Annotated in this window: 54 protein-coding genes and 3 tRNA genes (2 of these 57 running past the window's edge); 15 read left to right on the forward strand and 42 right to left on the reverse strand. The window is 70.8% G+C overall.

Annotated elements, in window-relative coordinates; translation table 11 throughout:
* The 9 genes from AC3RX1_RS12335 to mvk form a co-directional block, all read right to left on the reverse strand.
* Window positions 1-358 carry the 5' portion of an FAS1-like dehydratase domain-containing protein gene (locus AC3RX1_RS12335; protein ID WP_491501538.1) on the reverse strand. Its footprint begins 89 nt before the window's first position, so 358 of the gene's 447 nt are visible here — the first part of the coding sequence; it begins with the start codon at window positions 356-358; its stop codon lies off the left edge, out of view.
* Between the two features lie 9 nt (window positions 359-367).
* Entirely contained in the window at window positions 368-1,165 is a 798-nt protein-coding gene (locus AC3RX1_RS12340; RefSeq protein ID WP_491501539.1) for a sulfite exporter TauE/SafE family protein, read from the reverse strand.
* Window positions 1,166-1,248: 83 nt separating this feature from the next.
* Entirely contained in the window at window positions 1,249-2,502 is a 1,254-nt protein-coding gene (locus AC3RX1_RS12345) for an LCP family protein (RefSeq protein WP_491501540.1), read from the reverse strand.
* A 279-nt stretch (window positions 2,503-2,781) separates the two neighbouring features.
* The gene (locus AC3RX1_RS12350) at window positions 2,782-3,966 is read right to left on the reverse strand and encodes a hydroxymethylglutaryl-CoA synthase (protein ID WP_491501541.1); all 1,185 of its coding nucleotides are present in this window, start codon (window positions 3,964-3,966) and stop codon (window positions 2,782-2,784) included.
* Window positions 3,963-5,012, reverse strand: a complete 1,050-nt coding sequence (locus AC3RX1_RS12355) for a hydroxymethylglutaryl-coenzyme A reductase family protein (RefSeq protein ID WP_491501542.1) — start codon at window positions 5,010-5,012, stop codon at window positions 3,963-3,965. The genes AC3RX1_RS12350 and AC3RX1_RS12355 overlap by 4 nt, the downstream gene beginning before the upstream one ends.
* Window positions 5,009-6,085 carry a type 2 isopentenyl-diphosphate Delta-isomerase gene (gene fni / locus AC3RX1_RS12360; protein ID WP_491501543.1) on the reverse strand — a complete coding sequence of 359 codons (1,077 nt, stop codon included), beginning with the start codon at window positions 6,083-6,085 and terminating at the stop codon, window positions 5,009-5,011. Before fni ends, AC3RX1_RS12355 begins: the two co-directional genes overlap by 4 nt.
* The gene (locus AC3RX1_RS12365) at window positions 6,082-7,218 is read right to left on the reverse strand and encodes a phosphomevalonate kinase (protein ID WP_491501544.1); all 1,137 of its coding nucleotides are present in this window, start codon (window positions 7,216-7,218) and stop codon (window positions 6,082-6,084) included. The genes fni and AC3RX1_RS12365 overlap by 4 nt, the downstream gene beginning before the upstream one ends.
* Window positions 7,215-8,228, reverse strand: coding sequence for a diphosphomevalonate decarboxylase (gene mvaD / locus AC3RX1_RS12370; protein ID WP_491501545.1), 1,014 nt, complete (start codon window positions 8,226-8,228; stop codon window positions 7,215-7,217). The genes AC3RX1_RS12365 and mvaD overlap by 4 nt, the downstream gene beginning before the upstream one ends.
* Complete coding sequence (gene mvk, locus AC3RX1_RS12375; protein ID WP_491501546.1) at window positions 8,225-9,271, reverse strand: mevalonate kinase; 1,047 nt, start codon at window positions 9,269-9,271, stop codon at window positions 8,225-8,227. The genes mvaD and mvk overlap by 4 nt, the downstream gene beginning before the upstream one ends.
* A 185-nt stretch (window positions 9,272-9,456) precedes the next feature.
* On the opposite strand from mvk, the gene AC3RX1_RS12380 reads away from it, so the two are divergent.
* Window positions 9,457-9,885, forward strand: coding sequence for a cupin domain-containing protein (locus AC3RX1_RS12380; protein WP_491501547.1), 429 nt, complete (start codon window positions 9,457-9,459; stop codon window positions 9,883-9,885).
* An 11-nt stretch (window positions 9,886-9,896) separates the two neighbouring features.
* On the opposite strand, the gene AC3RX1_RS12385 is transcribed toward AC3RX1_RS12380, so the two are convergent.
* From AC3RX1_RS12385 to AC3RX1_RS12400, 4 genes are all read right to left on the reverse strand, one after another.
* Entirely contained in the window at window positions 9,897-10,868 is a 972-nt protein-coding gene (locus tag AC3RX1_RS12385; RefSeq protein ID WP_491501548.1) for a GDSL-type esterase/lipase family protein, read from the reverse strand.
* Window positions 10,869-11,017: 149 nt separating this feature from the next.
* On the reverse strand, window positions 11,018-11,866 hold the full coding sequence (locus AC3RX1_RS12390) for an ADP-dependent NAD(P)H-hydrate dehydratase (protein ID WP_491501549.1): 849 nt from the start codon (window positions 11,864-11,866) through the stop codon (window positions 11,018-11,020).
* Window positions 11,850-12,584: a histidine phosphatase family protein gene (locus tag AC3RX1_RS12395; protein WP_491501550.1), complete on the reverse strand. Its 735-nt coding sequence runs from the start codon at window positions 12,582-12,584 to the stop codon at window positions 11,850-11,852. Before AC3RX1_RS12395 ends, AC3RX1_RS12390 begins: the two co-directional genes overlap by 17 nt.
* A gap of 18 nt (window positions 12,585-12,602) precedes the next feature.
* Complete coding sequence (locus AC3RX1_RS12400) at window positions 12,603-12,866, reverse strand: hypothetical protein (RefSeq protein ID WP_498239435.1); 264 nt, start codon at window positions 12,864-12,866, stop codon at window positions 12,603-12,605.
* A gap of 159 nt (window positions 12,867-13,025) precedes the next feature.
* On the opposite strand from AC3RX1_RS12400, the gene arr reads away from it, so the two are divergent.
* The 5 genes from arr (at window position 13,026) to AC3RX1_RS12425 (ending at window position 17,177) form a co-directional block, all read left to right on the forward strand.
* Window positions 13,026-13,436, forward strand: a complete 411-nt coding sequence (gene arr / locus AC3RX1_RS12405; RefSeq protein WP_491501552.1) for an NAD(+)--rifampin ADP-ribosyltransferase — start codon at window positions 13,026-13,028, stop codon at window positions 13,434-13,436.
* Between the two features lie 41 nt (window positions 13,437-13,477).
* Window positions 13,478-14,053 (forward strand): cation efflux transmembrane domain-containing protein, encoded by a 576-nt coding sequence (locus AC3RX1_RS12410; RefSeq protein WP_491501553.1) that lies wholly within the window; start codon window positions 13,478-13,480, stop codon window positions 14,051-14,053.
* Window positions 14,054-14,171: 118 nt separating this feature from the next.
* Window positions 14,172-15,248, forward strand: coding sequence for a replication initiator (locus AC3RX1_RS12415; protein ID WP_491501711.1), 1,077 nt, complete (start codon window positions 14,172-14,174; stop codon window positions 15,246-15,248).
* A gap of 498 nt (window positions 15,249-15,746) precedes the next feature.
* A complete protein-coding gene (locus AC3RX1_RS12420; RefSeq protein ID WP_491501554.1) occupies window positions 15,747-16,136 on the forward strand; it encodes a hypothetical protein in 390 nt (129 codons plus the stop codon).
* 45 nt (window positions 16,137-16,181) lie between these two features.
* Window positions 16,182-17,177 (forward strand): tyrosine-type recombinase/integrase, encoded by a 996-nt coding sequence (locus AC3RX1_RS12425; RefSeq protein WP_491501555.1) that lies wholly within the window; start codon window positions 16,182-16,184, stop codon window positions 17,175-17,177.
* On the opposite strand, the gene AC3RX1_RS12430 is transcribed toward AC3RX1_RS12425, so the two are convergent.
* The 7 genes from AC3RX1_RS12430 to AC3RX1_RS12460 all read right to left on the reverse strand — a co-directional run bounded on the left by AC3RX1_RS12430 (window position 17,175) and on the right by AC3RX1_RS12460 (window position 23,610).
* Window positions 17,175-17,248 (reverse strand) — tRNA-Met (locus tag AC3RX1_RS12430). The genes AC3RX1_RS12425 and AC3RX1_RS12430 overlap by 3 nt on opposite strands.
* 31 nt (window positions 17,249-17,279) lie before the next feature.
* Window positions 17,280-17,351: transfer RNA gene (locus tag AC3RX1_RS12435), tRNA-Thr, on the reverse strand.
* An 88-nt stretch (window positions 17,352-17,439) separates the two neighbouring features.
* The gene (locus tag AC3RX1_RS12440) at window positions 17,440-18,855 is read right to left on the reverse strand and encodes a M23 family metallopeptidase (protein ID WP_491501556.1); all 1,416 of its coding nucleotides are present in this window, start codon (window positions 18,853-18,855) and stop codon (window positions 17,440-17,442) included.
* Window positions 18,856-19,098: 243 nt separating this feature from the next.
* Window positions 19,099-19,908 (reverse strand): inositol monophosphatase family protein, encoded by an 810-nt coding sequence (locus AC3RX1_RS12445; RefSeq protein ID WP_491501557.1) that lies wholly within the window; start codon window positions 19,906-19,908, stop codon window positions 19,099-19,101.
* Window positions 19,909-19,975: 67 nt separating this feature from the next.
* Window positions 19,976-21,151 (reverse strand): energy-coupling factor transporter transmembrane component T family protein, encoded by a 1,176-nt coding sequence (locus AC3RX1_RS12450; RefSeq protein ID WP_491501558.1) that lies wholly within the window; start codon window positions 21,149-21,151, stop codon window positions 19,976-19,978.
* A gap of 79 nt (window positions 21,152-21,230) precedes the next feature.
* Window positions 21,231-22,937: a LamG-like jellyroll fold domain-containing protein gene (locus AC3RX1_RS12455; RefSeq protein WP_491501559.1), complete on the reverse strand. Its 1,707-nt coding sequence runs from the start codon at window positions 22,935-22,937 to the stop codon at window positions 21,231-21,233.
* Window positions 22,938-22,944: 7 nt separating this feature from the next.
* Window positions 22,945-23,610: a hypothetical protein gene (locus AC3RX1_RS12460; protein WP_491501560.1), complete on the reverse strand. Its 666-nt coding sequence runs from the start codon at window positions 23,608-23,610 to the stop codon at window positions 22,945-22,947.
* 425 nt (window positions 23,611-24,035) lie between these two features.
* Between AC3RX1_RS12460 and AC3RX1_RS12465 the strand changes: the two genes are divergently transcribed.
* The 3 genes from AC3RX1_RS12465 to AC3RX1_RS12475 are packed head-to-tail and all read left to right on the forward strand — an operon-like array spanning window position 24,036 to window position 26,842.
* On the forward strand, window positions 24,036-25,445 hold the full coding sequence (locus tag AC3RX1_RS12465; protein WP_491501561.1) for a ferredoxin reductase family protein: 1,410 nt from the start codon (window positions 24,036-24,038) through the stop codon (window positions 25,443-25,445).
* A 12-nt stretch (window positions 25,446-25,457) separates the two neighbouring features.
* Window positions 25,458-26,054: an FMN-binding protein gene (locus AC3RX1_RS12470; RefSeq protein WP_491501562.1), complete on the forward strand. Its 597-nt coding sequence runs from the start codon at window positions 25,458-25,460 to the stop codon at window positions 26,052-26,054.
* The gene (locus AC3RX1_RS12475) at window positions 26,051-26,842 is read left to right on the forward strand and encodes an FAD:protein FMN transferase (RefSeq protein WP_491501563.1); all 792 of its coding nucleotides are present in this window, start codon (window positions 26,051-26,053) and stop codon (window positions 26,840-26,842) included. The genes AC3RX1_RS12470 and AC3RX1_RS12475 overlap by 4 nt, the downstream gene beginning before the upstream one ends.
* Window positions 26,843-26,868: 26 nt before the next feature.
* Here AC3RX1_RS12475 and AC3RX1_RS12480 read toward each other — a convergent pair whose 3' ends face one another.
* The 9 genes from AC3RX1_RS12480 to AC3RX1_RS12520 all read right to left on the reverse strand — a co-directional run bounded on the left by AC3RX1_RS12480 (window position 26,869) and on the right by AC3RX1_RS12520 (window position 36,427).
* Window positions 26,869-27,840: a sensor histidine kinase gene (locus tag AC3RX1_RS12480; RefSeq protein ID WP_491501564.1), complete on the reverse strand. Its 972-nt coding sequence runs from the start codon at window positions 27,838-27,840 to the stop codon at window positions 26,869-26,871.
* Window positions 27,837-28,517 carry a response regulator transcription factor gene (locus AC3RX1_RS12485; protein WP_491501565.1) on the reverse strand — a complete coding sequence of 227 codons (681 nt, stop codon included), beginning with the start codon at window positions 28,515-28,517 and terminating at the stop codon, window positions 27,837-27,839. The genes AC3RX1_RS12480 and AC3RX1_RS12485 overlap by 4 nt, the downstream gene beginning before the upstream one ends.
* Window positions 28,518-28,683: 166 nt before the next feature.
* Window positions 28,684-29,067 carry a DUF2255 family protein gene (locus tag AC3RX1_RS12490; protein ID WP_491501566.1) on the reverse strand — a complete coding sequence of 128 codons (384 nt, stop codon included), beginning with the start codon at window positions 29,065-29,067 and terminating at the stop codon, window positions 28,684-28,686.
* Window positions 29,068-29,155: 88 nt separating this feature from the next.
* A tRNA-Tyr gene (locus AC3RX1_RS12495) sits at window positions 29,156-29,237 on the reverse strand.
* An 84-nt stretch (window positions 29,238-29,321) separates the two neighbouring features.
* Complete coding sequence (locus AC3RX1_RS12500; protein ID WP_491501567.1) at window positions 29,322-30,236, reverse strand: PfkB family carbohydrate kinase; 915 nt, start codon at window positions 30,234-30,236, stop codon at window positions 29,322-29,324.
* Window positions 30,237-30,667: 431 nt separating this feature from the next.
* Window positions 30,668-32,548 carry a glycoside hydrolase family 13 protein gene (locus tag AC3RX1_RS12505; protein ID WP_491501568.1) on the reverse strand — a complete coding sequence of 627 codons (1,881 nt, stop codon included), beginning with the start codon at window positions 32,546-32,548 and terminating at the stop codon, window positions 30,668-30,670.
* Window positions 32,545-33,492 carry a sugar ABC transporter permease gene (locus AC3RX1_RS12510; protein ID WP_491501712.1) on the reverse strand — a complete coding sequence of 316 codons (948 nt, stop codon included), beginning with the start codon at window positions 33,490-33,492 and terminating at the stop codon, window positions 32,545-32,547. Before AC3RX1_RS12510 ends, AC3RX1_RS12505 begins: the two co-directional genes overlap by 4 nt.
* Window positions 33,493-33,499: 7 nt before the next feature.
* Window positions 33,500-35,110 carry an ABC transporter permease subunit gene (locus AC3RX1_RS12515; protein ID WP_491501569.1) on the reverse strand — a complete coding sequence of 537 codons (1,611 nt, stop codon included), beginning with the start codon at window positions 35,108-35,110 and terminating at the stop codon, window positions 33,500-33,502.
* Between the two features lie 84 nt (window positions 35,111-35,194).
* A complete protein-coding gene (locus AC3RX1_RS12520) occupies window positions 35,195-36,427 on the reverse strand; it encodes a sugar ABC transporter substrate-binding protein (RefSeq protein WP_491501570.1) in 1,233 nt (410 codons plus the stop codon).
* 226 nt (window positions 36,428-36,653) lie between these two features.
* Here AC3RX1_RS12520 and AC3RX1_RS12525 point away from each other — a divergent pair, with 226 nt between their 5' ends.
* Entirely contained in the window at window positions 36,654-37,142 is a 489-nt protein-coding gene (locus AC3RX1_RS12525) for a YajQ family cyclic di-GMP-binding protein (protein WP_491501571.1), read from the forward strand.
* A gap of 779 nt (window positions 37,143-37,921) precedes the next feature.
* Here the strand turns inward: AC3RX1_RS12525 and AC3RX1_RS12530 are convergent.
* The 4 genes from AC3RX1_RS12530 to AC3RX1_RS12545 are packed head-to-tail and all read right to left on the reverse strand — an operon-like array spanning window position 37,922 to window position 41,840.
* Window positions 37,922-39,286, reverse strand: coding sequence for an FAD-dependent oxidoreductase (locus AC3RX1_RS12530; protein WP_491501572.1), 1,365 nt, complete (start codon window positions 39,284-39,286; stop codon window positions 37,922-37,924).
* A gap of 44 nt (window positions 39,287-39,330) precedes the next feature.
* Entirely contained in the window at window positions 39,331-40,392 is a 1,062-nt protein-coding gene (locus AC3RX1_RS12535) for a polyprenyl synthetase family protein (RefSeq protein WP_491501573.1), read from the reverse strand.
* Window positions 40,393-40,436: 44 nt separating this feature from the next.
* Window positions 40,437-41,273, reverse strand: coding sequence for a demethylmenaquinone methyltransferase (locus tag AC3RX1_RS12540; RefSeq protein WP_491501574.1), 837 nt, complete (start codon window positions 41,271-41,273; stop codon window positions 40,437-40,439).
* A 9-nt stretch (window positions 41,274-41,282) separates the two neighbouring features.
* On the reverse strand, window positions 41,283-41,840 hold the full coding sequence (locus AC3RX1_RS12545; protein WP_491501575.1) for a DUF402 domain-containing protein: 558 nt from the start codon (window positions 41,838-41,840) through the stop codon (window positions 41,283-41,285).
* Window positions 41,841-41,945: 105 nt separating this feature from the next.
* Between AC3RX1_RS12545 and AC3RX1_RS12550 the strand changes: the two genes are divergently transcribed.
* The 3 genes from AC3RX1_RS12550 to AC3RX1_RS12560 all read left to right on the forward strand — a co-directional run bounded on the left by AC3RX1_RS12550 (window position 41,946) and on the right by AC3RX1_RS12560 (window position 45,248).
* Complete coding sequence (locus AC3RX1_RS12550; RefSeq protein WP_491501576.1) at window positions 41,946-43,208, forward strand: isochorismate synthase; 1,263 nt, start codon at window positions 41,946-41,948, stop codon at window positions 43,206-43,208.
* A 235-nt stretch (window positions 43,209-43,443) separates the two neighbouring features.
* Window positions 43,444-44,019 carry a helix-turn-helix domain-containing protein gene (locus AC3RX1_RS12555; protein WP_491501577.1) on the forward strand — a complete coding sequence of 192 codons (576 nt, stop codon included), beginning with the start codon at window positions 43,444-43,446 and terminating at the stop codon, window positions 44,017-44,019.
* Entirely contained in the window at window positions 44,016-45,248 is a 1,233-nt protein-coding gene (locus AC3RX1_RS12560; protein ID WP_491501578.1) for an MFS transporter, read from the forward strand. Before AC3RX1_RS12555 ends, AC3RX1_RS12560 begins: the two co-directional genes overlap by 4 nt.
* 9 nt (window positions 45,249-45,257) lie before the next feature.
* Here AC3RX1_RS12560 and AC3RX1_RS12565 read toward each other — a convergent pair whose 3' ends face one another.
* Genes AC3RX1_RS12565 through AC3RX1_RS12575 form a run of 3 tightly spaced genes read right to left on the reverse strand, consistent with a single transcriptional unit; the run spans window position 45,258 to window position 48,336 of the window.
* Entirely contained in the window at window positions 45,258-46,121 is an 864-nt protein-coding gene (locus AC3RX1_RS12565) for a PPK2 family polyphosphate kinase (RefSeq protein WP_491501579.1), read from the reverse strand.
* Between the two features lie 24 nt (window positions 46,122-46,145).
* Window positions 46,146-47,945: a 2-succinyl-5-enolpyruvyl-6-hydroxy-3-cyclohexene-1-carboxylic-acid synthase gene (menD, locus tag AC3RX1_RS12570; RefSeq protein ID WP_491501580.1), complete on the reverse strand. Its 1,800-nt coding sequence runs from the start codon at window positions 47,943-47,945 to the stop codon at window positions 46,146-46,148.
* Window positions 47,935-48,336: a PLD nuclease N-terminal domain-containing protein gene (locus AC3RX1_RS12575; RefSeq protein ID WP_491501581.1), complete on the reverse strand. Its 402-nt coding sequence runs from the start codon at window positions 48,334-48,336 to the stop codon at window positions 47,935-47,937. The genes menD and AC3RX1_RS12575 overlap by 11 nt, the downstream gene beginning before the upstream one ends.
* A 112-nt stretch (window positions 48,337-48,448) precedes the next feature.
* Between AC3RX1_RS12575 and AC3RX1_RS12580 the strand changes: the two genes are divergently transcribed.
* A complete protein-coding gene (locus tag AC3RX1_RS12580) occupies window positions 48,449-48,745 on the forward strand; it encodes a DUF4229 domain-containing protein (protein WP_491501582.1) in 297 nt (98 codons plus the stop codon).
* A 117-nt stretch (window positions 48,746-48,862) separates the two neighbouring features.
* On the opposite strand, the gene AC3RX1_RS12585 is transcribed toward AC3RX1_RS12580, so the two are convergent.
* The 3 genes from AC3RX1_RS12585 to AC3RX1_RS12595 all read right to left on the reverse strand — a co-directional run bounded on the left by AC3RX1_RS12585 (window position 48,863) and on the right by AC3RX1_RS12595 (window position 52,010).
* Window positions 48,863-49,810 carry a 1,4-dihydroxy-2-naphthoate polyprenyltransferase gene (locus AC3RX1_RS12585; protein ID WP_491501583.1) on the reverse strand — a complete coding sequence of 316 codons (948 nt, stop codon included), beginning with the start codon at window positions 49,808-49,810 and terminating at the stop codon, window positions 48,863-48,865.
* Between the two features lie 24 nt (window positions 49,811-49,834).
* Window positions 49,835-50,983, reverse strand: a complete 1,149-nt coding sequence (locus tag AC3RX1_RS12590; RefSeq protein ID WP_491501584.1) for an AMP-binding protein — start codon at window positions 50,981-50,983, stop codon at window positions 49,835-49,837.
* Window positions 50,984-51,095: 112 nt separating this feature from the next.
* The gene (locus tag AC3RX1_RS12595) at window positions 51,096-52,010 is read right to left on the reverse strand and encodes a 1,4-dihydroxy-2-naphthoyl-CoA synthase (protein WP_491501585.1); all 915 of its coding nucleotides are present in this window, start codon (window positions 52,008-52,010) and stop codon (window positions 51,096-51,098) included.
* 319 nt (window positions 52,011-52,329) lie between these two features.
* Here AC3RX1_RS12595 and AC3RX1_RS12600 point away from each other — a divergent pair, with 319 nt between their 5' ends.
* Window positions 52,330-52,731, forward strand: coding sequence for a glucose-6-phosphate dehydrogenase (locus AC3RX1_RS12600; RefSeq protein ID WP_491501586.1), 402 nt, complete (start codon window positions 52,330-52,332; stop codon window positions 52,729-52,731).
* Window positions 52,732-52,813: 82 nt separating this feature from the next.
* On the opposite strand, the gene AC3RX1_RS12605 is transcribed toward AC3RX1_RS12600, so the two are convergent.
* From AC3RX1_RS12605 to AC3RX1_RS12615, 3 genes are all read right to left on the reverse strand, one after another.
* Complete coding sequence (locus tag AC3RX1_RS12605; protein ID WP_491501587.1) at window positions 52,814-53,596, reverse strand: LLM class F420-dependent oxidoreductase; 783 nt, start codon at window positions 53,594-53,596, stop codon at window positions 52,814-52,816.
* 188 nt (window positions 53,597-53,784) lie between these two features.
* Window positions 53,785-54,726: a permease prefix domain 1-containing protein gene (locus AC3RX1_RS12610; protein ID WP_491501588.1), complete on the reverse strand. Its 942-nt coding sequence runs from the start codon at window positions 54,724-54,726 to the stop codon at window positions 53,785-53,787.
* A gap of 1 nt (window position 54,727) precedes the next feature.
* Window positions 54,728-54,942 carry the 3' portion of a PadR family transcriptional regulator gene (locus tag AC3RX1_RS12615; protein ID WP_491501589.1) on the reverse strand. The gene runs 121 nt beyond the window's last position, so 215 of the gene's 336 nt are visible here — the last part of the coding sequence; its start codon lies beyond the right edge, outside the window — the gene reads right to left on this strand; it ends in the stop codon at window positions 54,728-54,730.

Below are 54,942 nucleotides of genomic sequence, written 5' to 3' on the forward strand. Positions count from 1 at the left end.
TCGCGCCTTTGCCGACCGCGCGCACGGCCGTGATCGACAGCTGCCCCGTGAGCTCATCGCCCGCAACGATGGGCCTCGTGTAGCGGAAGCGCTGCTCGGCGTGGATCGTCCGTTCGAGCGCGATCCCCGCGTCGGGCTCGGCGAGCAGCTGCTGCAGCGTGAGGTCCTGGATCACCATGGCGAACGTCGGAGGCGCGACGACGTCGGAGTAGCCGAAGGCGCGCGCGGCGTCGGGGTCGGTGTGCTGCGGGTCGGTCGCGAGCACGGCGCGCGCGAACTCGCGCACCTTCTCGCGGCCCACCAGGTACGGGGCGGTCGGCGCGAAGGTACGGCCGACGAGCTGGGGATTCACGGGCACCCGGCCAGTCTATCCGCGGGCGGTGCCCCGCCCGGAGCGGAGGGCCTTGAGCGCCATCTGCACCGCGATGAACACGACGAACAGCGCGAACAGGATGTTGCCGACGAACGGATCGATGAGCGTCGCGAGCCACGCGCCGAGGGCGGTCATGGTGCACGCCGCGATGCCGATGCAGGCCGCCGCGGGGATGTCGACGTTGCCGCGGCGCAGGTTGCCGACGGTCCCCGACACCGCGGTCGGGATCATCATGAGCAGCGACGTGCCCTTGGCGATCAGGTCGCTCGTGCCGAACCCGAGCATGAGCGCCGGAACGATCACGATGCCGCCGCCGACGCCGAGCAGCCCCGACAGCACGCCGGTCACGAAACCGGCGACGATGAGACCGACGATGCTGAGCACGGTGAGCTCGAGGTGCGCCTCGCGTGACGGGACGACGAAGAACAGGCCCACGACGACGACGCACAGGAACGCCACGAACGCCCACTGGAGCGCGACGACGGGGATGCGTGCCAGCAGCCACGTGCCCACCTGGGCGCCGACGACCGCCGCGGCGGCGAGGATGAGGGCCGGGATCCAGGCGACGGAGTCGTGCACCGCATACGAGATGACGCCGACGGCCGCCGTCGGGACGATCGCGGCGAGCGACGTGCCGGCCGCGCGCCGGTGCTCGAAGCCGGCGAGCAGCGTCAGCAGCGGCACGATGACCGTCCCGCCGCCCACACCGAAGAGGCCGGAGAGCAGCCCCGCGGCGAGCCCGATCGCGATGAAGAGGAGGTAGGTGCGGGGGCTGCGTGCGGTCGTGCTCATCGCGTCGAGCCTACTGCCCGGCGCGCCGGGCACAGGAACGGGAGGTGGGCGCCGCCCGCTCGGGCCGCCACCGTGGAGTCCGGCTACTGCTCGGGCCGCGTGCAGGTCGTCTGCGCCGCCGTCGTGCCGGTGATCACGCCCGGGAGGTCGACGGCATCGTCGGGGCCGGGTGTCGTCGTCGCGGTCGCGGTGGGCGTCGGGGATGGCGTCGCCGAGCCGTCGGGCACCGCTCCCTCCGCGTCGACGCCCACGCCGGCCTTGCCGGTGAGGTTCAGCGGCTTGTTGTCCTTCAGCGCCGTGAACAGCACGTCGGCGGCGCTGTGCACCGGCAGCACGCGCGAGGCGTCCGCGGGGTCGTACGTCGTGGGGTACTGCACGAAGACGATGTCCTTGTACGGCACCGACTTCACCGCCATCGCGATCTGCACCATGCGCGTCGGGTTGGCGAGGTTCTGGTCGAGCACGAGCTGCTTCTCGTTGACCTGCTGGATCGCCGTCGTCGCGAGGGCGAACAGCTTCGTGGGGTCGCCCAGCACTCCCCCCGACTGCAGCTTGCGCACGAGCGACGACATGAACTGCTGCTGGTTCGAGATGCGACCGAGGTCGGACCCGTCGCCGATGCCGTGCCGGATGCGGAGGAACTGCAGCGCCTGCGCACCCTTGAGGGTGTGCTCGCCCTTCGTGAGGTGGAGACCGGTGTGCTTGTCGTTGATGTCGCCCGCCACGCAGACATTCACGCCGCCGATCGCATCGGACATGTGGATCACGCCGGTCCATCGGATCGCCGCCGCGAACTGGATGTCGACGCCGGTGAGGTCCTTGATCGTGAGCGCCGTGCACGCGAGGCCGCCGTAGCTGTACGACACGTTGAGCATCTGCTCGCTCATCGCCGAGTACCGGCCACCGCTCGGCGACGGGCACGACGGGATCGGCACGAGCATGTCGCGGGGGAACGAGACGACGGTGACCCGCCGCGGGTTGTCGGAGATGTGCACGAGCATCGTGACGTCGTTGCGTTCGCCGCCGTCGTCGTGCGCGCACCGCGGGAAGAGCTTGAGGTCCTGTCCCTGGCACGAGTCGGTGCCGACCAGCAGGAGGTTCACGCCGCCCTCGATCTCGCCGATCGACGGCGGCAGCGGCTTGGTGGACTCGAGCGCCACGGCGTTGTCGGTGATGGTCGACGTCGTGCTCCACAGCGCGAACGCCGCCGTGCCGGCAAGCCCGAGCAGGCCGACGACGAGCACTGTCGCCGCGATCGCCACGACCTGCGTGATCGCCCGCGGCGAGCGGAGACGCCCGTGCCGCGCGAGTGGTGCGCGGGGCGGTTTCCGGCTCATGCTCGGGTCCTCTCGGGCCTGCGGAACGTCTGTCAGCGACGAACGACGGGGATGCGGTGGGCAGCGGCGTTCAGGCCGGCGACCGACGGGAAGTCTATGGGATGACTCTTCGCGTCCGCCCCGGCCCCGCTCAGGATTCGCTGGATAGCCGGGCCCGGCCGGTGGCGAACGGATGCGTCGAGCCCGCGCCCGTCACCGCGGCGGGTTCGTGAACCGCGGCCGTCGCGGTGGGCTCGTCGAACCGCGACCGTCGCGGCGGGCTCGTCGAACCCGCACCCGTCACGCGGTGCGCTCGTAGTGCCGGGTGTGCTCGCGCACCCCGGCGAGCCGGAACCAGCCCGGTGTCTCGATCGCGGTCTCGAAGTCCTCGCCCTGCACGTCGTCGACCCGCTCGTGCAGCGCCCGGTAGCGGTCGTAGTCGATCGGCTGACGCTCGTCGAGCGTCGCGGCGTCGCGCGCGGTGCGCACGACATCGCGGTACCCGGGTCGCACGACGCCGGTGAAGAACTCCGACACGCTGCCCGAGCCGTAGCTGAAGAACCCGATGCGTCGCCCGCCGAGGTCGGCCTCATCGTGCTCGAGGAGCGAGAGCAGACCGACATAGATCGACGCCGTGTAGCTGTTGCCGGTGCGCCGGTTCATCACGAGGCTCGCCTCGATCTGCGCGCGCCGCTCGTCGCGATCGAGCGGCGCGTCGGCGACCTTGACGAGCCGGTCGTGGGCCTTGACCGCCATCTTCGTGAACGGCTGGTGGTAGCAGAAGCGGTCGATCGCGGCGAAGTCGACGCCGCCGCGCGCCTGGTACTCGGCCCAGGCGCCTTCGAGCGAGCGCAGGTACGCCGCCAGCGAGTACTTGCCGTCCACGAGCGCCGTCGACAGGTAGTTCGGCCGCCAGAAGTCGTTGATGTCGTCGGTGTGGAGGCCCGTGACCGGCTCGATCTCGACGAGCGCCGGGTCGGCGCACACGAGGAACGCGACGGCAGCCGCTCCCTGCGTCGGCTCGCCGCTGGACTCGAGTGCGTACCGCGCGACATCGCTCGCGATCACGAGCACCTTCTCGGTCGTATCGCGCGCCACGATCCCGAGCGCGAACTGGAGGGCGGCCGTCGCCGAGTAGCAGGCCTGCTTGAGCTCGACGACGCGGCAGTTCTCGCCCATGCCAAGCAGGCCGTGCACGAAGACCCCGGCGGATTTCGACTGGTCGATGCCCGACTCGGTGGCGAACAGCAGAGTGCGGATGCCGTCGGAGCCGTGCCGGTCGAGGATCTGCGCGGCCGCTTCGGCGCCCATCGTGACGATGTCCTCGTCGACGGCCGGCACGCTCATCTCGGTCTGGCCGATGCCGATGTAGAACTTGTCGACGTCGATGCCCTGCCGACGTGCCAGCTCGCCCAGGTCGAGCACCTGGTGCGCTGTCGCGAAGGCGAGGTCGTGGATGCCGACCCGCAGCTCGGACGCCGTCATCGCGCGGCCTTCCTCTCGATCGTCAGGTGGGCGGCCATCAGCTCGCCCGGGTTCGTCTGCGCCGCCATGAGCGACAGCTCGCCGCACAGGACCGTGGCCGCGCACAGCACCGCGAGCCGACGCGCGTTCTCGCCCGGTTCCCGCTCGTCGGCGCATCCCAGTCGTGCGAGGTTCTCCCCCACGAACGGCAGATCCTTGCCGTTGCCGACCGTGCCGACGATGAGGTTCGGCAGCGTGCACGAGAAGTACAGGTCGCCGCCGCGCACCTCGGCGTGCGTGATGCCCTGCGCCCCCTCGACGATGTTCGCCGCGTCCTGTCCTGTGGCGAGGTAGAAGCCGAGCAGCATATTCGCGTAGTGCGCGTTGGCGCTGCGCAGGCCCCCGGCCGTGATCGTGCCGATGAGGTTCTTGCGCACGTTGAGCTCGGCGATCGCCTCGGGACTCGTGTGCAGCCGCCGGGTGACGACCTCGCGGGGGATGAGCAGCTCGGTGACGACGTTCTTGCCGCGGCCGAGGATGCCGTTGACGGCGGTCGCCTTCTTGTCCGAGCAGTAGTTCCCCGAGATCGACCCGTACCGCAGCCCCGGAACGCTGCCGAGGATGTGATCCATGAGCCGGTCGCTCGCGAGAGTGACCATGTTGTGCCCCGACGCATCCCCCGTCGTCAGCTCGAAGCGCACGAACAGCAGATTCCCGACGATCTGGTGATGGATGTCGACGAGCCGCGCGAACCGGCTCGCCGTGCCGACGACCTGCTGCAGCTCGTCGCGGCGGCCGTTCAGCAGCTGCATCGCGGCGACCGCGGTGGCGGCGTCGTCGGCCTCGAACAGCACCGACCGTGCCATCCGCTCATCGACGAGCGTCGCGACGATCCCCCGCTCGGTGAGCGTGGAGATCTTCGCCCCGCGCCCGACGGACGGCCACAGCGGCGTCTCATACGTCGCGAGCGGCACCTCCTGCAACCCGGTCATCACGTTGCCGCTGACCGAGATCGGCCCGACCCATTTCATCGGGACCGGGGCGGCCGAGATCGTCTCGTCCCTCATGCGCTCTTCCTCGTCGTGGTGCTTCGCTCGCTGTACGCGGCGGCGTCGATGGCGCGCAGCTCGCAGAACTCGCGCACGCTTCCGCGCAGCAGCAGGTCGGTGGCGCCCAGTGACGCCGGGTCGGGCGCGCCGAGCAGCGCGTGCAGCTGCGCGATCTGTTCGAGCCACGCCCGGATGAGCTCGATCAGGGCGTCCTCGCCGCCGTCGAGCACCGCGTGCAGGAACACTCCCGAGACCCCGACGGCGCGCGCGCCGAGCGCGAGCGCGCGGACCACGTCGAGGGGCGTGCGCACGCCGCCGGAGGCGACGAGAGCGGGGACGCGGGTGGCCGCTGCAGCGTCGAGCAGGCTGCACACCGCCGACTGCCCCCATCCGGCCATGAAGCCGTAGTCGCGCTCGGGCCGGCGCGAGTTCTCGATGCGGGCGAAGTCGGTGCCGCCTGAGCCGCTCACGTCGGCGATCGCGACGCCGAGGTCGGCGAGCAGCTCGAGCGTCGGGCGGCTCAGCCCGAACCCGACCTCCTTGACGACGACGGGCACCTCCACGCCGTCGACGATCTCGGCGATGCGGTCGGGCCACGCGGAGAATCCGCGACTGCCCTCGGGCATCACGGTCTCCTGCACGCTGTTGAGGTGGATCTGCAAAGCATCGGCCTCGAGGATGTCGACGGCCCGGCGGGCCTGGCCGGGGGTCGCGTCGGCGCTGAGGTTCGCCAGCACGAAGCCGTCGGGGTTCTCGTCGCGCAGCACGCGGAACGTGGGGATCGTGCTCTCGTCGCGCAGCGCCATGCTCATCGAGCCCGAAGCGATCGCCACCCCCGTCTCACGCGCGGCGATCGCGAGCGAGCGGTTGATGCGCCCGGTGCGCTCGCTGCCGCCGGTCATGCCGTTGATGTAGAGCGGTACCTGCCATGCGATGCCGGCGATCTCGGTGCCGAGGCCCACCCGGTCGCGGTCGATGCCGGCGAGGGCGTGATGGAGGAACCGGACGTCGTCGAAGTCGTTGCGGGCGGCGTCGCCGGTCTGCTGCGCGTCGGCCAGCTCGACGTGCTGGTCCTTGCGTTCGCTGCTCATTCGTCGATCGCCCCCTGCGCATCCTGCACCTGCAGATCGAGGTGGCGGATGTCGCCCTGCTCCCACTCTGTCATCATCCGGTGGATGTCGGCTCCGAGCGGCGCCAGGACGATGCCGCAGTCGCCGCCGCCGGCGCCCGACGACTTGCCGGCGGCACCCGCCGCCTCGGCGCTGTCGCAGAGGGCGGCCAGGCGCGGCGTCTCGATCTGCAGGCCCGCCTTCCGTGCGAGGTCGCCGAGGGCGGCGCGCGCGGCCCGGACGGCGACGAGCGCCCCCTCGGCGTCCTGCGCGTCGAGGGCTGCCACGAGGGACTCGACGGCGGCACGGGATGCGGCGAGGAACGTGCCGTATCCCTCGGGGTCGGGGCGGGTGCGGTGCTGCACGCTGCCCACGAGCCGCTCGGTCGAGGCGGGCTGGCCGGTCCAGCCGACGATCAGGCGCAGGTCGTCGGGCGCGGGAAGGCGGCGCACGGAGAGGCCGGGCCAGTCGTACTCGAGCAGCTCCTGCACCCCCTCGGCCTCCGCCGCGGCGAGCAGGCGGTCGCGGTCGGGGGCGCTGTAGGCGATCCAGCCGCCGAACGCGCTCGCGGCCACGTCGCCGCCCGACGCCGCCGGCGACACGCGCACGGTGGCGATGAGCGCGACCTTGAACAGCTCGAGCCCCGACAGGTGCAGGCCGTAGAACTCGTCGAGCGCCCGGACCGTGGCGACCGTCACCGCGGCAGACGAGCCGAGCCCGAACTTGCGGCCCGACACGTCGTCGAGCTCGCTCGAGATGCGGATGTCGCAGAACCGCGGCGCGATGCCGCGTTCGGCGACGAGCTGCTCGACGGTGCCGATGGCCGACAGCACGTAGTCGTAGGGGCGGTGGTCCTGGTCGAGCACGACGACGCCGTCGTCGCGGGTCCACAGCAGGGGCGCGCGGCCGTATTGCCCGGACGAGATGCTGCCACGGACGCCGGCGGCCGGCTCGAGCTCGACGACGATGTGCCGATCGACGGCGACGAGCACCGACGGCTGGCCGGGCTCGACGACGGCGTACTCGCCGGCGATGAAGAGCTTCCCCGGGGCGTGGGCGCGGATGACTCCGCCCGACGGGGACTGCGGGTCTGCCGTGTTCGCCGCCGCGCTCATGCCGTCGCCTCGACGAGGTGCGCGCCGAGGCCGGCATGGGCGGCGACGAGGCGGTCGGCCGGCATGTCGGCGGCGAGCGCCGCGTGCACGGCTTCCACGTCCTCGTCACGGCAGACGAACACGACGTTCGGCCCCGCGTCGGCGGTGGCATAGGCCTCGAGCCCGTCGGCGCGCAGGCGCGCGGCGGCGTCGAACAGGGCGACGCTCTGCGGCGCGAGGTAGCGGATGGGCGGCCGCGAGCCCATGATCGCGGCGTGCATGCGCAGCGCGTTCGATTCGGTGATCTCTCCGATCGCCGTGACGTCGCCGCGGTCGAACGCCGCGCGCATCTCCTCGAGATCTGCGGCGGCGGCGGCCACCCAGGCGTCGGCGTAGGGGGATGTCGCGCGCGTGCGCCGCATCGCCTCGCGGCTGGAGACGGCCTTCGTGCCGGAATCGACGACGGCGATCACCATGCCGAGGGCCGGGCCCGGAACCGGCTCCGCGAACGACGTCGCGTCGTCGGTGCCGGCATGCCAGATCGCGGTGCCGCCCACGATCGAGCGGCACGCCGAGCCCGAGCCGCGGCGGGCGAGCCGGCTGAGCGCTCGCGCGTCGAGATCGAGACCGTACGCGTCGGCCGCGGCGACCGCGAGCGCGGCGAAGCCCGACGCCGACGACGCGAGGCCCGCCCCGGTCGGCACCGAGTTGCGAGTGTCGACGCGCGCGCGGGCGGTGTTTCCCGCCCGCTCACGCACGACGTCGAGGAAGGCGCTGACGCGGTCGGCGACGGTGCTCGTCGGACCCGTGCCGGTCGAGTCGGTTCCCGTCACCCCCGCGCCCGTCAACTCCACGCCGTCGAAGACGACGGCGTCGGCCGAGGCATCCGTGTCGACCGTCACTGTCGTCGTCGTGGGGTACACGTCGAGCGTGAGGGAGAGGCTGCCGGTGAGGGGCAGGATGAGGGCGTCGTCACGCTTGCCCCAGTACTTGACGAGGGCGATGTTGGGATGGGCGACGGCTGTGCTCATGCGGCGATGTCCCTCGGGTGCAGCATCCAGGTGCGCTCCGCCCCCGCCGACAGCAGGGCGGCGGCGACGGCGCCCGCCTCCTCGTCGGTGGAGGCGAGTGCGAGGACGCAGCCGCCCCGTCCGCCGCCGGTGAGCTTCGCCCCGAGCGCGCCGGCGTCGCGCGCCGCGGCGACGAGGCGGTCGAGCTGTGGACTGCTCACCGCGAGTTCACGCAGCAGTTCGTGCGTCTCGGTCATCCGCTCCCCCAGCCGTGCGCGATCGTCGGCGGCGAGGTCGTCGACCGCGGCCTCGGTGTGCTCCTGGATGCGGGCCAGGACGCCGGCGACTCGCAGCGGATCGGCGTCCTTGAGCGCCGCGACACCCGCGACGGCCTCGCGCGTGCGCCCGCGCAGACCGGTGTCGGCGATGACGAACACGCCACCGAGCGCGGAGGCGAGCGCGCGGGACTGTCCGGCGCGGAACCAGACGGGTGTCTCGGAGACGACGGATCGCGCGTCGAGCCCACTGGGCGTGCCGTGCGCGACGCGCTCGGCCGCCTGCGTCAGCTCGAAGAGCTCCTGCGCGCCGAGTTCGACGCCGCAGCGCCGGGCGACGGCGGCGCTGATCGCCGCGGCGACGGCGGCGCTCGAGCCGAGCCCGCGCTCGGCGGGGATCTCGCCGTCGATGCGCACCGCCAGGTTCTCGGCGGGAGCGCCGACGAACCGCAGCGTCTCCGTGATCGCGGTGACGGGGGCGGCGAGCAGTTCGGGTGCGGCGGCGACCGGTCCGCGGTAGAGCACCGAGTCGATCCACAGGGGCCGGTCGGTGCGGGTGACCGAGGCCGTGAGCGTCAGGCCGTGGACGGGCAGGGCGATCGCGGGGGCGCCGTGCACGACGGCGTGCTCGCCGAGCAGGATGACCTTCGCGTGCGCGGTCGCGCGCGCCTCGAAGGGCCGGCTCCCGCCCGGCTCGGCTGACTCGTCGGCCGACGGCGACGTCGCGGGGGCGACGCGGTCCACCGCGCCCGTCAACGGGTCCCAGAGGCGACCTGTCACGCCGGCCATGTGTCTCCTGGTCTGTCGGGAACGCGGGATCCTCGGCCGCGAATGCGAGCGTGCGGCGCACGCTGCGGATCCGGCCGCCCATCCTCGCGGGTGCGCTCGTGCGCCCGCCATCCGTCGATTTTATCCGCAGAGGGCCTGGCCGTGGCTGGGACCGGGCCGAGTGCCGCCGCCGCTACTGTGGCGGCATGACGGATTACCACGTTCTGGAGATCGGCGCCCCCGACACCTGGCGCGAGTTCTACGGCGGGTTCACGCCCGCGACGTCGCGCGACGGGCGCCGGGTCGTCGACGACGAGCTGACGACGCAGTACATCGGGATGACGGCGAACGCGTACGAGCCCGGCGAACAGGCCGGCTACTGGCACCGGCACAGTCGCATCGAGGAGCTGTACGTGTTCCTCGCGGGCCGCGGCCAGATGGGTCTGGACGACGAGGTCGTCGACGTCGGCCCGGGCACGGTCGTGCAGGTCGGCCAGGGCGTGTGGCGCACGTGGCGCTGTGTGCCCGACAGCCCCGAGCAGCTCCGCTGGCTGTGCATCCGCGCCGGGGGCGAGGACCTGCCCGAGCGCCCGGACGACAGCGAGCGTGGGCCCGACCGGCCCATGCCCTGGTGACGCCACCGGGCTCAGACGACAGTCTCCTCGACGGACGCGGTGTGCGCGTCGGGGGCGACCGGCCGCTCGCTCTCCGCCGCCGTCAGCCGCGCGCCGATCTGGCGTGACGCACGGAACGCCCACCAGGCGAGCGGATGGCGGCGGCCCTTGCGGTACACGCGGTACGGCACGTGCGCGTCCTCGGCGCGCGGATATCCCGCTGCTGCGCACACGCTCGGCAGGATCGCGGCGGCGGCCGCCTCGTAGCCCGCATCCGAAGGGTGCAGGTGGTCATGCGCGGAGAACATCCCCTCGGGATCGCGATGGAACAGCGGGCCGAGGATGTCGCCGAGCGCGACCGTGCGGCCCCCCGCCCGCAGCACCACGATGGCCTGACCGGTGGCCACGAGCCGGCTGTACCAATGGGCGAAGAACCGCAGCGGCTGGCTGAACGGGTGGACGGTCCCCAGGTCGGGGCACGTGGCGACGACGACCTGCACGCGGTCGCGCCGCAGCTGATGCACGGTCTCCGACAGCGGCCACAGCGCGTCCGTCAGCCGCTTCAGATGCATGACGTCGTTCGCGCCGATCACCATCACCACGACGTCGAGGGCGACGACCTCGCGGAGCCGCGCGAGCTGCGCGATCAGGGCTGTCGACTCGGCGCCGACCTCTGCGACGTTCGTGAGGACGACCGGGCGGTCGGCGGCCTCGGCGAGGCCCTGCGCGAGGAGCACGCCCGGAGTGCGGTCGGCGTCGAGGGCGCCGTAGCCGACGGCGAGCGAGTCGCCCATGACGCCGAGGGAGATCGCCTCTCCCCCGCGGTCGCCGCCGAACGTGCCCTCACGGGGGACGACGGAGTCGAGGAGCGTCGCCACGAGGCGCTCCCGTGCGAGCAGGCCTTCCGCGAGGGTCAGGGCCCCCACCGCTGTGGCGAACCCCACCACCGACCCCGCCGCGACCCCGATCGTGCGCAGCACGCGCAACCAGGCGGGCAGCGGCATCCGTCGTTCCTTCGATGCCCTCCGTGCACTCATGCTCGCCCCTCGTTCCCCAGCGTATTCCGCGCCGAACCCACGCGGTCGTGCCCTCAGCAAACGCCTATCGCACTCGTAGCACCAGCCCCTCCGTCAGCCGGAGAGCCGCGCCGCGCTCACCCGCCGGCCTCGGTCGCGTCGAGCACCGCGAAGGGCAGTTCGCCGGCGAGTTCACGCGCGAGGAAGCCCAGGCCGTGCGTCGCGGTGAGGCGGGCACCGGCCCTGGCGTGTGCCCACAGGCCCCAGATCGCGGCCCGTGGCGCCGGCACACCGCGCGCGACGAACCCGGTGATCGCGCCGGCGAGGACATCGCCGCTTCCGGCGGTGGCGAGGCTGGCGCTCGCTCCCTCGATCCGCCAGAGTGTGCCGTCGGGTTCCACGACCTGGCCGTAGCTGGCGACCACGGCGTTGTAGCGGTCGGCGACCGACCGCAGACCATCGGTGAGGTCGTCGACATCCTCATCCAGGAGGATCGCGACTTCGTCCTTGTTCGGGGTGAGGATGAGGTCATCCGGCACCATCCGCCGATCGACGTCGGGCAGCACCCCGAGGCCATACGCGTCGACGACGAGGCGCCGCGGCGACGTCGCAAGGATGGCCTCGAGCGTCGATCGGGTCTCGGCGATGTCATCGAAGCCCGGACCGATCAGGACCGCATCAGCCCTGCCGAGGGACGCGGCCGCGCGCTCGGGCATCGGATCGTCCGGTCGGTCGGGAAGGGTGAGCACGGCGGCTTCCGGCAGCAGGCCCGCGAGCTGCGCGTCGATGGAACCCGGAACGAGCACGGCGGCGCGCCCGGCGCCGACGCGCATCGCCGCTTCGAAGGCGAGGATCACCGCCCCGGGCGTGCGACGAGAGGCGCCGACGATGACGAGGTCGCCGCGATCCTTCTTCGATTCCCCCGGATCGGGCAGACCCCACTGCCGCAGGAGGTCCGCGTCGACGCGCTCACTGCGGGTGGACATTGCCGTGTCCCGGATGAGCGGTGACATCGACGTCTTCGGCACGCAGGTGCGACACATCCGCGAACGAGTCGAGCGTCCACGTTCCGTCGGCGTAGGAGAGGTGCGTGACGGAGGCGTTGAGGACGGTGCCGCCGGCGGCGAGGTCGAGGGTCTCGGTCTCGTCCATGCCGAGGAGGATGGAGATGAGGAGCACGACGACGGCGTCATGGGCGACGACCAGCATCGAGGTCGCGTCGGCGGTGGCGGTGCTTGTGGCCGCTTCGCCGAGGAAGCCGCGGAGGCGGAGCCGCACGTCGACCCATGATTCGCCGCCGGGCGGCCGGTGGTAGTACTTGCCGAGGAAGCGGCGGCGCTCCCATTCCTCGGGGTAGCGCTGCTGCACTCCGCGGCGCGTGAGCCGGTCGAGGATGCCGAGCTCGCGGTCGCGGAGTCGCTCGTCAGTGCCGGCGGTGTGGGAGGAGTCGGCGCGGGCGGCGGCGATCTGCCAGGTCTGCTGGGCGCGCGCATAGGGCGAGACCATCACGACGTCGATGTCGTCGCGATGCGCGGCGAGCCAGTCGCCGAATGCTGTGGCCTGCTCGCGCCCTGTGGGAGAGAGCGGCACATCGGCGTCGCGGATGTCGATGGGGACGACCTCTGAGCCGTCGGCCTCGGCGCGGGATGCGGCGACGTTTCCCTCGCTCTCACCGTGCCGGGTGAGCCAGATGTGGGTGATCATCTTCTGCCGGCGTTGGGATCACATGACGTCGAAGAAGCCGCCGAAGGGCGCCTCTTCGTCTCCGATGTCGCGGGAATCGAACTGCACCGTCTCGATCGAGAAGGTGACCTGGGTGCCCGAGGAGATGAGCACGCTGACCTCCCGGTTGCCGACGACCGTGAAGTTGACGAAGTCGCCATCGGACTTCATCGCCGCGACGATGCGCCGCTTCAAGTCGTCGATGTCCTGACCTTGCGCGAGGAAATGCACGCCGCCGTTGACGGCGATCTCGGTTCGGACCATCGTCCCCACGTCAGTCATCTCGCGTCTCCACGTCAGTCATCTCGCCACGCTATCGGGCCCTCGATATCGATGCCAGGGCCCTTTACAAGGGAGATTCGTCGTGGCACTGTGCGGACACGAGGTGATGGATCCCCCGCGCGGTCCGCGTAGGCTGGCGCGGTGAGCGAGGCGCTGGACGAGGGACCGTTCTATCACGGCACGAAAGCCGACCTCCAGGTGGGAGATCTGCTGACCGCGGGCTACCGGTCGAACTACCGGCCCGAAGTGGTGATGAACCACATCTACTTCACGGCTCTTCGCGACGGTGCGGGGCTTGCCGCCGAACTCGCGGCGGGCGACGCCGAGCCGCGCGTGTACGTCGTGGAGCCGACCGGGGAGTTCGAGAACGACCCGAACGTGACCGACAAGAAGTTCCCGGGGAACCCCACCCGGTCGTACCGCAGCACCGCACCGCTGCGGATCGTCGGCGAGGTGACCGACTGGACGCGGCTGTCGGCCGAGGCGCTCCAGGAGTGGAAGGCGAAGATCGCGGCGCTGACCTCCGGCGGAGGCGGCGAGATCGTCAACTGAGCGCCTCGTCGAAGACGACATGACGCTGGCACGATGAAGTCATGCAGGCGCTGCGCCGGATCGTGCTCATCATCGCGCTTCTCAACCTCGGCTACTTCTTGGTCGAGTTCGGGGTAGCTCTCGCCATCGGGTCGGTATCACTGTTCGCCGACTCGGTCGACTTCCTTGAGGACACCCTGATCAACCTGCTCATCTTCGCAGCGCTGCCGTGGTCCCCGTCCCGGCGACGTCTGGTCGGTTCGGTACTGGCGTTCGTCATCCTGATCCCGGCCCTCGCGACGATCTGGACCGCCGTGGTCAAGGTCCTCGACCCTTACCCTCCCGCGCCTATCCCCCTCTCGCTCACCGCGCTCGGTGCGCTCGTGGTGAACCTGGCGTGCGCGCTGCTTCTCGTCCGGCACCGCCATCACAGCGGCAGCCTCACGAAAGCAGCATGGCTCTCAGCGCGGAATGACTCGATTGCGAACCTTGCGGTCATTGCCGTCGGCGTCGCGACGATCTGGCTCACCACAGGCTGGCTGGACATCGTCGTCGGAATCGGGATCGGCCTTCTCAACGCCGATGCGGCTCGGTCGGTGTGGAGCGCCGCACGGCGGGAGGCCGAGCCGACACCGTGACCGTCAGGGTGTCCAATACGACAAAACCCCCGACGCATCGAGGGTTCAATCTGTAGCAGGAGCGGGGCTTGAACCCGCGACCTCACGATTATGAGGCGTGTCAGCCGTCGCCGAGGCGATGGAGCGACTCTCCCCAGAGCAAGACGCGCAGCGCGCAGAGGTCATCGCGCGCGGGTGCTCCCGTCCGATTCGTACGCGGTCGGGTGTGTGGGTGCGGTGCGGTTCGCGGATCAAATCGCGGTGCCCGTCGTGCGCTGAGTTGTACCGGTCCGACTGGGCCGCCATCGCCCGGTCGGGCATCTTCGATGGGCCGGTGGAGCACTACCGGTTCTATCTCCTGACGCTGACGGCGCCCTCGTTCGGGCGCGTGCATCGGGTGCCGCGAGCCGGGTCGCGGTCGGCGGATCGCTGCGGGTGCGGCCGTGTGCACACCGGCGACGATGCGGGGCTGCGAGGGGTGCCGCTGGACGCGGCGGCGTACGACTATGCCGGGCAGGTCGCGTGGAATCGTGATGCGGGCGTGCTGTGGGATCGGACGCGGCGACGGCTGCGCGATCGGTGGGATTCGGTCGAGTTCTTCATCGTGCGCGAGTGGCAGGAGCGAGGCGTTCTCCACGTTCATGCAGTCGTGCGGATCGCCCGCTATGAGGCGCCCCCGCCGGACGCGTTGCGGGATGCTGCGCGGTCGGCGTCGGCGGTGTCGTTCGACGGATCGATTGTCGAGTGGGGCGAGCAGGCGCAGTGCGACTCGTTCCGGGCGGACGGCGACGGCGCCAAGACGATCTGGTATCTGTCGAAGGCACTGAACTACGTCCTCAAGGACGTGGCGACGGATGCCGCGGCGGCGCCCGTCGAGGTGTGGGCGCATCAGGTGCGGCTCATGGCTGCGGCTAAGCGGATGCGGTGCTGTGCGGAGTGCGAGCCCTCGACGTGCGGCAAGCGCATCCACGACCGGTACGGGGCACGCGCGCAGGTGGTCAGCGCGTCGCGGCGGACCAAGACGCGGCCGGGGTGGTCGTTCACCGGCCTCACGCGGACGGTACAGCGGCGCATGCGGCTTGCCTGGTACCTCGAGAGGGTCGCGGCCGAGGCAGGCGCGAGCGAAGCCGGCGACGGGTCGCAGGCCGGGTCGCTCGAGGCGGCGGCGCTGCGCTCCCGGGATGAGGTCGCCGTTCTCGCGGCGGCGGGACCTTGAGAGGGGGTGACTGTGTGGCTGCTGCTGACTGCGAGCTCTGCGCCCTGATCGGGCATCGCTCGTGCGACACGTGCGGGCGCCCTATCTGGGACGCCGACGACGTGAACGAACAGACGTTGATTCGTGACGCCTTCGGGCGGGAACTGTGCCCCGATTGCGCGTAATGGCGCATGCGAGTGCACCGCGGTGGGAGAGGGGCCGCGGGATGCGCGCCGGTGCGGATGCGCGGGACGCGCGCCGCACGGCACGCGCCCGGTGCCCCTCGGCCACGGGTGGGCTCGAAGGTGTCATGTCGGGCATCTGGGACATGCCGCGAGGGCAACCGGAGCGTCAGCGGAGGGCGGCAGAGCCCCGCGTCAGCGGGGCCCTTGATCTTGTATAGAAGATTTCGGGAGAGCGTCACTCGGTGGTGAATGTCGAACGTTGGCCTTACGCTGGTAGTCGCATTGCTGAGACTATGGACGCGGGGACACTGTGGCGGATTTCCGATCTGAGCGGATGCCGTCGCCCGAGGGCGAGGGTAGGGCGAAAGAGGCTCTTGAGGACGCATGGGACGCCTACCGCTCGGCGAACAAGGCCGTCAACAAGTCGCTGTTCGCGGTGTTCCCGTGGCTTCGCCAGGCGCTGCGGGGGCAGTCCGCGTCGATGGCATCCGACCTCTTCGGGTTCTGGCTCGCGTGGCGGCTCTTCGGCGGGTTCGAGGGCTTGCAGACGCTCGGCATGAGTCGCACGACGCTCTACCGGCGCATCTCACTCTTCCGCTCGGCCTTCGGCGTTCACCCGGATGTGTTCGAGATGCCGGGTGTGACTCTCGATGTCGAGGCATTCATCGCTGGCTTCAACGAAGCCTTCGGCGGGGGCGCGGCGAAGCAGGACGACGCGGACTAGTCTCATAGTTGACACTAGGCGCTCCCCGCGCCTATAGTCCCATATGTGGGACTCCCTGACGACGCTACGACACTTGCCGCCTTCTACGGCGAGTTCCGCGCGCTCGTGGAGGACGGTCTCACATCGAACGCTCGCGAGGCGTACGCCCGGGCCTGGCGTCTGCGCGTTGAGCCTGCGCTCGGGTCGCTGACACTTCTTGAGATTCGCCCCCTGACGATCGCGAAGGCGCGGGCGCAGTGGTCAGGGAAGGACTCGACGAAGAGCGACGCGATGGCGCTTCTGTCGCGGCTCCTCGGGCTCGCGGTGATGGATGGGCGCCTGCCGTCGAACCCGTGCCGCTCGCTGCTGCGGCCTCGCGGAAAGGCACACGAGGACGACCCGGTGTCGCGCGCACTGGACGATCTGCAAGTGCGCCGCATGCTTGCGTTGACCGCTCCACATCCGTTCGGGCAACGCTCGCTTGCTGGCCTCGTCTTCACAGGGCTTCGGCTTGGTGAGTTGGTGGGCCTCCGCTGGGAGGACGTAGACGTAGCACGCGGGCTGCTCGTTGTTCGCCGCACATTCTCGCCGGATGGGCACGGGCGACTGGTCGAGCGGGCCACGAAGAGCGGGCGCATTCGTCGCGTGCCGATCCTGGATGAACTTGTGCCGTGGCTCGACGCCGCGCGCGAGGTCGGCCACGATCACGTGTTCACGGGCGAGCGGGGCGGGGCCTTCGATAGCGGCAACCTCTCACGGCATGTCGAGTGGCCGAAGATCCGCGACAAGATCGCGACGTTCTCGGACGGCGTCCCGCTGCGGTTCCACGACCTACGCCACACATTCGTGTCTCGACTCGCTCGCCTCGGCATCGCTCCCGCCAATATCCAGAAGGTCGCGGGGCACGCGTCGATCACCACGACCGAGCGCTACACGCACACGTCATCGACGGATGCCGCCCTAGCAGTGGGGGCCGCTGTCAACGGTGCGATTCGTGAGGTCCCGAATCGAGGGGGTGAATCGGCGCAAAATCCGGCTGCGATCAGGCCTTCTATGTTGTAGCAGGAGCGGGGCTTGAACCCGCGACCTCACGATTATGAGTCGTGCGCTCTCACCAACTGAGCTACCCTGCCGCGACGCATCCGGACTCGCCGAGTGCTTGCGAGCCCCGAGTCAGGATTGAACTGACGACCCCTTCCTTACCATGGAAGTGCTCTGCCACTGAGCTATCGGGGCGCTCCCGGACGCATCCGGGCAACCAGAAAAGAATATCAGAGGGCGAGCCGAATGCCGAACCGGGCAGACCGCTCAGACACCGGCCTCGTCAGCACTTGTTGTGCGCGCGCAGCCACGGCATCGGGTCGATCGTGGTGCTGCCGTTCTGCAGCACCTCGACGTGCGTGTGCGCACCGAACGAGAAGCCGGTGTTGCCCGTACGACCGAGGTACTGACCGACCTTGACCTTCTCGCCGGCGTGCACCTGCAGCGATCCGTACTGCATGTGACCGTACAGCGTCGCCCAGTGCTGACCGTCGATGACGTGGTCGATGATGACCGCGACGCCGTAGCCCTGGTAGCCCTCCTGTGCGACGCGAACGGTGCCATCCGCGATCGCCTGCACGTGCGCGCCGTTGCCCGGAGTGAAGTCGACGCCGGTGTGGAACTCGCCCGGACGCGGACCGTACCCGAAGCTGATCGGCACGCCCACGGCGAACGGCCACTGCACATCGCACTGCGGGTTGTTCGTGAAGTACCGGTTCGACACGTTCGAGATGCCGGTCGTCCCGGCCATCTCCACCAGCGTCGCCGTCGTGAAGTTCGCGGAGCGGTCGAGATCCGTCGCCGGGGCCGCTGCGTCGACCGGTGCGACGTACGCCTGGATCTCGTCGCTGTCCGCCGTGCCCACGACGTCACCCGCCTGCTGCGGCGTCGTCGCGCCGTACAGCGTGCTGGCGGGAGCCGCGACGGCCTCCGCCGGCATCGTCGCACCGACGGTGAGGAGGCCGACGGCAACGATGGCGCCGAAGGATGCGGATGCCGCCGCCATGCGCTTCAGCGACGCTCCCGACGACTTCCGCCGCGGGGCCTTGTGCTTCTTCGACGTGCTGGGCTGCGCCGGCTGCGACGCATCCGTCGCCGGCGCGGTCTCTTCGGCGGGCTCGGTCTCGCCGGCCTCGGTCTCGACGGCCGGGTCCGACTGGATCGGGGTCTCGCCGGTGAACGAGAAGAGACGCGCGGCCACCTCGAACGCATCCGCGTGCGCGGCCTGCGCGGCGGTGGGGACGGCCGCCGTGATCACCGGGAGCGGCATGCTCATCGCGGCGGGCTCGGAAGTGGAGTGAGCGGGCTCGGACACCGAGAGCGTCGGCTCGGCGATCGTCGTCGGTGCGACGGTGGACGCGGGAAGCGAGTCCACGACCGCCGCGGACTGCGTCCGCTGGCGGTGACGGCGGCGGGTCATCGGCTGCTCAGCGGCGGTCGACGATGTATCGGTCTCCGGCGCGATCTGTGCGGCCGGCTGAGGTGCGATCTCGAGTGCGGCCGCGGCATCGGCGGTCGTCTCGACGACGTGCGCCGTCGCGTCGTCACCAGCCGTGGACTGGGCGGGCGCCGTCGCCGGAGCCGCCGGGGCGTCGACCGAGGTGGCCGACGCCGGCATCACCGAACGGTCCCAGACGACCGCCGGCTTCGCGGCTCCCTGCCCCGCGGCCCGTCTCCGCGCCTCCGCGCGCGAGGTCACCGCGTCATCCGCCGCCGAGACAGGCGTGGGTGCGGTGCGGGCAGAACGGCGCGTGCGCGCGGGCTCGGCCAACGGGGCGTCGAAAGGCAAGGGAAGGGCGAACTCTCGGGTCGTGTCGCTGGAGGGGGCAACGGTCGGACGGCGGGAATCTGATCACTTCGCCGTTCGGGCCGACGAAAGTAACGAACAGGTAAACACTACCTCCGGATCACTGAGAATGCCATGTGCGGCGCCGATATATCGTCAGCGCTCGTCGATGGCTGCCATCATCCGTTCGAAGAGCTGCCGACCGGCCGCGACCGTCAGGTCTCTGCCCGGCCTGCCGCCGGGGATCCCGCCCGTGAAACCCCCGGCTTCCTCGACCATGAGAGCCGCCGCGGCGTGGTCCCACGGGTTGAGCCCGCGCTCGAAGTACCCGTCCAGCCGGCCGGCGGCGACGTACACGAGATCGAGCGACGCCGCCCCGATACGGCGGATGTCGCGGGCCAGCGGCATCACACGCTCGAGGCGCGCGAGATCCCCCTGGCGCGTCGCAGGGTCGTATCCGAACCCGGTGGCGATCAGCGCCCCCGCCGCAGAATGCTCCTCGTTGACCGCGAGCGGCTGCCGTCCGTGTGCGCCGTGCACCCGGGCGCCGCCACCCCGGGTCGCGGTGAACAGCTCGTCGAGTGCCGGCGCGAACACGACGCCGGCAAGAGCCGTCCAGCGCGTGGGGTCGGGGTCTCCCTCGATCGCCGCGATGCTGACGGCGTATGCCGGGATGCCGTAGGCGTAGTTCACCGTGCCGTCGATCGGGTCGACGACCCACGTGATCCCCGACGCACCGCCCTCGGCACCGGATTCCTCCCCCAGGAACCCGTCGTCCGGACGCGCATCGGCGAGGCGGCGGCGGATGAGCGCCTCGACCTCGCGGTCGGCTGCGGTGACGATGTCGGCGAGCGACGTCTTGGTCGCCGCGATCTCGACCCCCTCGGCGCGGCGGCGCCGCGCCAGTGCTCCCGCCTCGCGCGCGATGTCGACGGCGAGCGGGAGGAGATCGTCTGCAGGGGTCATGCCTTCCACGCTAGCCCGACGACGATGGCCGCACCTCGGAAGGTGCGGCCATCGGCGGCGTGCGACGTCACCGCTGCGGGTGCGGCGGCACCGGCGGCGGGGGCGGGAAGCCCTCGTAACCCGTCGCGGCCGACGGCTGCGACGCGTCGGGCTCCGGCGCCGCCGGTGCGGACTGCGGCACGTCGGGCTCCGCCGCGGCCGACGGCTGCGGGGCCTCGGGAACCGGGTGCTGCGGTGCGGGTTCAGTCTGCGGAGCCGGCCAGGCCGCGGCATCCTGCCACTGCGCGGCCGTCTCGGGGTTGACGGCGGGCGCCTGTTCCGGAGCCGGCCAGCTCGGTGGGGCGTCGTACTGCGGCGCCGGCGCGTACTGCGGGGCCCCGTACTGCTGGGGGTCGTACTGCGGCGCCGGGAAATGCGAGGCGTCGTACTGGGGTGCGCCGTACGGCGCCGCCGGGAGGCCCGCCTGTGCGGGGTAGCCCGGCTGTCCCGCGTGAGTCGGCTGCCCGGTGTAATAGGCGTTCCAGTCGGGCTGCCCGTCGGCGAGCACCGGCAGCGGCGTGACGCCGTCCGCATACGTCGGCCAGGCGGCGCCGCGTCCGACGGCCCTGGGCGTGCGCGGGGCGAGGAGCGCGTTGACGAGCGGGACGAGTGCCGTGCCCACGGCGGCGAGGATCGCGACGGCCACGGTGAGTCGCCAATAGAGGTCGTGGAAGCGGATGAACCCTTCGAGCATGAGTGGGAAAACGAGCATGACGGCGAGCAACCCCACCAGTACGATCGTGATCCAGCCGACCACGGTGGTGAAGGTCGTCACGTGACGGTGCCAGGCCTTCACGAAGAGGCGCACGTGCAGCACGAAGAGCTGCAGGATCAGCACGATCAGCAGGAATCGCAGGAACCGGCCGGCGCCGCCGCCGGATTCGAAGCCGCGGAACGGCAGCCAGATCATCACGGCGCCGATCAGGAGCGTCACGACCCAGACGATCATGCTCGTCAGCGCGAACCAGACCGGCCTCCGGGGGGCGAGGTAGGTGTCCAGCAGCGCGACGCCGGCGAACGCGACCATCAGCAGGATCGTCAGGAACGCGCGCGGCACGATCCCGTTGGCGGTGCCGACGAGCACCATGACGACGCAGACGATGGCGGCGGCGATGAGGGCGCCGATCGCCACCCAGATGGCTGCTCGAAGGATCTTCGAATTCGTCGCGTCCTGTTGCGGAGGCGTGGCGCTGGGCACAGTCATGGGTGTCCTCTCATCGACGGGCGGCTGCCGCATCCCCATCCTGACACGCACTCCCGACGGACGGGAGGAGGACGTCGCCTCAGCGCCCCGCGAGGTAGTGCGCCCGGACCTCGTCGGCGCGCAGCGCGGTCTTGTAGATCGCGGCGTACTGCAGCTGACCGGTGAAGTAGGACGGCCCGTCGTATGCCTTGCTGCCGCTCGTGGTGCCGTCGGCCCAGTCGAGGAGCTTGCCGCAGCCGATCTTCCAGTAGCCCGAGAAGTTCTGCGCGACCTTGACACCCGGCTTTGTCGCGGCGAGCTCGCCGTCGACGTAGAGCGCCATGCCCGCCGAGGAGAGGGTGGCCACGACGTGGTGCCACTGGTTGTCGGCGAAGCTCTTGCTCGTGGAGATCGTCTCGGTGCGGTCGGGATAGACCCCGAAGACGACGCGGCCCGCCGTGTCGAGGTAGATCAGCCGGTCGTACGAGCCGTCGTTCGCCGACTGGGAGGCACTGCCGAACCCCATGATGCGTCCGCTCGACTTCACCGTCGTGCGGAACCACGCCTCTTCGCTGAACGTGTTGGGGTTCGTGACCTGTCCCGGCACGGAGAGGCACTGGGTGGCGCCGTCGAAGGTGACGGATGCCTTCGGCGTGTCGCGGACGCATCCGTAGGAGCTCGAGACCGTCGTCTTGACGGCCCAGATGCCGTTGGGCGACCCGGCCACGAGGTTCCGTTCGTTCCCGCCCTCGAAGAGCGCCTGCCCCATGGCGAACGCCCCGTACATCGACTGGTTGTCGGATACGCTCATCGCCTGCCGGCAGGTGAACGCTGAGTTGGTGGCGGCGGTGCCCGTGCCGCCGATCTGGGCGGCGAAGGCGGCGCCCGTGGCGCCGACGCTCAGCACGGTGACGAGCACGATGGGAACCACGACGCAGACGGCGATGAGACCGCGGCGGGCGGCGCGCACCACGATGCGGGGCGAGGAATCGGCCACGGCGATGTTGGGGCGCGCGTCCCGGCGCAGCAGCGCGAGCACGAGCGGGAGGAGGCAGACCGCCGCGATGATGAACTGCCCGAGAACGCCCACGTCGGGCACGGGTGTGATCGAGTAGGCGCCCGACCCCACGCGTTCCGTCGCGCGGACCACGACATCCTGACCCGCGGAGAAGGTGGTCTCGGCTGCGCGCACCGGGAAGACGCCGGTGTTCACGAGGTGCATCAGCACCCCGGGGCCCGAGTCAGCCGGCCGGAAGCTGAGCATCTGCACCCCGACCCAGGGACGGAGCCACAGCGAGACCGCCGCAACCGACAGGGACCAGCCCAGGACGCGTGCGCTCCACCGCCACTGCGAGCGGAATCCGATCAGACGGATGAGGACCTCGGTCAGGGAGGCGCCGACGACCAGCCACGGCCCACCGCGGAGGACCCAGCCGGCACCCGGAAGGATCACCGCGGCTTCGCCGATGATGTCGGACTTCTTCAGCGACCAGGCGTCGGGCGAGCCGTTGAGGTCGCCCTTGGTGGTGAACACGCCGCCGTCCTCCGCGTGGATGCGGTGCGTGACGACGCGGCCGTCGACGGTGAACGTGATCACGTCACCGACGTGATATTCGGACTGCGGTGCTGCCAGCACGAGGGAGCCGACCGGCGCAGCGCTGGCCATGCTGGGAGTGGCGACCACGAACAGTCGCCATCCCGAGAGCAGGAACACCGCGGCGACGAGCGCGACCACGGCCCCCGCTGTCACCAGTGCGGTGAGGGCGGCGGTCAGGGCGCGCCGCGTCGCCACGGTGTTCTGCGTCATCGGCGGATCAGGAGTTGAACGTCCAGGTCAGCGCCTGTGAGGCCTTCAGGCCGGCGTAGGAGTTGTCGGCGCTCTGGTCGAGGGTGACCGAGATGTTCAGCGGGATCGACGTGTTCGGCGCGACCGTGGTCTTGCCGAGGACGTTCAGGATGCTGAGGCCCGTCGTCTTCGTCGAGGTGGCGAGCTGAGCGGCCGAACCCTGGTAGACGACGGTGGAGCCGGACTTGATCGTGACGTTGAGCTTGCTGCACAGGTCGGTGGCGTTGCCGTGGAAGCCGGGCGTGGCGGGCTTCGTCTGCGTGCAGTCCCCCACCTGGAGGGTGAACTTCGTCGCCGCGACCGTGCCGGCGTTCTTGAACTGGAGGTCGACGCCCACCGGCTGACCCGGAACGAGCGTGGAGTTGCCGCCCCATTCGTCGAGCGTCGAGCAGGTCGCCTTGTTCGTGCTGACGCCCTCGCCGTCGGTGCTGCTGCAGATGACGTTGCCGCTGGCATCCGTCTCCTGCATCACGAGCGCGCCGGTGCCGACCGAGGCGGAGTTGGTGATCGAGGCGCTGAAGGCCGCCACGGTGGGCGACATGCTCAGCGCGAGGATGAGGGACGCGGCCCCGCCGGCGATGAGGGCGGGAAGGGCGATGCGCCGCTTCGGGCGCGCGGAAGTGGATTTCGACATAGCAGTTTCCTTGAAGGATGCGGTCGCGGTGCGACCGGATGAGCGGGATTGGCGCGCGTGCGGGGAGCATCCGTGCGGGCACGCGTGCGGCACTGCTGAAGGACCCGCCGGCGCATCCCCAAATGCGCCGGCCCTCGGTCCCCCTGCGCTCTGCCGTCCCCAAACGACTGAGCATGTGCGAACGTCTTCGCAGCTGTCCCCCATGTGGGGGACATGAGAAGACTCTAACGGGTGGCTGTCCCCCATGTGGGGGACAAGAGCATTTCTTGAGGAAACCTAAGGGTTCCGTGTCGCCCACGGCGACTCGCCGCAACGATCTCGACCAACCCGGTGGTCCTTCCCCGCTTCTGATGAGCTCGCTATGGAACGGGCCAGGACGCCGGAATCTTGGCCTGATCTCAGAATCTGCGCTCGAGCATGTGAGCATGACGTCCCTCGCCCGCTCTGCTGCCGACCGCGCCGCCCCCGCGGCCGCGCCGCCTTCCTCGCGCTCGTCGATCTGGCGCGCAGCCGCGATCGCGGTGATCTGGCTCACGAGCCTGTTCGTCGTCGCCCTCTGGGTCTCGGGCTCGGGCGTTCAATCGCTGTTCGCAGCGGATGCGGAGACGCTCAACTCGATCGGCCGGATCACCGGGCTCGCCTCGGCGAACCTCCTGCTGTACCAGGTGCTGCTGATGGCGCGCGTGCCGCTGTTCGAGCGCGGTTTCGGGCGCGACGGGATGCTTCGGCTCCACAGAGTGGTCGGCTTCTGGTCGTTCTGGCTGCTGGTGGTGCACATCGTCTTCATCGTCGCCGGATACGCCGCTCAGGCCGGGATGAATCCGCTGGCGCAGCTGTGGCAGTTCGTCTGGGCCTACCCGGGGATGCTGCTCGCGACAGCCGGCACCGTCCTGCTGATCATGGTCGTGGTGACGTCGATCCGCCGCACGCGGCGCCGCCTCCGCTACGAGTCGTGGCACCTCCTCCACGTGTACGGCTACCTCGGCGTCGGCCTCGCGATTCCGCACATGCTGTGGACCGGCACCGACTTCACGGCGAATCCCGCGGCGACGGTCTACTGGTGGACGCTGTGGGCGCTGGCAGCCGCGTCCGTCCTCGTGTTCCGCCTGGCTGTGCCCCTGTCGCGCTCAGCCCGTCACGGGATCCGCGTCACGGAGGTGCGCCCGGATGGCCGTCGCGGGGTCGTCGTGCGGATGCGCGGACGCGGCCTGAGCCGGTTCGGCGCCCAAGCTGGCCAGTACTTCATCTGGCGCTTCCTCGACGGACCGGGATGGACGGCCGGTCACCCGTTCTCGCTCGCGGCGGCGCCGACCCGGGACGAACTCGTGATCGCGGCCCGGCTCGTCGGCGACGGTTCGCGGCGGCTGACGCGGATGCGCCCGGGAACGCGCGTGCTCGTCGAGGGCCCGTACGGGCATCTGACCGGGCAGTGGCGCACCCGCCGCAAGCTCCTCATGCTCGCTGCAGGAGCGGGGGTCGCGCCGCTCGTCGCGCTCCTCGAATCCGAGCAGTACGGCATCGGCGACGCGGTGCTCGTGACGCGCGACCACGACGGGCTCGACCGCATGCGCATGTCGGAGATCGAGCGCCTGGCGGCCACCCGGGGGGTGCGGCATCTGACTCTCGACGGAGCGCGTGGCCAGGGCGCGACGTGGTTCCCGGCCACGCACGCCGCGTGGGACGGCGCCGACCTCATCCGGCACTTCGCGCCTGACCTCGATGAATACGACGTCTACGTGTGCGGGCCTGCGGAATGGATGTCGGCGGTGCGCGCCGACCTCGCCCGGGCAGGCGCGCCGGGCGACCGCATCCACAGCGAATCCTTCTCGGCGTAAGGAGACGAGGGCATGAAGAAGATCATCTACGGGGCACTCGCTACCGTCAGCGGGCTCGTGCTGCTGTTCAGTTATCGCACGTCGCTCGGCGCCGACCTCGTGCCGGCGCCCGTCGCTCGCGCGACCTCCGGGACGACGAGCGGATCCTCCGGCGGCGGCACGACGTCTGACACGTCGGACGGAGCCGACGACGCGGGGAGCGGCACGGCCGGTGACGGCGGCGACGCGTCGACGGGCGCCGGGGCAACCGACGGGAGCGCATCGAGCGGAAGCACAACGAGCGGGGGCACGTCGAGCGGAAGCACATCGGGGACGTCTTCCTCGACCCTCAAGGACGGCAGCTACACCGGAGACGCGGCGCAGACCCGGTACGGCCCGGTGCAGGTGCGGATCACCGTGTCAGGCGGAAAGATCACCACCGTCGACGTGCCCGAGTACCCCACCGAGAGTCCTCGCGATGAGCAGATCAACCGGTTCGCGGTCCCCCAGCTCGTGTCCGAGACCATCTCCGCGCAGAACGCTCAGATCGACATGGTCTCGGGCGCGACGTTCACGACCGACGGCTACCTGCAGTCGCTGCAGTCGGCGCTCGACCAGGCAGCGCGATGAGATCCGCCGGCGTGGGTCGCGCCTGGGTCGAAGAGCTCATGGGCACGACCGTCAGCGTCCACGTCATCGGGAACGGCGGCGGCGGCGCGGCAGCCGCCGTGAGCGGGTGCCTCGCGGAGCTGCGTGACATCGAGCGGGTGTTCTCGCCCTTTCGTGACGAGTCGGATATCACACGCATCCGCCGCGGCGAGCTGTCGATCGACGGCGCCGACCCGCGCGTGGCAGTCGTGGAGGGATGCTGCGCGGCGGCCGCCGTGCAGACCGGTGGCCTCTTCGACGCCTGGTGGAAGGGCTGGTTCGACCCGACCGGGTACGTGAAGGGGTGGGCCGTGGACGGCGCTGCCGACCGGTACCTGCGACCGCTGGTCGAGCGACCCGACATCGTCGCGGTGGGCATCGGTGCGGGCGGCGACCTGCGGCTGTTCACGGCGCCGCACGTGGATTGGACGTGGCACGTCGGCATCGCCGACCCCGAGCGGCCGGGCTCCGTCCTCGCGACGGTGGACGTTCGCGACGGAGCCGTCGCGACATCGGGAACGGCCGAGCGCGGTGCGCACATCGTCGATCCGCGAACGGGGTGCTCCGCGACGGCAGTCCGGAGCGCGACCGTGGTGGCCGACGATCTCGTGACGGCGGATGTCTGGGCCACGACCGCCGTCGTCGCGGGCGATCTCTCCTGGGTCATCCGCGCGCCGTCGACGACCGGGCTGCTCATGACTGCGGACGGCACGACGCGGCGCTGGATCCGCGGCACCGAGATCGAGGTCGTCGCGGCCGCGGCATCCTGAGCCCGGCCTCGGCGACGCGCGCCGGCTCACCCCGCGGGAAGCGCGAGCAGGAAGACTGTGCCCGCGGATGACGTCGACTCGATGCGGATGCTGCCGCCGTACCGGCTCGCGGCCTCGCGCACGAGGGCGAGGCCGAGACCGAAGCCGCGACGGCGTCCCGATTCGGCCGCGCGAGCGAAGCGCTCGAAGATGCGGGTGGCGTCGTCGGGCGGGATGCCGGGGCCGGCATCCGCCACCCGGATCTCCACCATGGTGGCTGCGCGGGTCGCCCGCATCACGACCTCGGAGCCCGTCGGCGCGTGACCGATCGCGTTGTCGACGAGCGCGACGCACAGGCGCGTGAGCGTGACCGTGGGCATGCAGACCCCGAGATCGGCCCCGGCTTCCATGCGGAGCGACACGCCGTTCTCCTCGGCCAGAGGCGCCATCGTCTCCTGCACCGCACGCAGGCTGGCCGCCACATCCGCTCGCCCGTCTTCGGCTGTGCCGCCCTCCGCCGACAGGAGCATGTCGGTGAGCACATCGTCGAGCATGGTCGCGTCGCGCCGCAGCTCGGCGGTGGTGGCGTCGACCGGTTCGCCACGCGCGAGGCGGCGCTGGACGATCTGGATGCGGCTGGTCAGTGCCGTCAGCGGCGTGCGCAGCTCGTGGCTGGCGTCGGAGACGAAGCTGCGCTGTGTGCGCAGCGCCTCGGACAGCGGAGCGACCGCCCAGCGGGCTGCCAGCCAGGCGACGACGCCGAGCACGAGGACGCCGAGCACGCCGAGCACGATGACCCAGGGCAGCACGCGGTCGACATCCACGACGATGTGATCGCCGTCGGGCGCACCGGGCCCGGATCCGGGTCCGCGACGATGCTCGGGGCGGGCGGTTGTGAGGATGACAAGCACGAGGATGCCGACGCCGACCGCGATCGCGACGGCGGAGGCGGCCCCGACGAGCATCCCGACGCGCAGGGCGGAACGCTGCACGCGCGTGCGGTCGGCGTCGGCGCTCATGCCGGCGACCCAGCGCGGTAGCCGCGTCCGCGTACGGTCTCGATCACTTCCGGAGCGGTCTTGCGGCGGATGTAGTGGACGTACGTGTCGACGGAGCTCAGAGCGTCATCCGATGCGAACACGGCGCGCATGAGCTCGTCGCGCGAGAAGACATGGTCGGCGCTCTCGGTGAGGACCGTGAGCATACGGGTCTCGGTCGCCGTGAGACCGACGCGTTCGCCGGACGGGCCGTAGACGAGGGCGGATTCGGGGATGAAGGTCCACTCGCCGATGTCGCGTCGGCGGCCCTCGGCGCGATGGCCGCGGATGAGCGCGCGCAGCCGTGCGAGGAGCTCGTCGAAGTCGAACGGCTTCACGAGGTAGTCGTTGGCGCCCGCGTCGAGTCCCTCCACGCGGTCGGCAACGGCACCGAGGGCGGTGAGCAGGAGCACCGGTGTCGTGATCTTGGCGGTGCGGATGGCGTCGATGAGCTCGGTGCCACTCAGACCGGGCAGTCGACGGTCGATCACGAACACGTCGAAGCGGTCGCCGAGCGCGCGGCGCAGGGCGACGTCTCCGTCGGAGACGTGCTCGACGTCGTATACCTCGGAGAGGACCGAGACCGTCATCTCCGCGATCGTCCGGTCGTCCTCGACGTAGAGCAGTCGTGGCCGCGCCGGCCGCCGTTCCCCCGGCATCGCATCCCTCCCTCGTCGACTCGATCAGCCTGTTCGGTCGACTCGCGGCTTGCTCGGTCGACTTGCTGCGTGCTCGATCTTCGGGAGCCGTCGCTCCCGATTCAAGCAGAGGCGTCCCAAGATGTCGCCAAGAGTGAGCCGCAGGGATGCCGGTCGTCCGGCGCGGTCAGCGTGGATCGAGCCGGAGCGTCGCCTGGTGCGACTCCGCGCTTACGACGGTGTTCACGATCCTCGCCCCGTATCGGTCGTACTTCGCGTGATAGGCAGCGTCGATCTCGTCGTGGATGGCCGGATCGGCGGAATCGACGTGCGTGAAGCTCACAGTCATGTCCACCCCGCCTGCCCGGACGCGCCCCGACCCCGCGCCCCTCGCACGCCGATACCAGGGGTTGCCGGTGGTGTACGCCGAGCGCACGTAGAGGTCATCGTCGACGCGCACGACCCAGATCGTCACGAACGGCCGATCGCTGCCGTCGGGTCTGACGGACGAGATCTGCAGCTCGTCGGCACGGCCGATGCGGTCGAGGTCGCTCGAAGTCCACGTGCTCATCCGTTCAGCGTAGGCGCCGGCAAGGCCTCACGCACGGCGAAGCCCCGGCCACTCGCAGTTTCCTGCGCGTGGCCGGGGCTTTTTCCGGTGGCGAGTGAGGGATTCGAACCCCCGAAGGCTACGCCGGCTGATTTACAGTCAGATCCCTTTGGCCGCTTGGGTAACTCGCCAGGTGCGCACCCGCCCAGCTTGTGCAGTCGACCGGAGGCGCGATCACCAATCCTACCTGCTCCGAAAGGCTCCCGCGAACAGGCTCACGTCCCCAGCCGGCTGAGGTCCATCCCACCCGCGCCGGGCATCCGCAGCAGTGCACCATGCGCACGAACCGTTGCCGCCGCGACGCTCATCGCGCGTTCGAGCGCATCGGCCCATGCCGGCGCATCCGTCGTCTGTCCTGCCACCATCGACGCGACGATCGACGCCAACACGGCGTCGCCCGCACCCATCGTGTCGATCACCGGTCCCGCCAACGGAGTGATCGGCGCAGTCACCACGGACCCGTCTGCCTCGAGCACCGCTCCCGCGGCGCCAGCCGTCGCCAGCACCGCCTCGGCCCCGGCCTCGATCAGCTGCTCCCGCAGGCTGTCGAGGTCGCTCGCATACAGCAGCGCCGCGTCCTCCTCCCCCACCTTCACGAGTGCGCAATGCGGCACGAGCGACTCGAAACCGCCCACGAACTCCGCGCGATCGCGCAGCATCCCCGACCGGGGATTCGGATCGATCGCGAGCCGAACTCCCCGAACGGCCTCAGCGAGCGCCGCGACCTCCTCGGCGTCGTCGAACGGAAAGCAGCTGACGACCGTCATCGGCGCCGCGGCGATCGCGCGGCGCTCAGCCTCGCCGAACCGCACCCTCCGGGCACGCGCCGCGTCGTTGAACACGTACTGCGGCTCGCCGTCCACCCGCGTCGACACGGCCCGCGACGAACCGAGCGGCGACTCCGTCGCGAGAAGCCTCACCCCGTGATCCCTCAGGTAGGAGCGAATATGGGCGCCGGCCTCGTCGTCGCCCACCATCGCGATGAGCGTCGCGGGAACGCCCAGTCGAGCCAGTCCGACCGCGACGTTGAGGGCCGCCCCACCGACGAGCTCGGTCACCGACGACCCCGCGCGCATCTCATCGATGAGCGCATCGCCGATCACCACGACCGGCGCGACATCCTGTTCCATGAGGTCAGTCTAGGAAGACGGATGCGGCGGTCCGACCGCCGAGCCGGGGCCAGTGCATGAACGACCCGGCGCCGGGTGGGCCGCTCGCTCGTCGGCGACCGTTGCGCCCGTGCTCACGGTCGGTCGTCGGCGACCGTGCGCGCGCCAGTGCTGCAGTTTCCCGCTCATGCGCCAGGAAAAAGCACGCGCATCAGCAGGAAACGACAGCCCCGGGGAAAATCCGGGCGCATCCCCAGCATGCTGCACCATTCGACGTGGGGGCCGCGCCGGGCACGGCACGGAGCCCGGCCGCGCCGCCGCGGGCGTGCGAAGCCGCAGGCGCGTGGAGCCGCAGGCGCGGGGAGCCGCAGGCGCGGGGAGCCTCACCGGCGCCGTGGACGCCGAGGGCCCAGCGCGGGCCGGGGGCGCGGCGCGGGCCGAAGACGCAGCGCCTACGCCGTCGGCGGCGGAGGCGTGATGCCGGGCAGCGTCCACGCCGCGAACACCGGCCCCTCGGCGGAGAGCAGCACCGACCCGTCGGCGGCCACAGCGAGCGTCGCCTCGCCGAAGACCGCCTCCGCCGCCGCCCCGCCGATCACGAGCGGCGCCGGCAGCTCGAGATCGACGTCGCGGCGGGACGCGAGCACGAGCACGCACTCGGCTGCGGCCTCGCGCACGAACGCCACGGTCTCATCGTCGACGTGCAGCCAGCGCAGACCTCCCGTCTGCAGCGCCGGGAGGCGGCGCCGCAGTCCGATCAGCTCCCGGTACAGCGCGATCCGCTCGGCGACCGCCGGCTCCTCGGTCCGGTGCCACGGGATCGGCGTCCGGCTCATCTCGCCGTCCTCGCCGGTCAGCCCGAACTCGTCCCCCGCGTAGACGACCGGCAGCCCCGGCAGCGTCATCGACAACCCCACCGCCAGCGGCACGGTTCCTGGCGCCGCGTGGGTCGCGAACCGCGCCGTGTCGTGCGTGTCGAGCGCCTGCATGCAGCCCAGCCGCACGCGCCACGGCAGCTGCGAGGTGAACCGCTGCAGCTGCTCGACGAAGTCGCGCGCCGTGTAGCGGGGGATGCCGGTCGGGATGCCGAAGAACCACGCGTCGGCCGACGCATCCGCCAGCCAGCCCCACACCCCGCGGGTGAACGCGGGATACGTCATCGCGCCGTGCCAGGCGTCGCCCTGCAGGTCGCTCGCCGCGTCGTTCGTCGACTCCGCGAGCAGCAGAGTGTCGGCGTTCGCCTCGACCATCGTGCGACGCAGCAGCCGGCGCACGTCGGCGTTGAGGTCCTCGGCGCCGAGCCGCCCGGTCATGTTCGCGACGTCGATGCGCCACCCGTCGATGCCGTACGGCGGCGCGAGCCACTTCGCCACCACCGAGTCGGCGCCGTCGATGAACCGGCGTCGCAGCTCCTGCGATTCCCAGTCGAACTTGGGCAGCGACGGCGCATCCAGCCACGTCTCGTACACCGTCTGCGCCGCGTCGCGGAAGTAGTAGAACGCGCTCTCGGGGCTTCTCGGGTGCCCGTACGCCGCCCGGAACCACTCGTGTCCGTCGCCGGAATGATTCGTCGTGAGGTCGCCCATGATCCGCATGCCGCGCCCGTGCACCGCGCGGATCAGCCGCAGGTAGGCCGCATCGCCGCCGAGCAGCGGATCGACGCGGTCGAAGCTCGTCGCGTCGTACCGATGGTTCGACCGGGCCGGGAAGATCGGCGTGTGGTAGACGAGCGTCGCCCCGAGCGACTGGACGTGGTCGAGCTTCTCCACGATGCCGTCGAGGTCGCCGCCGTAGAGCTGATGGCCGCGTCCAGGCGACAGCGGATCGACCGGCGTGTCCCACGCCGCGGGAATCGCCCACTCGGGCAACGGGCGCTCATCCGCGGCGGCCGACCGGGCGAACCGGTCGGGGAACACCTGGTACAGCACGGCGTCCTCCGCCCACGCCGGCGGCGGATTCCCGGCCACGAGCGCGAAGTCGACGGCGTCGAGCGCCTCGAGCCGGGTGAGCCCGCCCTGGCTGAGTGTCGCGCCCGACCCGTCGGCGTGCAGCAGCTGCCAGCGGTAGCCGTGCCGCGGGTTCGCCACCGTGACGCGGGCAGACCACCACTCCCAGCCGTCGGCTTCGCCGTCGCGGGATGCCTCGGCCCACGCCGGTTCGTGGTCCGGGTTCGAGCGCACCAGCGCGCGGGTGATCGACGTGGCTCCGGCCGGAACGCGCAGCCGCACCACGACCTCGTCGCCGAGCGCCGGGTTCTGCTCCGAGACGTGCAGCGACGAACCGTCGTGGTGGGGCTGCAGGAGCGCGGCCTGCACTCCCCCGTCCGACGTCACTTGACGCTGCCGGCGGTGAGCCCGCTGACGATGTACCGCTGCAGGGACAGGAACAGCGCCATCGGAAGGATGGCCGCGAGCACGGCGCCGGCGGCGAAAACGCTCCAGTTGCGCGCCGTCTCCTGCGACACGAACTGATACAGCCCGACGGCGAGGGTCTGCTTGTCGGGGTCGACGAGCACGACCGACGCGATCACGAAGTCGCTCGTCGTGCCGATGAACGCGAGCAGCCCGATCACGGCGAGGATCGGCGCGACGAGCCGCAGGATGATCGTGAAGAAGATCCGCGCGTGGCCGGCCCCATCGATCTTCGCCGCCTCGTCGATCGACGCGGGCACCGTGTTGAAGAACCCGTACATGAGGAACGTGTTCACGCCGAGGGCGCCGCCGAGGTAGATCATGATCAGCCCGATCTGCGAGTTCAGGCCGAGCACCGGGAAGATGTCGCCGATCGCCGACATGAGCAGGAAGATCGCGACGAACGCGAGCAGCTGCGGGAACATCTGCACGAGCAGCAGCGTCAGCAGACCGAAACGGCGCCCCGCGAACCGCATCCGGGAGAACGCGTACGCCGCCAGCGCGCACAGGATCACCGCGCCGACCGATGTGGCGAGCCCGATCACGATCGTGTTGAGGAACCACGCGCCGTACGGCCGGTTCGGATCGCCGAACAGTGCGACGTAGCTGCCGAGGTCGAAGTTCTGGAACAACCCGTTGGCGGTGAGGAGGGTGCCGCCCGGGTTCAGTGACGCCGACAGCACGTAGACGAGCGGGAACGCGGCGAACACGAGCATCACGACGCCGACGATGTGCCGCCATCCCGTCTCGCGGAACCAGGGGCGGAAGGACCGGCGCGGGTGCGGAGCCGGGGTGCCGGGCGTGGCGGCGCCCGTGACGACGGCCTCGGCCGCGGGGGCGGCGCCGGTCAGCGACGTGGAGTCCATGGCCATGTCAGTTCAGCTCCTCGAGGACCTTGGTCTGCCGGAAGCTGAGGTACGAGATCAGCGCCACGAGCACGAAGATGATGATCGAGAAAGCGCTCGCCAGACCGTAGTCGCGGTTCGCACCCACGAACGCCACCTTGTAGACCATCGAGATGAGGATGTCGGTCTGACCGACGTTGATGCTCGCGTCGGCGAACCGCGGACCGCCGTTCGTGAGCATGTAGATGAGGTTGAAGTTGTTGAAGTTGAACGCGAACGACGAGATCAGCAGTGGCGCCACCGATACGAGCAGCAGCGGGAACTTGATGTGCCGGAAGATCTGCCACACGCTCGCCCCGTCGACGCGGCCGGCCTCCTGGATGTCGTCGGGGATCGACTGGATCGCCCCCGTGCAGACGAGGAACATGTAGGGGAAGCCGAGCCACAGGTTGACGATGAGGATGGCGGCTTTCGCGAGCCACGGGTCCTGCAGCCACGGGATCGACGCGCCGCCGAACAGCACCTGGTTGATGAAGCCGAAGTCCTGGTTGAACATCCCGGCCCACACGAGCGCGGACAGGAAGCCGGGGAACGCGTACGGCAGGATCATGATGACCCGGTAGAACTTCTTGCTCTTCATCCGCGGATCGTTGAACACGATCGCGAGGAACAGGCCGAGGATGAACGTGGTCGCGACCGACAGGATCGCGAACACGAACGTCCAGACGAGCACGGCCAGGAACGGGCCGCGGATGGATGCGTCGCTGAACGCGCGCACGAAGTTCTCACCTCCGACCCACACCTGCCATCCGGGCAGCAGCTGCTGGCCGTCGTCGGAGGTGAAGGCTCCGTGGCCGGTGTCGCGGTAGACGATGCCGGTCTTCGTGTCGGTCATCGTGTCGGCGGCGGGATCCCATTTCAGGGTCGAGGTGAACAGGTAGGCGTTCGAGCCGTCGGTGGTCTTCAAGTAGCCGTCGTTGGGATCGTCGCTGCGCTGCACCGACAGGGCGCCGATGGCGTCCTGGTGCTGGACGATCTGGCCGAAGTCGAGCGTCGTGAAGCCCGGTGCACCCTCGGCGGTCGCACCGTCGACGGGCTCGAGCGGCTGGTCGGCGCCGCCGACCTCGAAGGCGCCGGTGGCCGGATCGGTGGTGAGGAAGTAGAACGCGCCGTCACGCTCGAGCAGCTTCACCGGGAAGGTGGGCGAGTCTTCGACACGGGTCTGCGACTGCTGCAGGAGCGCGCCGACCGCGTCGTCCTTCGTCGAGATGTGGCCGGAGCCGTAGTTCGTGAAGGCGATGTAGATCGTGTACAGCACGACGAAGATCTGGAACACGAACAGGAAAATGAGACCGGGCGTGAGGTACTTGGCCGGGAGGAGTCCGGGCTTCAGGTACACGAAGTTCACGAGGGCGGCGACCACGGCGATGATGACGGGCATGAGCCACTGGCCCTGGCCGATCAGGACGAGCATCGCGTAGATCGCCAGGGCGTCGATGACGCCCAGGAGCACGATCTTGACGAGCCAGACCTTCCACCCCGCCGAGGCGGCTTCGGCGAACGCCGTGGCCCGGTTCTGACGGCGGCGGGTCGACGCATCCGTCGCCGCGCGCTCGTCCTGGAGGGTCGGGCCCGTCATCTCAGACTCCTGTCTGCAGACCGTGGTCTGCGAGAGGACGCAGCGGGGCGACGCCGGTGAGGGCGCCGCCCCGCGGTCACGTCGTTACTTGAGCTTGGCCTCGATGTTGGAGGTCATCTTCGTCCAGCTCGCGGCCGGGTCGGCACCCTTGATGATGGCGGCCTCGGTCTTGCCCCAGTCGTCCCAGACGGAGCCCATCTGCGGGATGGAGGGCATCGGCACGGCGTTCTCGCCGACCTTGCCGAAGCCGGCGATGATCGGGTCGGACTGCGCGGCCTGGTAGGCGCTGGTCAGTGCCGGCGGGCGGCCACCGGCCTTGAACAGGGCGGTCTGCACCGGCTCGGTGGCGACGTAATTCACGAGGAAGTCGGTGGCCGACAGGGCGTTCTTCGACTTCGCGCTGAGGAAGAACGTCTGCACGCCGGCGAACGGCGCGGCGGTCTTGCCGCCGGCAGACGGGATCTGGTCGACCGACACGTCGATGCCCTTGGCCTGCGCGTCGGCGACGTTCCACGGGCCTGTGAGCAGGTACGGCGAGTCACCGGCGAGGAAGGCCTCCTTGGCGATGTCCTGCGAGACGTTGAGGTTGATCACCTTGGTGCCCTTGTCGCCCTGCGAGCCGAGCCACTTCGCGAAGTCCACACCCGCCGCGTCGCCGATCGTGAGCTTCGAGGCGTCGTAGGAGCCGTCGGCGTTCTGCGCGAACACCGCGTTGCCGAACGAGGTCTGGAACGGGTACAGGTGGTACGGGTCGGAGGCCTGCGGGTCCTGGCCGACGAGGAACGGGTACTTGGTGCCCGCGGCCTTGCCCTTCGCGATCATCTCGTCGAAGGTCGCGGGGGTCGAGTCGGCGAGCTTCGTGTTGCGGAGGATCGCGATGTTCTCGATCGCGTACGGGAGGCCGTAGGTCTTGCCCTCGTACGTGACCGCCTGCAGGGCGACCTTCTCGAACTGCGACGCCTTGTCGCCGAGCTCGATCGGGGCGATCACGCCGTCCTGCACGAAGCCGCCGGTCCAGTCGTGGCCGCCGATCGTGAGGTCGGGGCCCTTGCCGGTCGGCACCTGTGCGGTGAAGTCCTGCTGGATCTTGCCGTAGTCCTTGACGACCAGGTCGACCTTGATGCCCTTGTCCTTCTGGAACTCGGCGGCGACGTCCTTCAGCGCGCGGGCGCGGTCGGCGTCGACCCAGACGGTCAGGGTGCCGGAGCTTGTCTTCTTCGGCTCTTCGGCCGCCTGGCCCGAGCAGCCGGCGAGCGCCAGCATGCCCCCGGCGATCAGGGCCGCGAGAGCCGCGGCGCCCTTCTTGTTCACCTTCATCGGTGTGTGCCTCTCTGAGTGGGTGGGCGGATGCGACCCGCATCCGCGCGGAGTGCGCTTGCCTTGCAAGCGCTTACATTGTCACCCACCGTCGACGTTCTGACAATCTCGACGGGGCGCCGATATCATCTCGTGACATTGGGATGCGTCCCCGTGCACCACGTGGAAGCGCTTCCATGGTCGAACGCTCTGCGCCGGCCGCCGCGCCGCTGGCTAGACTCGGCGCATGGCTGACTCATCCTTCGACATCGTCTCCAAAGTCGACCACCAGGAGGCGGATAACGCCCTCAACCAGGCCCGCAAGGAGGTCGAGCAGCGCTACGACTTCAAGGGCACCGGCGCCTCGATCGAGTGGAGCGGCGAGCAGATCCTCGTCAAGGCCCCGACCGAGGAGCGCGCGAAGGCCGTGCTCGACGTGTTCGAATCGAAGCTCATCAAGCGCGGCATCTCTCTGAAGAGCCTCGACGTGGGCGAGCCGGTGCAGGGCGGCAAGGAGGTGCGCATCATCTCGAGCCTGAAGGACGGCATCTCCCAGGAGAACGCGAAGAAGATCGGCAAGATCATCCGCGACGAGGCACCGCGGTCGGTGAAGTCCCAGATCCAGGGCGACGAACTGCGTGTGCAGTCGAAGAGCCGCGACGATCTGCAGGAGGTCATCCGCATCCTGAAGGCCGCCGATCTCGACGTCGACCTCCAGTTCGTCAACTACCGCTGACCGGCTGCCGGCGCTCGCCCTGTACGGCGCCAGCTCAGCGCGGTACTCTTGCGGCGACCGGCGAGGGTCGATTGCCCCGCTCACACCCGGCCGGTCGTCGCTGGTTCCAGCAGCACCGCCCCACGCGGCTCGATGTCGACGCGCGCGTGGGGCGGCGTTTCACGCGTCGGGGGAGCGGACGAAGCGCCCCCGCTCCAGCTCTCCCCAGAATGCGAGTGGGGGCGCTTCTGTGGTGCCCCGCGCAAGATAGCAGCGGAAGGGGCGGCCGCACTTCACCCCGAGGGATGGCCCCGGGCTGCACACTCTGAGCGGGCCCTACCGCGTCAGCTCAAGATTCGCTGAAGATCCGGCCGCTGTCCCCCATTCGGTGGACAGGGACCTCTGCTTTCCGATAGCGTGTAGCCACTTGACGCACTGGGGCGAGCATCGCAAGGTGTCCTACACGCCGTCCGATGACTGGGGAGTCGGAGCACGGCCCGTGACACCGTGATTCGTGATGCCCGAGAGCGAAGAGAGGTGGGTGCCGCGAGCGATCGTCTTGGGGATCGAAGGCTCGTGGCACCCACGGCGGTTGTTCACGTCCTGCGGCAGGCCCGTCTGGGGAACAGGCACGCCATCGAGCTGGGGACTCGACGTGTCGCAGACGTTAGAGGCAACCGACTCAACCGTACAAGAAGCGACGGCGACCTGTCGAACAGGGCGGCCCGGAGCGGCGTGTCTCGCCGACGGCCGTCAGGCCCCACGCCTCAAGGATCGGACCCCGACCGGGCGCGCCGCGCCTACTGCCCCCGGGAGACGCGCACCATCTCCTCGCGCGGCACGACCTTGATGCGGGCCCGCTCGTGCGGCTCCCCCAGGGCGATCTCGTGCGCGTCGAGCCGGTGCCAGCCCTCGAGGTCGGTCCACACGACGCCCCGCTCGGCGAGGAGCGCGGGGATCGCTTCCTCCTCGGGGTGCGCCGGATGCCACCACGACGCCTGGTCGTTGATGATGTGACGCACGGTCTCCATCGCGTCGGACTTCGTGTGGCCGATGAGGCCGACGGGCCCACGCTTGACCCATCCCGTCGTATACACGCCCTGCACCCGCTCGTTCGAGTCCTTGTGCAGCACCTGCCCCTCGCGGTTCGGGATCACCCCGTGGCGCTTGTCGAACGGGATGCCCGGCAGGGGCGTGCCGAAGTAGCCGATCGCCCGGTACACGCCCTGCACTGCGACCTGGCGCCGCTCGCCGGTGCCGACGACGCCGCCGTGCCCATCCGGGCGCGTCCGCTCGTAGACGAGAGCGCTCACCCGCCCGTCGTCGTCGGTGCTGATCTCGACCGGCTTCGCGTAGAAGTGCAGGTGCAGGCGCCGCGACGCGGTGCCGGGCGCTTCTGCGCTGCGCTTGCGCCATGACTGCAGGATGCGGTCGATGACCATCACCTGCTTGTTGCTCTTGACCGCCTCGATGGACGCCTCGTCGTAGTCGAAGTCCTCGTCGTACAGCACCATGTCGACGTCGCGCAGCTCTCCCAGCTCACGCAGCTCCAGCGGCGTGAACTTCACCTGCGCGGGCCCGCGGCGTCCGAACACGTGCACATCGGTGACCTGCGACGCGACGAGGCCGTCGTGCACGTTCTGCGGGATCTCGGTCGGAAGCAGGTCTTCCGCATGCTTGGCGAGCATGCGTGCGACGTCGAGCGCGACATTGCCGTTGCCCAGCACTGCCACCGACGCGGCGTCCAGCGGCCATTCGCGCGGCACGTCGGGGTGACCGTCGTACCAGCTGACGAAGTCGCCGGCGCGGTACACGCCCTCGGCGTCGATGCCGGGAATCGCGAGAGGCGCGTCGCGGACGGCACCGGTCGCGAAGATGACCGCGTGGTAGTGCTCGCGCAGGTCGTCGAGAGTCAGGTCCTTGCCGTACTCGACGTTGCCGAACAGCCGGATGTCGCCGCGGTCGAGCACGTCGCGCAGCGCCGTGATGATGCCCTTGATGCGCGGATGATCGGGCGCCACGCCGTAGCGGACGAGCCCATACGGCGCGGGCAGCTTCTCGAAGAGGTCGATCGAGACGTCGAACTTGCGCTCGGCCTTCAACAGGTTGTCGGCGGCGTAGATGCCGGCGGGGCCGGCACCGACGATGGCAAGCCTGAGCTTCATGGGGTCCTTTCACACGTTCCCGGCGACACAGCGCTCGGGCAGGATCAGCTGCTGCGGTCGGCGACGGCCTCGGCGAAGCGGATGAGCGCTTCGCGCACCGGCCCGTCGGGCAGCACCTCGACGGCCTCGATCGCCTCGCCCGACCAGTCGCTCGCGAGTGCCCGGGTCTGCGCCGTCGCATCGTGATCGCGCAGGGCGGCCAGCGCTCCGTCGAGGATCGAGGGGTCGGCACCGCCGGCAATCTCGGCGACGCCCGCGTCGATCTTTTCGCGCAGGGCGACGGATGCCGCATCCTCACGCTGTCCGAGAAGGAGGTACGGCATCGTCGGGACGCCGGCGCGCAGATCGGTACCCGGGACCTTCCCGGTCTGGGCGGGGTCGTCGCTGAGGTCGATGACGTCGTCGAGCAGCTGGAACGCCACGCCGGCCTTCTCGCCGAACGTCAGCAGCGGCGTCTCGAACTCCGACGGTCCGTCGCTGAACAGCACGCCCGCCTGGGCGGCGGCGGCGATGAGCGAGCCGGTCTTGTCGGAGAGCACCTGCAGGTAGAACGCCACCGCGTCATCGCCCTCCTGCGGCCCGACGGTCTCGTGCATCTGACCGAGCACCAGGCGTTCGAACGTGTCGGCCTGCAGACGGATGGCCCGTTCGCCGAGGTCCGCCATGATCTGGCTGGCACGCGAGAACAGCAGATCGCCGGTGAGGATCGCGACGCTGTTCCCCCACACCGAGTGCGCGGCGGGGACGCCGCGACGCACGTCGGCATCGTCCATCACGTCGTCGTGGTACAGCGATCCGAGGTGGGTCAGTTCGAGGGCCATCGACGCGGCCACCACATCGTCGGTGACGCCGTTGCCGAGCTGGCTCGTGAGCAGCACGAGCATCGGTCGCACGCGCTTTCCGCCCGCCTCGTAGAGGTATCGGGTCGCGGCGTCGACGAGCGGGTCGGCGATGCGCAGCTCGGCCGCAAGGGCCTCCTCGACCCGCGCGAGGCCCGCTTCGACGGTGCGCATCAGCTTGCGGGAACGGGCGCCGGCGAAGACCCGGTCGGTCAGGCCCAGACGGCTCGCCACGCGCGAGCCCGGCACGGAAGGGCTCGGAGTCACGCATTCCAGCCTACCCGCCTGCGCGCGGGTGCCCTCGCGATGCGTCAGACGGCGGTCGGGCCGGGCGATGCCGCCGGTGCGGACGCCTCCTGCATCTGGGGCTTGGTCGCACGATGCAGAGCCACGATGCCGAACGTGAGGTTGCGGTACGCCACGTGCTCCCAGCCGGCGTCGCGGATCCAACGCGCGAGCGCCCGCTGATCGGGCCAGTCGCGGATCGACTCGTTGAGGTAGTCGTACGCCTCGGCATTGGTGCTGACGACCCGGGCGGCGAGCGGCAGGATGCGGTCGTTGTAGAAGCGGTAGAGGGCGGCGAACGCCTTCGACTGCGGGTGCGAGAACTCGCACACCACGAGCCGACCGCCGGGCTTGGTGACGCGCAGCATCTCGGCGAGCGCCTTCTGCGGCTCCACGACGTTGCGCAGGCCGAACGAGATCGTGACGGTGTCGAACGACTCGTCGTCGAAGGGCAGGGCCGTGGCATCCGCTTCGGTGAAGGAGAGGTTCGGCACGTCGCCGTGCCGGCGGCGCCCCTCGGCGATCATGCCCGGCGAGAAGTCTCCCGCGACGACGTCGGCGCCGCTGCGCGCGAGCGCGACCGAGCTCGCCCCGGTGCCGGCGGCGAGGTCGAGGATGCGCTGGCCCGGCCGCGGGGCGACGGCCCGCGTCACGGCGACGCGCCACAGCTTGTCGTTGCCGAGGCTCAGCACCGTGTTGGTGCGGTCGTAGCCACCCGCGACCTGGTCGAACATGCCGCTGACGCGCCGGGGATCCTTGCCGAGATCGGCGCGGTTCGACCGCGGCGCCGCGTGCGCGTCGCTCGGAGGGCCGCTGTTCTGGTGCTCGTCGCTCTGCCGGTCGCGGGGGGGCTCACTGCTCACCCGTCGAGTCTAGGCGGGGGCGTCGAGATGCAGCGCGGCCAGCCGGTCGAGCCAGCGCTGGGCGGTGGCGTCGTCGAACGGCGGGACGGATGCCTCGACCCGACGCTTCAGGTCGACGGCAGTCTGCTCGAGCCGGTCGACGACGTCGAGCGGGTAGCCGTACTCCACCCGGTGCTCCGCCCACTCGTCCTCGTCGTCGATGTAGACGCCGCGTTCGTCGTCGCGGCGCACGACATCGAGGTCCATGTCGATCGCGGTCGGCTCGGCATCCGTCCAGTGCGCGTCCCACGCGATGTCGATGTAGATCCGCACGCTGCGCGGGTGACCCGCGCCGTAGCAGGTCGCCGCCCAGGTGCCGTCGGGCGGAAGGAGCGCGACGTTCGGCGACTCCGCGGTGAAGTCCCGGCCGGGCCGGTGGCTGCGCCATCCCGTCGCCTGCCCGAACCAGTCGCCCCACTCGTCGGCCCCCAGGTAGACGCAGTCGTGGACCCAGTGCGGCGAGGAGTCCCACTTGCGCCAGCGGAACTCGATGCGGGTGCCCGGTTCGGGGCGGACGACGTCGCTCACTCCGTGAGGGTACATCCGTCGACCGCGCGTGCGGCGGTGCCGCCCTCCGCCCGTCCGCTGGCCGTCCGGGCGATCGGCCCGGGAACAGCGCCGTAGGCTGGACGGGTGACCGGTTCCGTCCCTGCCCGACTGCACGTGCGCACCCGCGAGATCTCCCCGGTCGACGACATCCTCGCGTACGCTGACCCGGCCTCTCCCCTGGTGTGGCTGCGCCGCGGCGAGGGGATGGCGGGGTCCGGCGTGGTCCTGCGCCTCGACGTCGACTCCGTCGAGCACGAGTCGCGCGCGCAGGCACTGTCGCGCCGGTGGACCGACCTGGCCGCCGAGGCCGTCGTCGACGACGAGGTGGGAGTGCCGGGGACGGGACTCATCGGCTTCGGCGCGCTCACGTTCGACGAGCGCTCGACGGCGCCCAGCTCGATCGTGGTGCCCGCCGTCGTCGTGGGCCACCGCGACGGGCGCAGCTGGGTCACGACGATCCGGCGCGACGACGACCCCGCCGAGCCGGAGCCCGCGGTCGTCCCGTACGGACCGTACTGGTCGGCGACGCTCGGCCCGGGAGCCGTCGGACCCGACGAGTATCAGGCCGCCGTGCGCGGCGCGCTCGACGCGATCGCCGCGCACGAGGTGGGCAAGGTCGTCGTCGCCCGCGACCTCGTCGGAACGGTTCCCGAAGGCGCCGACATGCGACGCCTGGTGCACGAGCTGGCCGCGGGATACCCCGACACGTGGACGTATGCCGTGGACGGCATCATCGGCGCGAGCCCCGAGACGCTCGCGACGGTGAGCGAGGGGAAGATGACGGCGCGGGTGCTCGCGGGCACCCTCGCGCGCGGAGCGGATGCGGGAGAGGATGCGGCGGCCGCCGCCGCTCTCGCGGTGAGCGCGAAGAACCTCGACGAGCACTCGTACGCCGTGCACAGCGTGGCCGAGGCGCTGGGTCCGCACACGACGGCGCTCGTCGCCGACGAGCATCCGTTCGCTCTCGAGCTGCCGAACGTCTGGCATCTGGCGACCGACGTCGCCGGAACACTCTCCGACGGGTCGACATCGCTCGACCTCGTGTGCGCGCTGCATCCGACGGCCGCCGTCGCCGGCACGCCAACGGAGGCCGCGATCGAGGTGATCCGCCGCCTCGAGCCGTTCGACCGGGGCCGGTACGCCGGGCCCGTCGGCTGGATCGACCGGCAGGGTGACGGCGAGTGGGCGATCGCGCTGCGCTGCGCTCAGTTCGACGCCGAGCCCGTCGGCGGGCTCATCCCGGTCACGGCGCACGCCGGCGCGGGGATCGTCGCCGGCAGCGAGCCGGAGGCCGAGCTGCTCGAGACCCGCGTCAAGTTCCGTCCGATCGTCGACGCCCTCGCCTGACGGCGCGGTCGCCTCGGAGGAGGCTCGGGAATCGCCGTCCCGAACTGCCGCATCGCGCGGGGCAAGCGACCACACGGGGCGGCGTTTGGCTGGTTGACGAGGAAAGGCCGTCCCGAAGTGCCAGTTCGTCCGAGGGATGCGGCACTTCGGGACGGCGATTGCTGAGGGGGCTTCCCACCTGGAAAATTACACAAGATCCCTTGTGCAATGGTCGTTGCGGGATTAGCCTCGGCCCATGGCCGGTGATTCACCACGACGCATCCACGTCGACGACCCCTCCGCGCTGCGCGCGATGGCGCACCCGCTGCGGCTGCGCATCATCGGGAGTCTCCGCTCCGACGGACCGCAGTCGGTCGGCGCGCTGAGCGAGCGCCTCGACGCGGCGCCGGGGTCGATCAGCTACCACCTCGGCACACTGCAACGGCACGGCTTCGTCGACGAGGCGCCGGAGCTCGCCCGAGACGCCCGGGAGCGCTGGTGGCGCGCGTCTGCGGAGTACACCTCGTTCGATCCGGCGCAGATGCAGGACGATCCGGCCAAGCGGACCGCCGGTCGTGCGATGCGTCGGGCCATCGCGCAGGCGTACGCCGCCGACCAGCTCGCATACCTCGAGACGGAGGAGTCCCTCGAGCCGGAGTGGATCGCCGCGGCGACGAGCGGCGACGACGTCCCCTGGCTCACGGCCGCCGAGCTGCGCGAGCTCAGCGACGAGCTCGATGCGCTGGCATCGCGCTGGCATGCCCGCGGCGACCGGGAGCGTCCGGATGCGGCGCCGGTGCGCCTGATCTACTCCGCGTTCCGCCGACCATGACCGCGATCGCCGCCCCTCCGCGCCGGTTCGTCCCGCTGGGGGCGCTGCTCGCCGCCGACGGCGTCTCCCGCGCCGGGAACGCGATCACGACGGTCGCCGTGCCGCTCATCGCGCTGCAGACCACTGGGAGCCCCCTGGCGACAGCGGCGGCCGGCATCGCGGCGACCCTTCCGCTCGTCGTCGGCGGCGTGGTCGGCGGAGTCGTGGTCGACCGGCTCGGGTTCCGCCGCGCGAGCATCGTGGCCGACGCCGCGAGCGGCGTGACGGTGCTCGCGATCCCGGCACTGGCCGCCGTGCAGGCGCTGCCGCTGTGGGCGCTGCTCGTGCTGGTGTTCGTGTCGAACCTGCTCGACGCGCCGGGATCCGCCGCACGGTCGAGCCAGATCCCGGAACTGTGCGATCGCGCGCGGGTCGGGCTCCCCCGCGTCGCGGCGGCGCACGCCACCGTCTCCCGCACTGCCACGATGATCGGCGCGGGACTCGCGGGCTTCCTCATCGCGGTCACGGGACCGGCGCCCGCCATGCTCGTCAACGCCGCCACCTTCGCCGTGGCGATCGTGCTCACGGTCGCGTTCGTGCCCGCCGTGGCGCTGCCTGCCGAGGACGGGACGGATGCGGCGGCCGCCGACACCGGATGGCGAGCGCTCACGGCCGGAATCCGCTTCGTGCTGCGGACGCCGCTCGTCCGCGCCGTCGTGACGATGGTGGTCATCACGAACGCGATCGACACCGCCGGGATGACGGTCCTCAAGCCACTCTACGCCGCAGGCCTCGGCCACGGCGGTGCGGAGCTCGGCGTGATGGTCGCGTGCTTCGCCGGCGGTGCGCTGACCGGGGCCGCGCTCTACGGAATCGTCGGCGACCGCATCCCGCGCCACGCGCTGTATGTCACGCTCTTCCTCCTGGCGGGCGTGCCGCCCTATCTCACCCTCGCTCTCGCGCCGCCGTTCCCGGTCGTCGCGGTCGTGCTGGTACTGAGCGGCGTCGCGGCAGGTCCGCTCAACCCGCTCATCGACTCGGCGCTGTACCGACTCATCCCCGTGGAGATCCGGGCCCGCGTGCTCGGAGCGATCACCGCGGGGGTCACAGCCGCCATGCCGCTCGGCAGCCTGCTCGCCGGAATCGGCGTCGACGGGTTCGGGCTCGCCGCAACCCTTGTGGCCGCAGCGGCGCTCTACCTCGCGACGATCCTCGCGACCTCATTCGGCGGCCGCTGGCGCGGGTTCTGATCCGCGGCGTCAGGTCGCGCGGAGGCGTTCGCGCTCGGTGTCGACGTCGAAGGATGGGGCGGGCCAGCGCGGCGCGATGTCGAGCAGCGCGTCGAGCAGCAGTGCCTGCACTGCGAGGCGGGCGTACCACTTGCGGTTCGCGGGCACGACGAACCACGGGGCCGCGTCGGTCGAGGTCCGGTCGAACACCGTCTGGTACGCATCCATGTAGGCGGGCCAGTGCGCCCGCTCGTCGACGTCTCCGGGGTTGTACTTCCAGTGCTTGTCGGGGCGGTCGAGCCGCTCCATGAGTCGGTCGCGCTGCTCCTTCGACGAGATGTGCAGCATGACCTTGACGATGTGGGTGCCGCCGTCCACCAGCTCCTGCTCGAAGTCGTTGATCGCCCCGTACCGGCGCTCGATCTCGTCGGCGGGAGCGAGTTCGCGCACCTTGCCGATGAGGACGTCTTCGTAGTGCGAGCGATCGAACACGCCGATCATGCCGGGCCCGGGCACCCGTGACCGCACGCGCCAGAGGAAGTCGTGCTTCAGCTCCTTGTCGGTCGGCTTCTTGAACGCCGCAAGCTCCACGCCCTGCGGATCGACCGATCCGACGACGTGGCGGATGATGCCGCCCTTGCCGGCGGTGTCCATCGCCTGCAGCACGAGCAGCACCGAGTCGCGGGCGTCGCCGCCGCGGGCCGCGGCGTACAGACGCTCCTGCAGCTCGCTCAGCTCGTCGGCGCCCGCGACCAGGTCGTCGATCGAATCGCGCTTGCGCCGGCCGTACCCGGGCGTCGCCTCCGCGTCGACACGATCCAGCCGGAACCCCGGCGTCACACGCAGGAGGGTGGAGACATCGCCGGTCCAGTGCTTGTGACTCTTCGAGGCCATGGGTACATCTTGGCGGCCGAGCCGTCACCGGTCCAGCGGCACCTCGATGATGCGAGGCCCGGTCGTCGGGGCGGTGAGGGCCGCGTCGAGGGCGGCGCGGGTGGCGACGCGCTCGTGCGCCCACCCATACGCGGCGGAGAGCCCCGCGAAGTCGACCCGCTGCGGCGTATACATCACCCGGCGCATCGCGGCGCCGCCGGCGGATGCTGCGACTTCGAGGCCGTCGAAGATCGTTCCCCCGCCGTCGTTGCCGACGATCACCTGGATGCGCGGCGCCGGCTCGCCCTCCGGCAGGAGCAGCGCGCCGACGTCGTGCAGCAGGGCGAGGTCGCCCAGCAGCACCCGGGTGACGCCTGGCGCGCCGTCGCCCTGACTCGCCGCGGCGATGCCGATCGCGGTCGCGATCGTGCCGTCGATGCCGGCGAGCCCACGGTTCGCGTGCACCGGCACCTTCTTGCCGGGCAGGATGCCGTCGGCCACGCGCACGAGCCGGGATGAGCCGAACATCAGCCGATCGTGCGGCCAGCTCGCGCGCCAGACCGCGTCGACGACCAGCTCGCGCGTCAGCGGCGTGCGGGCGACCTCGACCTCGGCGGCGATCGCTCCGAGCCGCTCGCGCGGAACGGCCGAGGCGAGCCCTTCGGCGTCGGGCGCGGGCGGGGCGAGGTCGGCGAGAGCGGCGCGGGATGCCCGCATCCACTCCCCCAGCCACTCGGTGTCGATGTCGCCGTCGGCGACGGTGACGGATGCCGCGGCGGCGGTGGTGCCGTTGAGGTTCAGCCGCTCCCCCGGCCCGTCGACCGCGATCACCTCGACGTCGGTGCGGCGCAGGAGCGCGGCGACCTCGCGGGACAGTGTCGGGTGGCCGAGGACGACGGCCCGCTGGATGCGCCCGCCGAGCTCGGGGTCGGCGAGCAGAGCCCGATAGCCGTGCACGACGTTCCGTCCGAACCGGGCGCCGCTGACGATCTCGGCGACGAGCGGCCAGCCGCCGTCATGCGACAGCTGCTCCGCCGGAGGGCCGGCATCCGCTCCCGCCACCACGACCGTGCGGGGGCCGCGTGCGAGGGTTCGCTGCCCGGCGCGAACGTCAGGTCCCTGAGCGCCCTTCGACTCGTCGCTGCGCTCCTCGCTCAGGGATCTGGCAGGGTCGACCTCGCGGCCCTCGAGCGGTCCTCGAACGTCAGGTCCCTGAGCGACCGCAGGGAGTCGAAGGGCCGGAAGCGAAGCCGGATCGAGCACGCCCGAGAGCGGCTCGCGGTACGGCAGGTTCAGATGCACGGGGCCCCGGGGTCCGACAGCGCCGACGGCAGCGGCGAGCGCCTCGTCGACGGCGTCCCGGACCATGCGCCCCTGCTCCCCGTCTCCCGCGGGGTCGACGGCGTCGGGGACCGGCATGTCTCGCTCGAAGCGCACGTGGCCGGCGTACATCCCCACCTGGCGCGTGGTCTGGTTCGCGCCGATCCCGCGCAGTTCGGGCGGCCGGTCGGCCGTCAACAGCAGCAGCGGCACTCCGGCGTGGTCGGCCTCCATGACGGCCGGCAGCAGGTTGGCGGTCGCGGTGCCCGACGTGCAGACGACGGCCGCCGGCATCCCCGTCTCACGTCCGATGCCGAGCGCCGTGAAGCCGGCGACGCGCTCATCGACCCGCACGTGCAGGTCGATCAGACCGCGCTGTTCGAGCTCGGCCGCGACGAGTGCGAGCGCCTGTGACCGCGACCCGGGGCTGAGCACGACGTGCCGCACTCCGCGCTCGACGAGGCGGCCGAGCAGCGCTGCTGCGGCATCGGTCGCCGGCGATGCCTCGGAGCGATCAGCGCCCACGACGGGGGCCGGCGGTGGGATCGTCGTCGTCGTGGTCGAGACGGGAGAACTCCTGCTCGAGCCGGCGGATGCGTTCGTCCTGCTCGGCGCGGGCGCGGCGATCGGCGATCGGATCCGTGTGCGGGGTCGACGGCGCCGGGCGTGAAGTGCCGAGGCCGCGCAGGAAGTCCGGGTCGTCGTCGGGCGCGATCACCCGCGGAGCGTTGGCACTCACCCGGCCGATCGCGAACCACAGGATGCCGCCGATGACCGGGAAGACGACGACGATCGCGACCCACACCGGCTTTCCCACGCCGCGGTGCCGCTCGGCCGGCTGGACGGCAGCATCGACGATGCTGAACACCCAGAAGATCACCGCCACGAGGGCGAAGATCAGAAGCAGCCGGACCATGTCCTCATCCTAATCCGAGCGGCCCGAACACGGCTCGGGAGACGGCAGTGAGAGCGCCGGGAGCCGGGCCCGCGATGGGTCCGCCCGCCGCGGCCGCACGTAGGATGGCGGGGTGAAGATCCGTTCCGTCGTCATGTACTCCGTGCTGCGCCTGCTCGCGTTCCTGGTGCCGCTCGGGATCATGATGCTGTTCCCGATCTTCCGCGAGCAGTACTGGCTCGCACTGCTGTTCGCCGCCCTCATCGGGGTGTCGCTGTCGATCATCTTCCTGCGGCGTCCTCTCGACGACGTCGCCTCCGGGCTTGCGGCTCGCCGCGAAGCCCGCCGGCATGAGACGGAAGCCGAGAAGGACGCCGACGTCGAGGATGCCGCCAACGCGGCCCTGCGTCACGAGGACGACGCGCGCTGAGCCGCGGCAACCAGGGCCGCACGCGTCACCCCCGCTGAGCCGCGGCATCCGAGCCCGTCCGCGTCACCCCCGCTGAGCCGCGCCACCCGTGCTCGGCCGGGCGGCCGCTGAGCCGCGTCAGCCGAAGTACGCCCACATGAGCAGCGCACCGTAGGCGAGCGACGTCAGCGACGTGACGGCAAGCGCTGTCACGAGCTCGCGCGGCGCGCGATACGTCCACACGATGAGCACCGCCGGGATCGCGCCCAGGAGCGCCATCAGCACGAGCCAGGCGACCAGGTAGAACAGCGCGACCAGCACGGCGATCGCGAAGGCGAACACGACGCACGCGGTGAAGAGGATCTGCGACCCGCGCTTGCCGATCCGGACCGACAGCGTCTTCTTGCCGGCCGCGCGGTCCTGCTCGATGTCGCGCAGGTTGTTCGCCACGAGCACCGCGACCGCGAGCAGACCCGCCGCGATGCCGCCGAGCCAGGCCTCCTGCGGCGCAGACTGCACCTGGATCCACGTCGTGCCGACCGTGGCGACGAGGCCGAAGAAGACGAACACGAACAGCTCGCCCAGCGCGTGGTAGCCGTACGGGCGCTTGCCGCCCGTGTAGAACCAGGCCGCGACGATACAGACGGCGCCGACCGCCAGCATCCACCACTGCTGTGTGCGGATGACGAGCGCGAGGCCCACGATCGCGGCGAGCGCGAAGAAGGCCAGCGCCACGATCAGGACGGTCTTCGGCTTCACCCTGCGCGACGCGGTGAGCCGCGTCGGCCCGACGCGGTAGTCGTCGGTACCGCGCACGCCGTCGGAGTAGTCGTTGGAGTAGTTCACGCCGATCTGCAGGAACACCGCGACCAGGAGGCAGCCGAGCGCGAGCGCCCAGTGGAACCGGATGTCGATGACGTGCGCCGCTCCCGTGCCGATGAGCACCGGGGTGACGGCCAGCGGCAGCGTGCGCAGCCGGGCGGCGCCGATCCAGTCGGCGAACGTCGGCCGGGGGATCTGCCGGGTCGGGGTCTTCGCCGGGTTGCCGCGGGGCCGGGTGCGCTTGCTGCGGGAAGAGGATGCCACGACGCCCCAGTGTAGAGGTCGCCCCTACGCCGACGACTTTCCCGGTCGCGCGGTGAGTTCGCGCCGGATCGCCTCCCGGTCGGGCTTCCCGCTGGTCAGCAGCGGCAGCCGGTCGACGACGACGAGCCGGCTGGGCCGCGCCGGCTTGCCGAGCGCGGCGGCGACCGCGGCGCGCGCGTCGTCGAGACGCGTGGTCTCGCTGCGACGGAGGGCGTTCCCGCGGGCGACGACGATGACGGATGCTTCGCCCCATGCCGCGTCGGGCACCCCCACGACGACGGCGCCGGCGAGACCGTGCACCTCGCGCACGACGTGCTCCACCCTGTCGAGTGAGATGTTGACGCCGCCGGAGACGATGACGTTGTCGATGCGGCCGTGGATGCGCAGCACGCCGTCGTCGATGACGCCGGCGTCGCCGGTGCGGTACCAGCGGACGCCCGTGGCGTCGCTGACGAACGTCGCATCGGTGAGGGCCTCGTCGCCGAGGTAGCCCTCGGCGAGGATCGGTCCGGCGATGCGCACCTCGCCGTCGACGATGTCGACCTCGACGCCGTCGAGCGGCACGCCGTCGTAGACGCATCCGCCGCAAGTCTCCGTCGAGCCGTACGTGCGCACGATCCGGGCGCCGGCCGCCTGGGCGCGCTCGAGGGTGGCGACGGGAAGCGCCTGCCCGCCGACGAGGATCGCGGTGAAGCAGCGCAGCGATTCGGCGATCGCGGCGTCGCCGTCGGCGGCGTCGAGCAGCCGGCTCAGCTGGGCGGGCACGAGCGAGGTGTACGCCGAGCCGGGCGGCATCATGAGCGCGGCGGCGGCGAACGACTGCGGACGGAACGCCCCCTCCAGCAGCACCGGTTCGTGCCCGGCGAGCAGCGAGCGGCTGAGCACCTGGAGTCCCGCGACGTATCCGGCCGGGAGCGCGAGCAGCCACGTTCCGGCGCCGATGCGCTCGGCGGTGGCGGCGGCGCTCGCGACCAGCGCGGAGCGGCTCAGCACGACGCTCTTCGGGATGCCCGTCGATCCCGACGTCGTGATGACGGCGACGGTGCCCTCGGCGACCTCGTGGGTCGCGGCATCCGTCATCCCCAGGCCGAGGGCGGGGCCGCTGCCGTCGAGCACGGCACGCAGTCCGCGCAGCACCTCGGCGGCGTCGGAGGCGATCGGCGCGAGCCTCATGCTCCCGCTCCTCGGTTGCAGAAGCAGGCCGAGATCGGCGCTTGGGACTCCGCGGCGCAGAAAGTGTGCGATCCAGCCTGCTTCTGCCACGCGCGGCCGAGGGCACCGATCATCAGAACTGCCAGGGGTAGGGCGCCCAGTCGGGGTCGCGCTTCTGCAGGAACGCGTCGCGCCCCTCGACCGCCTCGTCGGTGCCGTACGCGAGGCGGGTCGCCTCGCCGGCGAACACCTGCTGGCCGACCAGCCCGTCGTCGACGGCGTTGAAGGCGAACTTCAGCATGCGGATCGCCGTGGGCGACTTGGTGAGGATCGTCCGCGCCATCGCGACGGCCTCACGCTCGAGGTCGGCATGGGGGACGACCCGGTTCACCGCTCCCATCTCGTACGCGCGGTCGGCGGAGTACTCCTCGGCGAGGAAGAAGACCTCGCGTGCGAACTTCTGCCCGATCTGCCGGGCGAAGTAGGCCGAGCCGTATCCCGCGTCGAACGAGCCGACGTCGGCATCCGTCTGCTTGAACCGTCCGTGCTCGCGGCTCGCGACGGTGAGGTCGCACACGACATGGAGCGAGTGCCCGCCGCCGGCCGCCCAGCCGGGGACCACGGCGATCACGACCTTGGGCATGAAGCGGATGAGCCGCTGCACCTCGAGGATGTGCAGCCGGCCGGCGCGGGCCGGGTCGTGCACGATCCTGTCGTCGTCTGAGTACTTGTAGCCGTCGCGTCCGCGGATGCGCTGGTCGCCGCCGGAGCAGAAGGCCCAGCCGCCGTCCTTCGGGCTCGGCCCGTTGCCCGTGAGCAGCACGACCCCGATGCGGGAGTCCTGCCGGGCGATGTCGAGCGCCGCGTACAGCTCGTCGACCGTGTGCGGACGGAAGGCGTTGCGCACCTCCGGCCGATCGAACGCGATGCGCGCGATCCGGCCGTCGCGGGAGACGTGAGCGGTGATGTCCGTGTACGCCGCCGCGCGTCCGTCCGGGCCGGGCGCCGGCATCCACTCATCAGCATCGAACAGCTCGGAAACGCTCACGGCTCAAGAGTACGCGGCCAGGGGAACCGGGCCGGGGACCCGGCCGACGGCACCGGCGCTGAGCGCCGTTCCGCACGCGGCCGGTTCGCGCTTCGGGTGACGTGGGCCGTGCGCGGGCATCGCGGAGTGGACGCGATTCTTCGCTCCGCTCGGGTTTCGCGCCGAACGCCGTCCACTCCGTGCGGGGCGGGAGCGAGAAGTGGACGTGATCTCACGACATCAGCCGTTCGGCCGCGAGATCGCGTCCCCTCCGTGTGGGACCCGCGTGCGAGACTGGAAGCCGGGGCCCCGCCGTCGGGCGGGCTCCGGGAAGGCGCGCATGAAGATCACACGGACATCCGACTGGCGCGAAGCTCTCCCGTTCGAGACGCCGATCATCGCCGCGACGGTGATGCCGGGCGACCCGGCGCGCTGCGTCGCCTGCGGCGTCGGAGCGGATCCGCTCCCCCGCACCGAGCTGTGGGCGGTCAAGCACCGGCATCCGCACGATCCCGCCGGTTCCGTGCGCCTCTACTGCGCCGCGCACACCCCCAAGCAGCCACCGGTCGCTGCCGCTGCGTCGCCCTCGCGCGCCGGTCGCGGCGGTGCCGAGCGTGCGCCGCGCGCATCCCGTGCCCCCAGGCAGCCGAAGCCCGCCGAGCGGCAGGCGGCCATCTGTCCGAACTGCTTCATGGAGGTGCCGGCCAGCGGCATCTGCGGCGTGTGCGGCGAGCACGTCTGAGCTCAGCTCGGACTATGGGTGCGGCCCGCTGCAGGCTGCGCCCGTGGTTCAGTGCCGCTGCCCGAGCCGGCGGGGGCGCCGCTCAGCTGTTGCGGCGGTCGCGCCAGGCGAGCCAGCGCTCGACGATCCCGTAGTCATAGTCGGGACCTTCCATCGCCAGAGTGAACAGCCGCACTCCGGCGTCGTAGAGGGCGTCGGCGACCGCCTCGTCGCGCCCGTGCAGCTCGTTCGAGACGACCAGGCGACTGACGTCGCGCTGCTCCTTCTCGGCCCATCGCTCGATCACGTCGATCTTGTGGGCGAGCCCGTCGGCGAGCACGAAGCTGTGCCAGATGTCGGCATGCCGCGCGACCAGGCGCAGCGTCTTCTGCTCGCCCTTGCCGCCGATCATGACCGGGATGCGGCGGGTCGGCGCGGGATTGAGCTTGGCCCATCGCGCCTCGATCCGCTCCAAGCCTTCGGCGAGAGCGTCGAGCCGCGTCCCCGGCGTGCCGAACTCGTAGCCGTACTCGTCGTAGTCGCGCTCGAACCAGCCGGCGCCGGTGCCGAAGATGAACCGGCCGCCGGAGATGTGGTCGAGCGTGCGGGCCATGTCGGCCTGCAGGTCGGGGTTGCGGTATCCGTTGCAGTTGACGAGGGTCCCGAACTCCACGCGGGAGGTGCTCTCGGCCCAGGCGCCGAGCATCGTCCAGGCCTCGAAGTGCTCGCCGTCGGGGTCGCCGTACAGGGGGAAGAAGTGGTCCCAGTTGAAGAGGATGTCGACACCGGCCTCTTCCAGCCGCTGCACCGCTCCCCGCAGGTCGGAGTACTGCACGTGTTCGGGTCGCAGCTGCACGCCGAGGCGCACCGGGGTGTCGAGGAGCATGCCCCTCAGCCTACGGCGCGGGTCGGGGCGAGCCGCCCCGGCCCGTCGCGGCCACGGTGGCAGGGCGCGGGGCGTCGCGGCGACCGCTCCCGAGCCGGCCGGGGTGCCGCCGCGCCCGATCCCGTCCCAGGGCACCGGGCGTCGCGGCGACCGCTCCCCGGCGGGACAGGCCTCGCGATGCGGGGGCCTCAGCCCCCGGCCCGGCGGGCCTTGACGAAGGCGTCGATGATGCTCCAGAGGGCGATGCCGCCGATGAGGAACCAGAAGATGATCGTCAGGATGCGGTGCACCCCCGCGGGGTCGTCGTCGATGACGGTCTCGAAGAACGCCGGATTCAGCAGGTGCCCGCTGTTGTAAGCCAGAGTGCCGACCGCGGCGAGCGCGAAGACGGCGTTCGCGATGGCGGCGCGAACCGTCCAGCGGCCCTGCACATGCACCACGACGCCCAGCATCGCGGTCAGCGCCATAAGCGCGAACAGGATGATGATCGCGATCGGCCACAGCTCGGGACTCAGCAGCGAGACCCGGTGGCCGGGGACGAATCCGAGCCAGAAGTCCCAGACGATCGCGCCCGCGAAGATGCCCAGCATGACGATGCTCGCGAGCATGTCGGCGAAGGTCGCGCCGCTCGCCTTGGGCTCGGGGAGCCTGTCGGGTGTCCACGGCTCGCCCGTCATGGTCTCGTGGCCGGTGCGCTCGAGGATCACGAACACGAGCGTCGTCCAGAACGCCACGTGCAGTCCCGCGGTCAGCATCGTCACGCACACCGTGCCCATGATCGAACCCACGGGCGCGTCGGCGATGATCTGCCCGAGTGCGACTCCGGCGCCGGCGCACGGGAGGATGATCCACAGGAGGACCTTGAGCAGCCGCCACCAGTCCAGGTAGTACCGGGGGCCGATCAGGTGAAGCGGGCGACCGGTGTAACCGGCCGCGAGCACCTCCGGGTCGCCGAGGTCGGTGAGCACCCCGCGCTCGGCGGCGTCGGACGGCTCGCCCTGCTCGACGCGCGCGTCGATCTGGTCGGCGATCGACGCCTGCAGCTCCGCGGCCAGGTCGGCCCGCTGCTTCTCGGGCACCGTGCGCATCGCGGCGTCGACGTAGCGTTCGGTCAGTGTTGCAGCATCCATCTCAGTTCTCCTCAGGGAGTGCGGCGACCGCGGTGGCGATCGCACGGAAATCAGCGGAGAGCGCATCGGCGAGCGCCGCGCCCGCTGTGCTGGTGCGGTAGAACTTGCGAGGCCGCGCCTCGTCGGTGTTCCACTCGCTCGTCAGGTGCCCCTGCTTCTCGAGACGGCGCAGCAGGGGGTACAGCGTGTTCGCGTCGGTGGCGAACCCCCTGCGGT

It is taken from the genome of Microbacterium altimontanum (genome assembly GCF_058349865.2).

What these genes read in the sequence shown, in the direction of transcription:
- AC3RX1_RS12515 (WP_491501569.1), bottom strand. Translation starts at nt 35,110, where the DNA reads ATGACGGGCCCGACCCTCCAGGACGAGCGCGCGGCGACGGATGCGTCG.
- AC3RX1_RS12415 (WP_491501711.1), top strand. Translation starts at nt 14,172, where the DNA reads ATGGAGCGACTCTCCCCAGAGCAAGACGCGCAGCGCGCAGAGGTCATC.
- AC3RX1_RS12465 (WP_491501561.1), top strand. Translation starts at nt 24,036, where the DNA reads ATGACGTCCCTCGCCCGCTCTGCTGCCGACCGCGCCGCCCCCGCGGCC.
- AC3RX1_RS12555 (WP_491501577.1), top strand. Translation starts at nt 43,444, where the DNA reads ATGGCCGGTGATTCACCACGACGCATCCACGTCGACGACCCCTCCGCG.
- AC3RX1_RS12475 (WP_491501563.1), top strand. Translation starts at nt 26,051, where the DNA reads ATGAGATCCGCCGGCGTGGGTCGCGCCTGGGTCGAAGAGCTCATGGGC.
- AC3RX1_RS12365 (WP_491501544.1), bottom strand. Translation starts at nt 7,218, where the DNA reads ATGAGCGCGGCGGCGAACACGGCAGACCCGCAGTCCCCGTCGGGCGGA.
- fni (WP_491501543.1), bottom strand. Translation starts at nt 6,085, where the DNA reads ATGAGCAGCGAACGCAAGGACCAGCACGTCGAGCTGGCCGACGCGCAG.
- AC3RX1_RS12490 (WP_491501566.1), bottom strand. Translation starts at nt 29,067, where the DNA reads ATGAGCACGTGGACTTCGAGCGACCTCGACCGCATCGGCCGTGCCGAC.
- AC3RX1_RS12525 (WP_491501571.1), top strand. Translation starts at nt 36,654, where the DNA reads ATGGCTGACTCATCCTTCGACATCGTCTCCAAAGTCGACCACCAGGAG.
- mvk (WP_491501546.1), bottom strand. Translation starts at nt 9,271, where the DNA reads ATGGCCGGCGTGACAGGTCGCCTCTGGGACCCGTTGACGGGCGCGGTG.
- AC3RX1_RS12385 (WP_491501548.1), bottom strand. Translation starts at nt 10,868, where the DNA reads ATGCCGCTGCCCGCCTGGTTGCGCGTGCTGCGCACGATCGGGGTCGCG.
- AC3RX1_RS12455 (WP_491501559.1), bottom strand. Translation starts at nt 22,937, where the DNA reads ATGACGCAGAACACCGTGGCGACGCGGCGCGCCCTGACCGCCGCCCTC.
- AC3RX1_RS12355 (WP_491501542.1), bottom strand. Translation starts at nt 5,012, where the DNA reads ATGAGGGACGAGACGATCTCGGCCGCCCCGGTCCCGATGAAATGGGTC.
- AC3RX1_RS12510 (WP_491501712.1), bottom strand. Translation starts at nt 33,492, where the DNA reads ATGGACTCCACGTCGCTGACCGGCGCCGCCCCCGCGGCCGAGGCCGTC.
- AC3RX1_RS12395 (WP_491501550.1), bottom strand. Translation starts at nt 12,584, where the DNA reads ATGATCACCCACATCTGGCTCACCCGGCACGGTGAGAGCGAGGGAAAC.
- AC3RX1_RS12590 (WP_491501584.1), bottom strand. Translation starts at nt 50,983, where the DNA reads ATGAGGCTCGCGCCGATCGCCTCCGACGCCGCCGAGGTGCTGCGCGGA.
- AC3RX1_RS12500 (WP_491501567.1), bottom strand. Translation starts at nt 30,236, where the DNA reads ATGGAACAGGATGTCGCGCCGGTCGTGGTGATCGGCGATGCGCTCATC.
- AC3RX1_RS12520 (WP_491501570.1), bottom strand. Translation starts at nt 36,427, where the DNA reads ATGAAGGTGAACAAGAAGGGCGCCGCGGCTCTCGCGGCCCTGATCGCC.
- AC3RX1_RS12450 (WP_491501558.1), bottom strand. Translation starts at nt 21,151, where the DNA reads ATGACTGTGCCCAGCGCCACGCCTCCGCAACAGGACGCGACGAATTCG.
- AC3RX1_RS12345 (WP_491501540.1), bottom strand. Translation starts at nt 2,502, where the DNA reads ATGAGCCGGAAACCGCCCCGCGCACCACTCGCGCGGCACGGGCGTCTC.
- AC3RX1_RS12600 (WP_491501586.1), top strand. Translation starts at nt 52,330, where the DNA reads ATGAAGATCACACGGACATCCGACTGGCGCGAAGCTCTCCCGTTCGAG.
- AC3RX1_RS12565 (WP_491501579.1), bottom strand. Translation starts at nt 46,121, where the DNA reads ATGGCCTCGAAGAGTCACAAGCACTGGACCGGCGATGTCTCCACCCTC.
- AC3RX1_RS12340 (WP_491501539.1), bottom strand. Translation starts at nt 1,165, where the DNA reads ATGAGCACGACCGCACGCAGCCCCCGCACCTACCTCCTCTTCATCGCG.
- AC3RX1_RS12445 (WP_491501557.1), bottom strand. Translation starts at nt 19,908, where the DNA reads ATGACCCCTGCAGACGATCTCCTCCCGCTCGCCGTCGACATCGCGCGC.
- AC3RX1_RS12530 (WP_491501572.1), bottom strand. Translation starts at nt 39,286, where the DNA reads ATGAAGCTCAGGCTTGCCATCGTCGGTGCCGGCCCCGCCGGCATCTAC.
- AC3RX1_RS12460 (WP_491501560.1), bottom strand. Translation starts at nt 23,610, where the DNA reads ATGTCGAAATCCACTTCCGCGCGCCCGAAGCGGCGCATCGCCCTTCCC.
- AC3RX1_RS12390 (WP_491501549.1), bottom strand. Translation starts at nt 11,866, where the DNA reads ATGTCCACCCGCAGTGAGCGCGTCGACGCGGACCTCCTGCGGCAGTGG.
- AC3RX1_RS12350 (WP_491501541.1), bottom strand. Translation starts at nt 3,966, where the DNA reads ATGACGGCGTCCGAGCTGCGGGTCGGCATCCACGACCTCGCCTTCGCG.
- AC3RX1_RS12420 (WP_491501554.1), top strand. Translation starts at nt 15,747, where the DNA reads ATGCCGTCGCCCGAGGGCGAGGGTAGGGCGAAAGAGGCTCTTGAGGAC.
- AC3RX1_RS12470 (WP_491501562.1), top strand. Translation starts at nt 25,458, where the DNA reads ATGAAGAAGATCATCTACGGGGCACTCGCTACCGTCAGCGGGCTCGTG.
- AC3RX1_RS12410 (WP_491501553.1), top strand. Translation starts at nt 13,478, where the DNA reads ATGCAGGCGCTGCGCCGGATCGTGCTCATCATCGCGCTTCTCAACCTC.
- AC3RX1_RS12400 (WP_498239435.1), bottom strand. Translation starts at nt 12,866, where the DNA reads ATGGTCCGAACCGAGATCGCCGTCAACGGCGGCGTGCATTTCCTCGCG.
- AC3RX1_RS12380 (WP_491501547.1), top strand. Translation starts at nt 9,457, where the DNA reads ATGACGGATTACCACGTTCTGGAGATCGGCGCCCCCGACACCTGGCGC.
- AC3RX1_RS12610 (WP_491501588.1), bottom strand. Translation starts at nt 54,726, where the DNA reads ATGGATGCTGCAACACTGACCGAACGCTACGTCGACGCCGCGATGCGC.
- AC3RX1_RS12480 (WP_491501564.1), bottom strand. Translation starts at nt 27,840, where the DNA reads ATGAGCGCCGACGCCGACCGCACGCGCGTGCAGCGTTCCGCCCTGCGC.
- AC3RX1_RS12560 (WP_491501578.1), top strand. Translation starts at nt 44,016, where the DNA reads ATGACCGCGATCGCCGCCCCTCCGCGCCGGTTCGTCCCGCTGGGGGCG.
- mvaD (WP_491501545.1), bottom strand. Translation starts at nt 8,228, where the DNA reads ATGAGCACAGCCGTCGCCCATCCCAACATCGCCCTCGTCAAGTACTGG.
- AC3RX1_RS12605 (WP_491501587.1), bottom strand. Translation starts at nt 53,596, where the DNA reads ATGCTCCTCGACACCCCGGTGCGCCTCGGCGTGCAGCTGCGACCCGAA.
- AC3RX1_RS12575 (WP_491501581.1), bottom strand. Translation starts at nt 48,336, where the DNA reads ATGGTCCGGCTGCTTCTGATCTTCGCCCTCGTGGCGGTGATCTTCTGG.
- AC3RX1_RS12485 (WP_491501565.1), bottom strand. Translation starts at nt 28,517, where the DNA reads ATGCCGGGGGAACGGCGGCCGGCGCGGCCACGACTGCTCTACGTCGAG.